Source organism: Brevundimonas sp. SGAir0440 (assembly GCF_005484585.1).
Classification (GTDB): Bacteria; Pseudomonadota; Alphaproteobacteria; order Caulobacterales; family Caulobacteraceae; genus Brevundimonas.
Genome location: NZ_CP039435.1, coordinates 728,078 through 783,035 on the forward strand (window position 1 = coordinate 728,078; position 54,958 = coordinate 783,035).

The window sequence follows — 54,958 nt, forward strand, 5'->3', positions numbered from 1 at the left end:
TATACGATCCAGGCGCGTACCGATCCGCGCCGTCGATGGGCGGGCCAGCCCGTCGCGGACCGACAGGGGCGGCTGGAGCGTGCGAAGGCCGCCTCCGCCGGAATGCAGCTGGCGTCGGACGTCGAGAGCGAGACGCTTCTAAAGGCTGCCCACGCCGAAGCCTCTCGGGTCCCGAGGTCGCCTCTGGCGGCTCCCTATAAACCGGCGGTGGCCCGGTCCCTGTCCGTCGCCGCGCGGGCGCTGCTGGGCGAGAGCGTTAAGGACGATGGAAGCGACGGTGTCCTGCAGGATCCGAACGCCACCTTCTGCCTGCAGATGTCCAAGCTGAACCTGTTTCAGTGTCTGGCCGCCGCCAAGCCCAGCTATGAAGACATGTTCTGCATCGGCCGACACGTCGTCAGGGACATGGCCGACTGCACCCGCACGGCGTTGAACGCCGCAGGGTCCTGATGAAAGAGACGTGATCGAGGGCGACCGCCGCCGAGCGGCCGCTACAGCCCCAGCGCCCGTCGGATGTCGCGCCAATCGACGTACTTGAAGTTCTGGGTGCCGATGTCGTTGACGTCGTCCTGGATGACGACGAGGCCGTCGGGGAAGGGGCCGACCTGGCCGCTGGCGGCCGCCAGGCCGTCGGTGCCGGTGACGCCGTCGACGGCGCCGTCCACGATCTTGAACCGGCCCTTGTATTCGGGCGCCGGGCCGTCGATGCGCCAGACGGGGAAGGTGGAATCGCCCTGGCTGGAGGCGATCAGGTAGCGGCCCGAGGCGTCGGAGATGGTGGTCAGGCCTTCGGCGTCGGCGACCAGGATGTCCTTGGCGATGGGCTGGATGAGGGTGCGGGTCGCGCCCGAGGTCGGGTTCAGGCCATAGCGCCACAGGCCGACGTTCTCCTCGTTGATATAGAGGGCGTCGGCGGCTTCGTCGGCGGCGCAGCCTTCGGAGATGGTTCCGATCTCGGCGGTGCGGACCAGACGCGCCGTGGGCTGGTCGGCGGCGTCCACGCCCAGGACGAACTGGCGCAGCTCGCCCTCATGGCCGACCAGGATGGCGTGAACCTCGGCTCCGCGCCGCGCAAAGCAGAAGCCGTAGGGTTCGACCACGTCGGTGGCGACCGCGCCCCAATAGCGCACGCTGTTCTGGCCCGCCCCGGCCGGATCGAACGTGTACAGAGAGATGCCGGTCTTGCCCGGCGTGCGGTCGCTGGCGCCCAGCACTACCTGCGGACGGCCGCCGACCGACAGGCCCTCGACCACATCGACGTTGTTCAGCAGACCCTCGGGCAGGAACTGCAGGATCTGGCCGTCGAAGCCGTAGATGTAGAGGCCGGACTTCTTGTCCGTGCCGGCGACGAAGCCGGGGGTTTGTTGACCCATGATCGTGACCGGGTTCGCTGAGGCCCAGACGGCGGGATCGTCGGCCGCGTCCTGACCCGCCGTGCCGACCGACGGGGTTTCCAGCACGGCCTGAACCGGGGCGCCCGGACCGACGAGGCCCGCGCCCTCGCCCTGATAATCGACCTCGTGCGTGGCGCACGCGGCGAGCAGGGCCAAGGCGGCGCAGGCGCTCAGCGAGCGGGCGAGGGAAGGGCGCATGTCGGTCTCCGGACGATCTGGACGTGTCCCTGTGACCAAGCCGTCTGCGGGTCAACGGCGCGAGCGTGACGGTTCGGCGTCTGTTCGATGACTGATGTTCCGCCGAGGGATCAAGCGTCGCCGTTTTGTCGGAAAACCGCGAAGGAGGCGTCGTGGAATCGTCGCTGTCGCGTCGCCGCCAAAGGTTAAGCGGCCCCTCCATCGGCCGAAGCGAAACGTCGCTCGCCGAAGGGGACCTGACATGACACTGAACCTGCTGATGGGCGCCGCCTTGGCGCCGATGATCCTGGCGCCGCTGGCCATGCCCGCCCATGCCGATGTCGACGCCGTGTCCTCGGCCTCAACTGCGGTCGCCGGCGACGTGATCTACGGCCGGGTGACCAACGCCGCCGGCGCGCCCCTGCCGGGCGCCGAGGTTCTGGTGCGCGGGACCAGCCAGCGGGCCGTGACCAACACCCAGGGCGAGTTCACCCTGCCGACCGCCAGCGGCGCCATGGTGCTGGAGGTCAACTATCTGGGCCTGCCCTCGACCAGCCAGACGGTCGTGACGACGCCAGGCGAAGACGCCAATGTCGCCATCGTCCTGGGCGCGCAATCGGCGACCGACGTGGCCGATGTGATCGTGACCGGCGTCATCACCGACGGCGTCGCCCGTTCGCTGAACCAGCAGAAGAACGCCGACGGCACGGTCAACGTCCTGTCGGCCGACGCCATCGGCCGCTACCCCGACCCCAATGTGGCGGAATCGCTGCAACGCGTTCAGGGCATCGCCATCCAGCGCGACCAGGGCGAAGGCCGCTACATCAATGTGCGCGGCGCGCCGGCCGCCTTCACCGCCGTGTCGGTGGACGGGGTCGCCATCCCGGCCGTGTCGCCCACGACCCGCGCGGTCGATCTGGACACCCTGCCGTCGGACATCGTCTCCAGCGTCGAGGTGTCCAAGACCCTGACGCCGGCCCAGGACGCCGATTCCATCGCCGGGGCCGTGGACATCAAGACCCGCTCGCCCTTCGACAAGCGCCGTCTGGCCGTCAGCGGCTATGCGGGCGGCAGCTACAACGACTACGGCGGCCAGGACTATCGTGCGGGCGCGAACGTCTCCAACGTCTTCGGCCCGGACCAGACCTTCGGCGCCCTGGTGTCGGTCAGCTTCTCCGAGACCAACCGCCGGCCGGACAATGTCGAGAACGGCTGGGTCCTGATCAATCGCAACGCCGCGCAGGGCGGCGGCCAGATCTGGGATCTGGAGAACACCCTGTTCAAGGACTACGAGACCGAACGGACCCGCAAGGCCGTGACCGGCGCGCTTGAATGGCGGCCCAGCTACGCGATCCGTCTGTGGGTCAAGGGCTCCTACGCCCAGTTCCGCGACGACGAGTTCCGCAATACGCTGAACTTCACCTATAGCGACGGAACGCTGCAGCCGGGGTCGACCGACACCAGCGCGACCTTCACCAACGCCCGCATCTACAAGCAGCTGCGTCACCGCACCCAGGAGAACGACATCTCCACCCTGGTGCTGGGCGGCGAGCAGACGTTCGGCAATGGGGCGGTCTGGGACGGTGCCCTGTCGTTCGCCAACAGCAAACAGACCTATCCGCATCGCGACGAGCTGGTCTACCGCTCCAGCGCGACGACCCTGTCCTACAACACGGCCGACCATTATCAGCCGACCTATTCGGCCTTCAGCGAGCCGACGGGCTTCTATCTGAACCCCAATAACTACAGCTTCCGGGAAAACACCTTCCGCTCGAACACGACCGAGCAGGACGATGTGGCGTTCAAGACCAATCTGTCGCTGCCCACCGTCATCGGCGGCCGCGAAGTCGAGCTGAAGTTCGGCGCCAAATACAGCACCCGCGATGTCACGGCCGATGAAGAGCGGTTCCGCGACCGCAGCGCGGCCGCCAGCTCCGGCGCCCTGGCCCCGCTGCTGAGCGATCGTCCGTCACGGAACTACGATTACAATCTGGGCTTCAAGTTCGATGCGGGCCTGGTGACCGACTATTTCGACCGCGTCCGCGCGGGCTCGACCAATCCCGATCCGGCCGCCGGCGTGCGCCGCATTCCGCAGTCGATCACCGCCGACTATACGGCGCAGGAAGATATTCTGGCGGGTTACGGTCAGGCCCGGTTCGATATCGGCGCGACCAATGTGCTGGTCGGCCTGCGTGTCGAGAAGACCGACTTCGAAGGCTCGGCGACCAGCGTGGCCCTGTCCGGCGCCCAGAGCCCGGTCAAGGTCGATCGCGACCAAACCGACTTCTTCCCGAACCTGACGCTGCGCCACAGCTTCAGCGATCAGCTGGTCGGTCGTTTCGCCCTGACCCGCGCCATTTCGCGCCCGGACTATACCGACATCGTTCCGCGGGTTCTGGAAACGACCGACAGCGGCCGCACGACGGTCACGCGCGGCAATCCCGACCTGAAGCCGACCCTGTCGAACAACGTCGATGCGGGATTGGAATACTATCTGCGTCCGCTGGGTGTGATTTCGGCCAACGCCTTCTACAAGGACCTGTCGAACTACCGCTTCACCCTGGTGACGGACGGCGTGCCCTATGTCACCCCGACCACCACGGTCGCCCAGGTCACCGAGGCCCGCAACGCCCGTGACGGCCATATCGCCGGCATCGAGTTCAACTGGCAACAGACGTTCGACTTCCTGCCTGGCTGGGCGTCGGGCTTCGGCGTCTTCGCCAACTACACGCTGACGGATGCGGAGATCAAAACCAGCCGCGCCTTCGCCGGTCGCGACACCTTCGTGCTGCCGGGCCAGTCCGACGAGACCTACAACGCCGCCCTGTTCTACGAACGGTACGGCTTCAGCGCGCGCGTCTCCTATACGCACCGCAGCGACTTCCTGGAGGCGATCGACGCGACCAACCCCGGCAAGGACCTCTATGTCGAGGGGCGCGGCCAGCTAGACTTCACCGCCAGCTACGACTTCGGCAATGGGGTGGAAGTGTTCGGCGAGGCCAAGAACCTGACCGACAGCGCGGGTGTGCGCTACTACGGCGTCAAGGAGCGGACCTACGAGTACGAGAAGTTCGGCTACAACGTCTTCCTGGGCGTGCGCTTCAAGCTCTGATCCAGCGATCGGACCATGATCGAAGGGGCCGGGCGGCGACGTCCGGCCCTTTTTCATGGTTTCCGCCTCTGCAAATGGTCGAAACGCGGCCCCATATGGGGTCCAGCGGTTGACCCGTGCGGGGTCGGCGCTAGTGTCCGCGCGCCTTTCCCCGCGCGCCAGAAGACCAGAGGATACCATGGCCGAAGCCACCGCCGCCTACGACGTCGTCATCATCGGCGGAGGCCCTGGCGGCTATAACGCCGCGATCCGGGCGGGCCAGCTGGGCCTGAAGGTCGCCTGTGTTGAGATGCGTTCGACGCTGGGCGGCACCTGCCTGAACGTCGGCTGCATGCCATCCAAGGCCCTGCTGCATGCGTCGGAGCTTTGGAACGCCGCAAACACCGAGTTCGCCAAGATCGGCATCGAGGTCCAGCCCAAGCTGCACCTGGACCAGATGCACAAGGCCAAGGACGACAGCGTCACCGCCCTAACCAAGGGGATCGAGTTCCTGTTCAAGAAGAACAAGGTCGATTGGATCAAGGGCAAGGGCAAGATCGTCGGAAAGGGCAAGGTCGAAGTCACCGCCGCCGACGGCGCCGTCCAGACGCTGGACGCCAAGAACATCGTGATCGCCACCGGCTCGGAGCCGACCCCGCTGCCAGGTGTCGCCTTCGAGGCGGGCAAGGTGATCGATTCCACCGGCGCCCTGTCGCTGCCGGCCGTGCCCAAGAAGCTGATCGTGGTCGGCGCCGGCATCATCGGCCTGGAGCTGGGCTCGGTCTGGCGTCGCCTGGGCGCCGAGGTCACGGTGGTCGAGTTCCTGGACCGGATCACGCCCGGCATGGACACCGAGGTCGCCACCGCCTTCCAGCGCACCCTGACCAAACAGGGCATGAGCTTCAAACTGGGCGCCAAGGTTACGGCCGCCAAGTCGGGCAAGGACGGGGTCGAACTGACCGTCGAGCCGTCCGCCGGCGGCGCCGCCGAGACGATCAAGGGCGATGTGGTGCTGGTCGCCATCGGCCGTCGTCCGTACACGGATGGTCTGGGTCTGGAGAGCGTCGGCGTGACGCCGGACAAGCGCGGCTTCATCGATCATGACCACTTCAAGGTCGCCGATGGCGTCTGGGTGATCGGCGACGTGACCCATGGTCCGATGCTGGCCCACAAGGCGGAAGAAGACGCGGTCGCCGTGATCGACACCATCGCCGGCAAGTACGGCCACGTCGACTATGCGCTGGTCCCAAGCGTCGTCTACACCTTCCCCGAAGTGGCCTGGGTCGGTCAGACCGAGGATCAGCTGAAGGCGGCCGGTGTCGCCTACAAGAAGGGCAAGTTCCCGTTCACCGCCAATAGCCGCGCCAAGATCAATCACGAGACCGACGGCTTCGTGAAGGTTCTGGCCGACGCGACGACGGACAAGGTTCTGGGTGTCCACATCATGGGCCCGCAGGCCGGTGAGATGATCCACGAGGCCGCCATCACCATGAGCTTCGGCGGCGCGTCGGAAGACATCGCCCGCACCTGCCACGCCCACCCGACCCGTTCGGAAGCCGTCCGTCAGGCGGCCATGGATGTCGAAGGCTGGATGATGCAGGCCTGAAACGGATCGACACTCTGAGCGAGGCCCGGACGGCGACGTCCGGGCCTTCGTCACATCAGGCCAGACCCTTCAGTCGGTAGAGCGCCTCCAGCGCTTCGCGGGGGGTCAGGTCGTCGGGGTCCACGTCACGCAGGGCCAGTTCCACAGGGGAGGGGCCGCGCGTCGGCTCCGGCTCGGCGACGGCGAACAGGGGCAGGTCGTCCAGCCGCGCGGCGGCGGCCTTTTCGCCCTCCAGCCGGTTGAGCACCGAGCGGGCGCGGGCGACGACGGAGGCGGGCACGCCGGCCAGTTTCGCGACCTGGACGCCGTAGGAGCGGTCGGCCGCGCCGGGCGCCGCCTCGTGCAGGAAGACCAGTTCGCCGTTCCATTCGCGCGCGACCATCGACAGGTTGCAGACGTGGTCCAGCCGCGTCTCCAGCTGGGCCAGCTCGTGATAGTGGGTGGCGAACAGGGTGCGTGCCCGGTTGGTCTCGTGCAGGGCCTCGGCGGTGGCCCAGGCGATGGCCAGACCGTCATAGGTGGCGGTGCCGCGCCCGATCTCGTCCAGAACGACGAAGCTGTGCGGCGTGGCCTGGGTCAGGATGGCGGCGGTCTCGACCATCTCCATCATGAAGGTGGAGCGGCCGCGCGCCAGGTCGTCTCCGGCACCAACACGGCTGAACAGTCGGTCCACCACGCCCAGCCGCATCGCCCGCGCGGGCACGAAGGCGCCGGCCTGGGCCAGGATCACCAGCAGGGCGTTCTGGCGCAGGAAGGTCGACTTACCCGCCATATTGGGGCCGGTGACGATGGCCAGGCGCGAGCCGTCCTGGCCCGAACCGTCCAGACGGGCGTTGTTGGGGGTGTAGGGATCGCCGCCCGCCTTGACCGCCGCCTCGACGACGGGATGGCGGCCGGCCTCGACGCAGAAGGTCAGGGTGTCGTCCACGATGGGGCGGGTCGCGCCGACTTCCTGGGCCCATTCGGCGAGGGCGGCGTGGGCGTCCAGTTCGGCGAGCGCCTCGGCGACGGCCTGCAGCGGTTGGGCCAGGCGGGCGGCCTCGCGTCGCCAGCCCTCGAAGGTCTCGCCTTCGATGGCGAGCGCCCGGTGGCCCGCCTGGCTGATCTTGGCGTCCAGCTCCGACAGTTCGACGGTGGTGAAACGGACCTGGGCCGCCAGGGTCTGGCGGTGGATGAAGGGGCTGTCGGGCCCGGCGCGGAGCAAGGCTTCGGCGGCCTTGGCGCTGGTTTCGAGGAAATAGCCCAGCACGGCGTTGTGCTTGATCTTGAACGGCACGCCGGACTCGGCGACGGCGCGGGCCTCCAGATCGGCGACGACGCGGCGGCTGTCGTCGCGAAGGGTGCGGGCGGCGTCCAGTTCGGGGCGATAGTCGGGACGCACATAGCCGCCGTCACGCGCCAGATGGGACGGCTCGTCCACCAGGCCGTCGATCAGGTCGGCTTTCAGCCGCGAGACGTCGGGCGACAGGGTCAGGCGGTCCAGCGCCGAGGCGATGCGGCGCGGCTGGCCGGTCAGGGGATCGACCTGGCCCACAAACAGCCCTGCGACGCCCTCGGCGATCGACAGGCCGGTGCGCACGGCGGCCAGGTCGCGCGGGCCGCCGCGACCCAGCGCCAATCGTCCGACGGCGCGGGCGATGTCGGAGGAGGCTTTCAGCCCATCACGCAGATCGCGGCGCAGATCGCGGCGTTCCAAGAGCCATTCGACGGCGTCGAGCTGTTCGTTGATGGCCAAAGGATCGCGCAAGGGCCGAGCGATGCGTTCGGCCAGGGCCCGGGCGCCGCCCGAGGTGACGGTGCGGTCGATGCAGGCGAGCAGGCTGCCCTCGCGCTCGCCGCGCTGGGTGCGGTCGATCTCAAGGCTGGCGCGGGTCGCCGGGTCGATGGCCAGAAAGCCGCTTTCGCCCAGACGGCGCGGCGGGGCCAGGGCGGGGACCTTGCCGGCCTGGGTCGTCTCCAGATAGGCGGCGATCAGACCCAGCGCCGAGACCTCGGCCTCCTCGAAGGCGCCGAAGCCGTCGAGCGCCGAGACGCCGTACAGGCGTTCGACGCGCGCGCGGGCGGCCTGGGGCTCGGCGATGGCCGAGGCCAGCGCCTGGACCACCCCGCCCGAGCCGTCCAGGGCGTCGCGCGTCGTCTCGTCCGAATACATCCGGTCCGTAACCAGGACTTCGGACGGGCGGAAGGCGGCGAGCGCCGCGCCCAGGTCTTCGATAGAACAGGCGACGCTGTCGACCGCGCCGGACGACAGTTCGACCACGGCGACGGCCGCTCGACCCTTACGCACCGCGACCGCCGCCAGACGGTTGGCGCCGCGCGCGTCCAAGAGGCTGTCCTCGGTCAGGGTGCCGGGGGTGACGACCCGGACCACGCCGCGATGCACCACGGCCTTGCCGCCGCGCTTCTTGGCCTCTGCCGGGTCTTCCAGCTGTTCGCAGATGGCGACCTTGTGGCCGATGCGGATCAGCCGGGCGAGGTAGCCCTCCATCGCATGCACCGGCACGCCGGCCATCGGAATGTCCTCGCCCTGATGCTTGCCCCGCTTGGTCAGGGTGATGCCAAGGGCGGCCGCCGCGACCTCGGCGTCCTTGAAGAACAGCTCGTAGAAGTCGCCCATGCGGAAGAACAGGATGGCGTCCGGCTGGCCCGCCTTGGCCGTCAGATATTGCGCCATGAACGGCGTCGCGCCCTCCAGCGAGGCGGCGATTTCCGGGGGATGAGAGACGGGGGCGTTCATGTGGCTGCAGGGTGACGGATCGCGCCCGGCGGCTCAAGGCCGTTGACCGGCTCTTGCACAGGCTTGTCGGCCCTGCGATAGGCCGCGTCAGGCGGTTAAGGGAACACGGTGTGACGCCGTGGCTGTGCCCGCAACTGTAGGCGGCGAGAGCGTCGTCCGTCCGGGGTTTCGATCCCGGCGCCACTGGGAAACTGGGAAGGTGAGGACGGCGGTTTACGACCCGCAAGCCAGGAGACCTGGCCGCCGACGTCGCTCGCTCCTGTCCGGGACCAGACAGCAGCGCGGTTTCTCCGTGGAAGCGACCCGATCTTGCGCCGTCCAGACCTCAGCGGTCTGGCGGGTCGGTTCGCTCATGACGGTCTCTCGCGCGCACTCGCGGGACCGAACACGGGGGTATCGCTCAATGAAGCGTTCCATTCTTCTTTCGACGGCGGCGATTGCGGCCGCCTTTGCCGCGCCCGCCTTTGCCGAGGACGCGACCCAACTGGACGAGGTCATCGTCACCGCCACCCGCATCCCGGCCATTGTCGCCGACACGCCCGGCGCCCGCGTCATCGACGGCAAGACCATCGAACAGCGCGGCGCCATCTTCGCCGCCGACATCCTGGCCGATGTGCCGGGTCTGTCGGTGACGCGTTCGGGCGCTTTCGGCGGCGTGGCCCAGGTGCGGATGCGCGGCGCGACGCCCGGCAAGACCCTGGTCCTGGTCGACGGCGCGCCGGTCAACGACGCGGCCGAGCCGAACGGCGCCTATGACTTCTCCAGCTTCGAACTGGCCGATATCGCGCGGATCGAAGTGCTGAGCGGCCCGCAGTCGTCGCTGTGGGGATCCGACGCCATCGGCGGGGTGATTGCCTTCACCACGCAAGAGATCGACGGCCTTCGAGCCGAGGCCGAGGCCGGCAGCTTCGACACCGTGCGCGGCCGGGTGTCGGCGGGCGTCGCCAACGAGACCTACGCCTTCAGCGCCTATGCCTCGCGGTTCGACACCGACGGCATTTCGGCGGCGGACGAGGCGGACGGCAACACCGAGGCCGACGGGTTCCGCAGCACGACGCTCGGCGCCAAAGGCCGCTATGTCCTGTCCGATGCGGTCAAGGTCGATGGATCGGTGCGCTGGAACAAGTCCAAGGCCGATATCGACGGCTTCCCAGCGCCGAACTTTACTCTGGCCGACACCGACGACACCCAGGAAAGCGAGCAGTGGTCGGGCTTTGGCCGGGTGACGGCCAAGGCGTTCGGCCTGACGCATCAGTTCAGCGTTTCGGCGTCGGATCTCGATCGCAGCTCAGTCAGCGGCGGCTTCGGCTCGACCTTCACCGGCGACCGTCAGGCCTATCGCTGGCAGGCGAACGGCCAGGCGCAGGACATCGACTATGCGTTCGGCGTGGAGCGGAACGAGGCCTCGGCGGCTCTGTCGTCGGGCCTGTCGCGCGACCTGTCGATCACCTCGGTGTTCGGCGTGGCCCAATACGATGTCGGCGCGCTGAACCTGACCGGCGGACTGCGTTATGACGACACCGACGATTTCGGCTCAAAAACGACGGGGCGGGTGTCGGCGGCCTATGACCTGGCCGGAGGCTTCATATTGGCGGGCGCCTACGGCACGGGCTTCAAGTCGCCGACGGTCAGCCAGGCGGTCTGCGACTTCTGCTATGCGCCCCAGCCCTGGCCGGAACTGAAGCCGGAAACGGCCGACAGCGTCGAGATCGCCCTGGGCTGGGCCTCGGCCGATGGTCGATTCGATGGGAGGGCGACGCTGTATCGTTTGAACGTCGAGGATCAGATCACCTATTCGGCCGGTCGCTACATCAACGTCGCCAAGACGCGTTCGGACGGGTTCGAGCTGGAAGGCCGCGCCCTGCTGGGCGGCGGGTTCGACCTGACCCTGGCCTATGCCTGGACCGACGCGACGGATCGCACGACGGGCGTGCGCCTGCTGCGCGTGCCGGAACACGCCGGTTCGGCGACCCTGGGCTGGACGGGCGACCGTCTGTCCGGCGCGTTGACCGTGCGGGCGGAAGGCGATCAGGACGATTCGGGCGGCTTCTCGACCGTGGCGCGCGACGGTTTCGTCACCGCCAATCTGAACGCGGCCTATGAACTGACCGATCAGGTCACCCTGACGGCGCGGATCGAGAACCTGGACGACGAACACTATCAGCAGGTGTTCGGATACGGCGAGCCGGGACGTTCCGGCTATGTCGGGATCAGGCTGCGCTACTGATCCGGGCGCGGGCGTCGGCGGTGAAGGCCGCCGGCGCCTCGAGCGCCAGAGCCGCCCAGTCCAGATTGGGGCAGGGCGCGTGGGCGGCGGCCAGGATGGCGCGCAGTTCGGCGGCGGAGGCGACGCTGGCCACAACCTTGTCGACGCCAGGCAGGGCCAGGGCGTAACCCAGAGCCGCCTGCATCGGATCGCAACGCTGCTCGGCCAGACGCCGGCGCGTGCGAGACAGGGCCTGGGCATGGCTGGCCAGTTCGGCGGGCAGATCGTCGCCGCCCGCAAACAGCAGACCGCCGGCGAAGACCGAAGACAGATGGACCGAGGCGCCCGTGTCGGCGATGGCTTCCAGCACGCCGTCCTGGGCTGCGCGCTGATCCAGCAGGCTGCACGGCACCTGGACCACGTCGGCTTCTAGACGACGCGCCAGAAGCGCGGGACCGTCCTCGATCGTGGCGCAGAAACCGATGCGGCGGAACAGGCCGCGATCCTTCAGGCTGCGGGCGCGATCCCACAGGGCGCGGCCCTCGGCGCCGGCCAGATCGGCGGCGTTGGAAATCAGCAGAACATCGCCGCGCGGCAGGCCCATCCGCTCCAGCGAACGGCGAGCGCGGGCCTCGACCCGGTCCAGGCCTTCGCTGAGCGGCACGGTGCGGACCGTGACCTGGAAGGGCGAGGGGAAGGGCCAGGCCTGACCCAGCAGGCGTTCGCCGTCGCCCTCGGGGCGGGTGGCGATCAGTTTGACCCCGGCGTCGGCCCCGGTCTGCAGCAGGAAACGCATGGCTTCTTCGCGGGCGCCGGAGGGCGCGCTCATGAAGGCGCCGGGCGCGCGCTCGGGCTCGGTCACCACGGCGAGGGCCAGGCGATGGATGGGCGACGACGCCGAAGGTGTGGCGGGGGAATACGACACGTCCGGCACTATGATCGCCAATGCTTAAGGGACGCTGAGCGAGACCTTAAGCGAACCCTACTTATCCACCGCTGATATGCGCACTGAGGCGAAAATCAGGCGTCGGCGTCAGGCTGCAAGTCCGGGTGGGCCGAGGCGAAGGCGGGGTGGGCCAGGGCGGTCTGTTCGACCGCCAGCAGACGCGGCCAGGACGACAGGTCCATGCTGAAGCGTCGCGCCGAATACATCTGGGGAATCAAATAACAATCGACCAGGGTCGGGGCGTCACCGAAGCTCCAGCCGGCGCCGTGACGCGCGACCAGCGCCTCCAGCGCGTCGAAGCCCGGCGCGATCCACTGGGCGGCCCAGGCGTCCACGGCGGCCTGATCGGCGTTGAACTCGGACCGAATGGCCTTCAACACGCGCAGATTGTTGAGCGGATGAATGTCGCAGCCGATCAGGGCGGCCATGGCGCGCACGGTCGCCCGCTCGTTCGCCCCCTTCGGCAGCAGGGCCGGTTCGGGGTGGGTTTCCTCCAGCCATTCCAGAATGGCCGGGCTCTGGGTCAGGACCAGATCGCCGTGTTGAAGCGCGGGAACCATGCCCTGCGGATTCAACGCCATATAGTCGGGCGTCTTCTGCTCGCCCTTGCGCAGGTCGTGAGCGGCGTTGTCGTAGGTAATCCCTTTCAGGTTCAGGGCGATACGCACGCGGTAGCTGGCGCCCGAGCGCCAATAGCCGTGCAGGATCATGGCTGGATCTCGAAGCTGAGCGTCTCAAGCCCGTCGATGGTCACGACGACGCGGTCGCCCGCCTGAACCGGGCCGACGCCGGACGGCGTGCCGGTGAAGATCAGGTCGCCGGGTTGCAGCGACCACAGTGCGGCGGCCGCCGCGACGATCTGGTCGGGATTCAGGATCATGTCGTTCAGGACGCTGTCCTGTCTGGTTTCGCCATTGACGCTGAGGCGGATGGCGCCGTCGGGCGACGGCAGGTCGCCCAGGGTGATGGGGCCGCAGGGCGCGGACTGATCGAATCCCTTGGCGGCGTCCCAGGGGCGGCCCGCCTTCTTGGCCTCGGCCTGAAGATCGCGACGGGTCAGGTCGCAGCCGACGGCCCAGCCGACGATGGCGACCCCGCCGTCCTTGCCCGGCCCGATCGCGGCGACCAGTTCGGCCTCGTAGTGCAGGTTCGCGGTCGCCGACGGATAGGATGGGTTTGCGCCGTCAGAGACGATGGCGTCGCCCGGCTTGGTGAAGAAGAAGGGCGTCTGCTTGTCGGGGTCCGACCCCATTTCGCGCGCATGGGCGGCGTAGTTCTGGCCCACGCACAGGATGCGGCGAACGGGAAACCGCTGGTCCGATCCGACGATCGGCAAGGACGGGGCGGGGCGGGGCGCGAACAGCCATTGGGTCATAGCCATCGTTCTAGTGCGGCGAAAAGCCCGTGGCGAGAGGCGCACGCCTGACCCACCTAAAGGAACCTCGTTGCGCATGTGGCGTTGCAACACGGGGTTCTCTATTCTACCGCCAAGCTTTCAACGGAGCGCGCACCATGGCCACCACCAAGGCCCGAGAAGACATCAAGGCCGACCTGAAGACCCTCAAGGAGGATCTGAAGACCGGCGCTCGCGAAGAGACCCAGCGCCTGCGCGACAAGGCCGCCGAGGCCGAAGCCAAGCTGCGCGCCAAGAGCGACGAAGTCCGCGAGCAGGCCCGCAGCTATTATGACGAGGCTCGCGTGAAGGGGCGTGAATATTACGACGACGCTGCCGAACGCTTCGACGAGGCGCAACGCTATGTCGTCGAACGCGTGCAGGAGCGTCCGCTGCAATCGACCGCCGTGGCGCTCGGCGTCGGCGTCATCCTCGGCATGCTGCTGGCCGGCCGCCGCCGCTGATGTTCAAGAGCATCGTCAAAAAGCTGGTGGCGACGGCCGTCGTCGCCGCCAGCGTCTTTCTGGCCGTCGTGTTTCTGGGCGTGGCCATCTTTTATGCGCTCAGCCTGACGCTGACGCCGCTCGGCGCGGCGGCGGTGACGTTCGGTCTGTTCGCCCTGGTCGCCCTGATCGTCGCGCTGGTCTTTCTAAAGGGTGACAAGCACGACGAGGCGGACGAAGAGGACGAGCCGGAAGGCCTTATGGGCAAGATCATCCACATCGTGCGCGAGCGTCCGGTCGTGGGCGCCGTGGGCGGTCTGGGCGCGGCCTTCCTGCTGCTGCGCAACCCGGCCTTGGCGGCGATCGTCGCCAGCATGGTCGCGGATCGCAAAATGGATCAGGGCGGCTATTCGCGGCGTCGCCGTCGATAGGCGATGGAACGGCCGGGCGACCCTGGCGTTGATGTTGCAGACCGACGAACGGCTCCCGGGTCGCCGACGGCAACATCAACTCAGGAGAGCTAAACCCATGATGCGCTGGGCAATTATCTTCCTCGTCGTGGCCCTCGTCGCGGCCGTTCTCGGCTTCGGCGGCATTGCGAACTTCTCGTTCGAGATCGCCAAGTTCGTCGCCGTCGTGGCCATTATCCTGTTCGTCATCGCCCTGGTGGCCGGCGGACTGCGTGGACGCGGCGCGCCGCGACTATAGGCTAAAGACGCCAAGTCGAACGAGGGGCGGAGCCGAAGGCTTCGCCCCTTTTTCATGCGCAGCGCGGGGAAATAAGAAAGAACTTTACAGCACAAAGCGGATGAGCGATGCTGCCTCAACGGTTCGAGGAGGAGAGCATCATGACCCGCGAGACCCAAGCCATTCAGGACGACATCGCCTATATGCGCAGCCTGGCCCACGAAGGGCGGCATGCGCCGCTTCTGGCCGGCCCGATCCTTGTGACGGCCGGCATCGTGTTCGGAGCGACCAGTCTGATCCAATGGGCCATCCAGTCGGGCCTCGTTCGGCTGAATCCCTGGTCCCAACTGTGGGTGTGGATCGTCGCAGCCGTGGTGTTCGCCGTCGCCCTGACCGTCCTGATCGGCCGCATCAAAACTAAGCCCGGCGTCAACTCCGCCGGCAACAAGGCGGTCGGCGCGGCTTGGGAGGGCGTGGGTTACGGGATCTTCGTCACCTGGCTGGCGCTTGTCGCTCTATCCCTAAAGACCGGCCAGTGGTCCTGGATGGCGGTGATGCCCACGGTGGTTCTGGTTGCCTATGGTTCGGCCTGGATGATCGGCGCGGCCATGACCAAAACGCGCTGGATGTCCTACACGGCCTTGGCTTCCTACGTCGGCGCCGTCGCCGTCGCCTGGTTCATGGGCAGCGCCACGATCTATCCGGTCTTCGCCGTGATCCTGTTGGTCGTGGCCCTGGTCCCCGGCATCGTCCTGATGCGTCAGGAACCGTCGGAGGTGGTCTGAGCATGGCCGACGACTTCGACGTCAGCCGGATCGACGACGTCATTCACGGGCGCATCCGGCTTGGAATCATGGCCTATCTGTCCGGGGCCGGATCGGCCGACTTCACCACCCTGAAGACCCGATTGCAGACGACGGACGGCAATCTGTCGGTCCATCTGCGAAAGCTGGAAGAGGCGGGGTTCGTCGCCGTCTCCAAAAGTTTCAACGGTCGCAAGCCGCTGACGGAAGCCAGTCTGACCGATCAGGGACGCGACGCCTTCGTCGCCTATCTGGATGCCATAGCGGGCCTGCTGCCAGAGCGATGAACATAGGCTAGAAGCGCGGTCATGACCGACCGCCTTCACGCCTTCGAGGCCATCGACAACTTTCGGGACTATGGCGACTACGCCACGGCGGCCGGGCGGCGCGTAAAGCCCGGTCGACTGCTGCGTTCGGCCCACCACGCCCGGGCCAGCGAGGCGGACCTGGAGCGGCTGAAGGCGCTGGACATCGGAGCTGTGGTCGATCTGCGCCGACCCGGCGAGCGCCGCGATCAGCCGTCGCGCCGGCCCGACGGCTTCAGCGGGCAGGTCATCGAAGGCGGCGTGGACGACGGCGCCGAGGCGCCGCACATCAACTTTCTGAAGACCGCCGATCTGACGCCGGACTCCGGGCGGCGCTTCATGACCCAGACCTATCGCAGCCTGCCGTTCGACCCGTCGCATCAGGACGTGTTCGGCCGCTATTTTCAGGCGCTGGCGGATCAAGACCGGCCCGTGGTGATCCATTGCGCGGCGGGCAAGGACCGGACGGGGTTTCTCGCCGCCCTGACCCACCATCTGCTGGGCGTGTCGCGCGACGACATGGTCGAGGACTATCTGCTGACCAACACCGCAGTCGATCTGGCGGGCCGGGCGCCCGGCATCGCCAGACAACTGCACAAGATGACGGGTCGGGTGGCCTCGGACGACGCGATCGTCGCCTTTCTGGGGGTCGAGGCCGGCTATCTGGAGGCCGCCTTCGCCGAGGTCGAGGCGCGGCATGGCTCGGTGGACGCTTATCTGCAGGAGGCGTTGGGCGTCGATGCGGCGCGCCGCGACCGGATCGTGGAGCGGCTGACCGCGTGAGCGAGGTTTTCAGCCACACCATCGCGCGTGAAGCGCCCTGGGTCGATCCGGTCGCGGTGGCGGCGGGTCTCGGCGGCGGCGACGGCGCCTTGGCCCTGTTGTCGGACGGCGGGCCGGGCGGTCGCTGGTCCCACGTCGCCCAGGCGCCGGACGCGGTGCGCGTCGGTCCTGTGGATGAGGCCGCGCCGTTCGGGGCGCTGCGGGATCCGCTGTTCGCCACCGGTGTCGTCGGTCTGGCCGCCTATGATGCTGGCGCCCGGCCGGCCACCGGACCGCGCGAGACGGTTTGGCCCGATCTGATGCTGGCCCGCTATCCCGCCATGCTGAGCTTCGATCATCAAAGGCGCTCAGTATGCGCCACGGGAAGAGGTGCGACGGCGGAGCAGGCGACGGCGGCGGCCGAGCGGGCCCTGACCTGGCTGGCGACGGCCGCACCGGTCGTGACCCCGTCGGCGCCAGCCGACCGGTTCGAGGCCGAGGCGCCGGCAAGCGCCTACCGCGACGCGGTCGCGGATGTGGTGGAACGCATCGGGGCGGGGGAGCTGTTCCAGGCCAATCTCGCCCGGGCCTGGTCCGGGGAGCTGAGCCCCGGTCGCGATCCATTCGAGGTCTTCCTGCGGCTGCAAAAGGAGCGGGCGTCGCCGTTCGGGGCCTATTGGCGGGTCGGGGATCGGGCGCTGGTGTCGAACTCCCCCGAACTGTTCCTCGCCTTCGATCCCGCCAGCCGCCGCATCGAGGCGCGTCCGATTAAGGGCACGCGCCCACGCGCGGACGATCCCGATCAGGACCAGGCCCTGGCGAGCGAGCTTCGGGCCAGCCTGAAGGATCGCGCGGAAAATCTGATGATCGTGGACCTGATGCGCAACGATCTGGCGCGCGTGTCACGGCCCGGATCGGTCCAGGTGGAGACCCTGTTCGAAGTCGAGCAGCACCCGACGGTGCATCATCTGGTCTCGACCGTGACGGGCGAGGCCCAGCCCGCAGTGGGTCCAGCCGACCTGCTGGAGGCGACCTTCCCGCCCGGTTCGATCACCGGCGCGCCCAAGCATCAGGCGATGAAGGTGATCGCCGCGCACGAACGGCCGCGCGGACCCTGGTGCGGGTCGTTGTTCCTGATCGGCGACGGCGCCCTGACCGCATCGGTCTTGATCCGGACCGCCGGTTTCGAACGGAAAGACGGCGTCTGGAACTATCGCACCCTCGCCGGGGCCGGCATCGTCGTGGACAGCGATCCGGCCGCCGAAGAGGCGGAAACGGACGTCAAGATTTCAGCGATGCGACAGGCGTTGGTCGAGATGTAAGGGTCAGCAACCGCTGCAAGGGATCATTTCAACGGTGCGCGGTCGCAGATAAGCCATGCGGCTGAACTTGGTCACATAGGGCGCGACCCGGTCGAATGGTGATTTGTAATCATAAAAGGCTTCGGCAACGATCACTGACTCGCCGTTGGCGAGCATGTCTGAAGGGACCTTGGCCTGCGCGACCGTCAGTTTCGACGAGATGCCTTTTCCAACGCTCCAGTCCACCTTGTAGGTCGTCGCGTTCACGCGCGTGACGCTGCTGACGCGTTGGGTCAATGAAGACGAAGCAAACGGCGCCATGATCAGATCGCCGATTGCGAACACATCTGTCAGGTCAGTTTTGCTTGTGCTGTCGCTCTGTGACACCAGGTCCGCCACCATCGCGGCGACGTGGCCAGTTCGTTTCAGCGCCATATAGCCCTGACAGAACTCCACCATGCTGAAATAGAACAAGATCAGGATTGGCGCGAGGAATGCGAATTCGACTGCGGCGATGCCGCGAGTGTCGCGTCCGTATGATCGAACGAATGAGGGGATGCGGAAGCGCGTCATTGCCACGGTTCATTGCGAAAAGCGGTCGTCGCCGTAAGCAAGACTTTGCCTGTTCCGATCCGAGATACCGCCTGGCTTAAAAGAGGCGTAGCGAGAGGATGTGCATACCAGATACGGACCAAAATCAGATCACCAGCCTTGCCGCCGTTGTAGATGGTCTTTTTGTCATCCATGGCGTTATTGGTAATTGGGTCCTCGACAGCCGGCGCGCTGAACTTGGGAATAACTCTCACATCCACGGTCATTCGACTGTCGCAGTCGGATTTGAACACAACCATCTTCGAGCAGACCTGGGCTTTGAACTTGGTCTTGTCGAAACCCTGCGCGTGAGCCTGGCCGGTGCGAATGAGACGGCCGCTATCCATGGCCGCCGTTTCAAGCACTGAATCCAGAACAAATACGACGCCTAACTCCAGGATCGAAAAGATCATCAGGAAGAAGGGGATGGCGACCATGGCGAACTCGACCGCAGCCGACCCGTCTCGCTTCCGCCTGAAGGGGCTGAAACGCGGCTTCAATGATCTCCGAGCGCGCATGGTTGAAGTCAGGGGGCTGTGGGCGCAGCAGATGCCGAGGGGGACCGGACGCTGGGCGTGCACGAGGCGCCGCAGGCCATCTCCGTCGCCTGTGCGCCGCGCCAGACCCGAACCGAACCGGTAGAGCCGCCTGTCACGACGATCTCACGCTTGAAAAGGGTGCGGCCTACACCGTCGACGGCAACGACTTCAGTGACGCCATAGCCCTTGCCGACAATAAACATGGTGTTGGCGTCGACCAGCGAGACATCTGCGATCTGGGGGTTGCCGACGATGATGGACGCGGCGGCGCCGCGAAGCTGAACGCGCGCCGAGCGATCGATCTCAACATTCAGCGCGCCGTCCTGGGCGCTGGCGACGACGGGGGCGACGATGAGGGCGGCGGCGATCAGGAAGGACGGGATGCGAGACATCGGCGACTCTTGATAGTGGCGCGTGCAAACGCGGACGCGCGCATGATGCAGCCGTGATCCTCAACAAAGGCTGAAGCGCCGATATGAGAATTTTCTTTGGTAAATCCGCGCGTAACCAAACCTCGTAGCTCTGATTTAACGGGGGTCTGGCATTTTGATCCTGCGTTTGGGGGTCAAGCGGGCTACCGGCTCCCCCCGCCAAGTTGCTCGCTAGACCATTTGAAAAAGGAACTACCCATGACCAAGTTCATCTCGCGCTTCGCCAAAGACGAATCGGGCGCCACCGCCATCGAATACGGCCTGATCGCCGCCCTGGTCGCCGTTGCTCTGATTACCGTGCTTGGCCCCATGAGCACCAGCCTGAAGGCCACCTTCACGAAGGTTAAGACCGAGCTTGATACGGCGAACGCCGGCTAATCGCCAGACGTTCAAAGCTCTTAGGATGGGGGTCGGAGCTGAAAAGCTCCGGCCCTTTTCGCATGGCGGCAACCCAACCTTAAGTCCTGTCGAACAAGATGCCGGTCATGGATATTCTGCTGCTCACCCTGCTTGGCGTCTTTCCGGCCCTCGTGATCGTCGGTGGTCTGCACGACCTGATCACCATGAAGATCCCGAACTGGATCTCGCTGGCCCTGGTCGGAGCCTTCTTTCCCATTGCCTTTCTGGTCGGCGCCGTGCCGATGGATGTCGCCATTCATGTCGGCATCGGGTTCGCGGCCTTGCTGGTTGGCATGGGCATGTTCGCCGCTGGCTGGGTCGGCGGGGGCGACGCCAAGCTGCTGGCCGCCTGCTGTCTGTGGATGGGGATGAGCGGCGCGGCGCCCTTCTTGATCTACACCGGCATCGCGGGCGGCGCATTCTGCCTGGTGCTGATGACCGCGCGTCAGTATTTTCCGATGGTCGCCCCGTCGGTGTTGCAAGGCTGGGTCATCAATCTGATGCAGCCCAAGGGCGACATTCCTTACGGCGTCGCCATCGCCATCGGCGCCCTGCTGGCCCTGCCTGAAAGCGGCCTGCTGCTGACCTTCGCCTCCGGTCGCTGACACCCCGTTGACCGGCGTTCGCGGCGCTTAGGAAGCGTTAACCCGCAAGGCCCATGATCGTTAACGGTAGGCGTCGGGGGATGAATCCGAAACACAGCGCCTGCTGGAGACATCCTGGATGAAGCCCGCCCGCATCGTCGTCATCTGCATCGCCGCCGTCTCGGCCATTGGACTGGCCCTGGTGGTCCGGGCCATGGGGTCGTCGTCGAACGAACCCGCTGCACCCGCCGCCGCCGCGCCCGTCGAAGTCCGCCCGATGGCCAAGGTTCTGGTCGCCGCCAAGGACCTGGAACCCGGCAAGCGTCTGGTGGAGGCCGACCTCGAATGGAAAGATTGGCCCGTCGATGAGGTCAATCCCGTCTTCATCACCGATGGCTCCACGCCGGTGCCCGCCAAACCCGCTGCGGAAAGCGCGGCAGAGAAGGCGACGGACGCCGTGAACCGCGTCGCCAAGGCGGCGACGGAACTGGCCACGACCGGCGCCAAGTCCGACTATATCGGCTCGGTGGTCCGCGAACCCATTCTGGCCGGAGAGCCGATCGTGTCGCGCAAGATCGTGCGCGCGGGAGACAGCGGTTATCTGGCCGCCTATCTTGAGCCCGGCATGCGGGCCATGGCCATCGCTGTGACGGTCGAATCCGCCGCCGGCGGCTTCATCCTGCCGGGCGACCGGGTCGATGTGGTGCTGACCGCCGAAACCAATCGCGACGGCGCCGTCGAGGGCGCGACCAAGTCCAAGTTCGCCTCTGGCGTCGTGCTGCAGAACATCAAGGTCCTGGCCATCGACCAGGCGACCCGCGTCGGCGACGACGCCCAGGCCGTCGTGGGCGCCACCGCGACCCTGGAAGTCCGACCGCAAGACTCGGTTCTGCTGGCCCAGGCCAAGTCCGAGGGCGAACTGTCGCTCTCGCTGCGATCCTATGCCGACACCGCCGGACCATCCGGCGCCACACGCCGCCCTGTCGCGGCCGTTTCCCAACCCCAGGCCGTGCGCATCTATCGCGGCGGCGCGCCCGAAGTGGTGGCCGTGCCATGAGAACTCAACCGATGCGCCGACCCACGATGCGCAAGGCCGCCGCCGCCGCAGCCTGCGCCCTGCTCGCCACACTGGCCGCCGCGCCTGCCGGCGTCGCCCAGACCCGCGCCGCCGTATCGACGGGTGCGGCGCAGCGTCTGATCAACCTGCCGCGCGGCACCTCGTTCGCGGTGGATCTGCCGGCCGACGCCCGCGACGTGATCGTTTCCAATCCGCAGGTGGCCGAGGCCATGCTGCATTCGCCGCGCCGCATCACCGTCATCGGCATCGCGCCGGGTGAGACCGACGCCGTCTTCCTGGACGCGGCAGGCCGCACCATTCTGAGCCTGCGAGTTCGGGTGGACGCCGGCACCAGCGCGCTTCAGGACACGCTAAGCCGCATCGCTCCGGGAGGGCAAATCCACGCGGAAGCCGTCAACGACAGCGTCATCCTGACGGGCGTCGCGGATAGTCCCGCTCAGGCGGCCCAGGCCGCGCGCGTCGCCGCCGCCTTCGTGTCTGCGCCGGAGAAGGTGATCAACATGATCAGCGTCGCCGGTTCCGACCAAGTGACGCTGCGCGTGCGCGTGGTCGAGGTGCAGCGCACCGCGCTAAAACAGCTTGGCTTCAGCTCTGACATTTTGAAGGGCGCGGGCATCCATTCGTATGGCTTCAGCCGACCCAACACCTATGGGGTCAACGGATCGGCGGCAGGCGGAACGGGTCTGTGTTACGGTCAGACGGGTGGGCGAACGACCAACACCTCCAACTCCAATTCAACAAGCCAGACGATCAATAGCGGAAACAGCGTCGTCGATACGTCGCAAACTTATAACGGCGATGATTTCAACTTCGACCGGACCACAACGACGAGAACATCTGGCAGCGCGTTGAGCAATACGATCTCGGGTATCGTATCGACCGCCTTCCAAACGATGACCGGCACGAATGCGAGCGGATGCCTGGAGGCCTTCGAACGCGTGGGACTGGCTCGGACGCTGGCCGAACCGAACCTGACGTCCGTGAATGGCGAGGCGGCGAACTTCCTAGCCGGCGGCGAGTTTCCGCTTCCGACGGGACGTGACCGGGAGGGCAACATCACCGTGACCTACAAGCCCTATGGCGTGGGTCTGGCCTTCCGCCCGGTGGTGATGTCCGGCGGTCGCATCTCCTTGCAGGTGAAGGTCGAGGTTTCAGAACTGACGGCGCAGGGTGGTTTCACAATCGGAGCCGGCACGCCCTCGTCCATTACTCTGCCGGGTCTGACGGTCCGGCGCAGCGAAAACACCGTGGAACTGCCATCGGGCGGCTCGATGATGATCGCGGGCCTGCTTCAGGAAACCACGCGCCAGACGGTGGACTCTCTGCCGGGGGTGACCAATCTACCGGTGCTGGGATCGCTGTTCCGTTCACGCGACTATCTGATGGGCGAGACCGAACTGGTCGTCATCGTCGAACCCTATATCGTCAGCCCGACGTCGCCCGATCGGATGCAAACGCCGGCCGATGGCCTGCGGATCGCCGAGGACAGCCAGACCATCCTCTTTGGCCAGTTGAACCAGGTCTATGGGCTGCCGAATGCGCCCCCGGCCGGTTCGGTCGGCTATGTGATCGAGTGAGCACATCCATGACTCGCACCCTGATTGCCACACTTCTGACGACCACGGCCCTGGCGCTCGGCGCCTGCGTCGGCGGCCCCGCCAGCTTGGGCGGAGAGCCGCCGCTGACGCCGACCTCGCGCTATCAGCTCCAGGTCGAGCCTGATCTGGACCGGATCGCGCTCGCGGTTCACGAAACCGGTCTGTCACCAACGCAGAACGGCGCGCTGCAAGAGTTGGTCAGGCGTTATCGCTACGTCGATGCCGTGCCGATGGTGATCGAAGCCCCGGCCGGAAACGATCCGGTGGCGCTGAAGACCGCCTATGAGATTCAATCGGCCTTGGCGGCCTATGGCGTCGCGCCGGAGCGCATCACCTTGGTCAGCTACGCCGCGCCGGATCCGCGTGCGCCCGTGGTCGTCGGCTATCAGACGATCCGCGCCGCCGTGCCGCAGTGCGGAACCGCCTGGGGCAATCTGAGCCGGACCGGCGACAATCGGTCGTCATCCAACTTCGGATGCGCCGTGACGGCCAATCTGGCGGCCCAGATTGAGGATCCACGCGACATCCAGCGGCCACGCGCCATGACGCCAGCGGACGCCGGGCGGCGAACCGTAGTGTTCGATGCCTATCGCGGCGGCAAGCCAACGTCGGCGGATCGTGAAGACCTGATCCGGGATACCGCCGTGTCCCGTGCGGTGAACTGATCATGAGCACAGCCCCCGCCCCCCGCGAGTTCGACACCTTCGACGACGCGTTCGACGTCGACATGGAGTTCGCGCCTTCTGTTGACGACATCGCCGCGCCGCGCAGCCCGCTTCAATTCACGCCTGCGGCTTCGGCGCAACCGGCCGGGGCGGCGCCTCAGCCCCAACCGCCGCTTCATGCTGCGCCCTTGGCGCCGGTCCCGGCCGCCCCGGCCTATGCGCCCGACGCCGCCGGCTTCAATCCGGTCGGTGACGTGGTCGCCCAGGCGCAGGCCAGTCTGATGGACACGGGTCTGGCCTTCACCGGTCTGGCCCCCGCCAGCAACATCGGCGAAGTCTCGGTGCCGCGCATCGCCATCCATGTCTTCGCCGAACGTCAGGACACCCTGGCCTCGGCCGAGCGTGCGGCCCAGGACCGTCGCCTGTCGCGCGCCACGACCCAGATCCGCGTCGGCGGCGTCGCTGCAGCCGTCGAAACCTATCAGCACGAGCCCACGCCCCCGCTGATCATCGTCGAGTGCCTGAAAGACCCCCAGACCCTGCTGTGGGAAGTCGATCAGTTGGCCGAGGTGTGCGACGCCGGCACCAAGGTCGTGGTGATCGGCGCGACGAACGACATCATCCTGTTCCGCGAACTGATGCGGCGCGGGGTCAGTGAATATCTGGTCGCGCCGGTACAGCCGCTGCAGCTGATCGCAGCCATCGGCGGCCTGTTCAACGATCCGGCCCAGCCTTTCGTTGGGCGCACCATCGCCTTCGTCGGCGCGCGGGGCGGGGCGGGGGCCTCGGCCGTGGCGCACAACACGGCCTATGCGATTTCCGAGCGGATCGGCGCCAATACGGTCATCGTCGACTACGACCTGCCGTTCGGCACCGCCGGCCTGGATTTCAACCAGGATCCGCTGAATGGCGTCGCCGACGCCCTGGGCCAGCCCGACCGGCTGGATTCGACGCTGCTGGACCGGATGATGGTTCGCTGCACTGACAAGCTGAGCCTGTTTGCGGCGCCCGCCAGTCTGGACACGGACTGGGACATCTCGACCGAGGCGTTCGAGGAGGTCACCAACCAGATCCGCGCCACGGCCCCCTTCGTCGTGCTGGACCTTCCGCATCTATGGTCGCCGTGGATGCGTCGCACCCTGATCAGCGCCGACGAGGTGGTGGTCGTAGCCACGCCGGACCTGGCGTCCCTGCGCAACGCCAAGAACATGATCGACCTGGTCCGTCAGGGCCGCCCCAATGACGCGCCGCCGCGCCTGGTGCTGAACCAGGTCGGCGTGCCGGGTCGCCCGGAAATTCCGGCGAAAGACTTCGGCGCGGCGCTGGGCGTTCATCCCAGCCTGATCATTCCGTTCGACGCCAAGACCTTTGGCGCCGCCGCCAACAACGGCCAGATGATCCTGGACGCCGGCGCCAAGACCAAGTCGGCCGAAGCCTTCCAGACCCTGGCCCAGATCGTGTCGCGCCGCGAACTGCCGATGGTGGCGGGACCCAAGGCCAAGCCGGCGAAGGCTGGCAGGGCGGAGAAGGCCAAGCCGGCGGGCGGAGCGTCCAAATCTCTCTTCGCCAATATGTTCAAGAAGCGCTGACGCATGTTCGGCAAACGCACAGGTCAGCCCGGCGCCGCCCCTGCGCCCCTACGGCCGGCCCCGGCCCCCGCGCCGGCATCCGCGCACGGCGGCGAACCTGTGTCCGTGTTCAGCATGCAGGCGGCCGCCGCGCCGATGGCGGCGACGACCAACGCATCGGCCTTTGCCTATGCCGACGAGGATTTGGAACCGGCGGCCGACGCCTTCGACCGCGCGTCTGCCCCGACCCAGCCGGCGCCGGCCGATCGTCTGGACGCCCTGGCGTCGCGTCCCAAGCCTAAGCCGGCCCCTGAGGCTCCGCGTCCCACCGGCAACGTCGCCGGCACGGGCCCGAAGGCCACGGCGGGTCTCGAGCAGCTGAAAAAGGCCCAGGCGGTCGCCGAGATCGTCCGCGAACAGAGCGACTACTATCACGCCACGAAGACGACCATCTTCAACGCGCTGATGAACACCATCGATCTGGCCCAGCTGGCGCATCTGGACCAGAAGGCGGCGTCGGAAGAAATCCGAGACATCGTCGCCGAACTGGTGGCGATCAAGAACGTCTCCATGTCGGTCGCCGAGCAGGAGCATCTGGTTCAGGACATCGTCAACGACGTCCTGGGCTATGGTCCGCTGGAGCCGCTGCTGAGCCGCGACGACATCGCCGATATCATGGTCAATGGCGCGGGCCGCGTCTTCATCGAGGTCGCGGGCAAGGTCCAACTGACCAATGTCCGTTTCCGCGACAACACCCAGCTGATGAACATCTGCCAGCGGATCGTGAGCCAGGTCGGCCGCCGCGTGGACGAAAGCAGCCCCATCTGCGACGCTCGTCTGCCCGATGGTTCGCGCGTCAACGTCATCGCTCCGCCGCTGGCCATCGACGGCCCGACGCTGACGATCCGGAAGTTCAAGAAAGACAAGCTGACGATGAAGAACCTGGTGGAGTACGCCTCCATCAGTCCCGAGGGCGCGCGCGTGCTGGGCGTCATCGGCGCGTCGCGATGCAATCTGGTCATCTCGGGCGGCACCGGCTCGGGCAAGACGACCCTGCTGAACACCCTGACGGCCTTCATCGACCCGACCGAGCGCGTCATCACCTGCGAGGACGCCGCCGAACTGCAACTGCAGCAGCCGCACGTCGTGCGTCTGGAAACCCGCCCGCCGAACCTGGAAGGCCAGGGCACGATCACGATGCGGGATCTGGTCAAGAACTGTCTGCGGATGCGTCCCGAGCGGATCATCGTCGGCGAGGTGCGCGGACCCGAGGCGTTCGACCTGTTGCAGGCCATGAACACGGGCCACGACGGCTCGATGGGCACGCTGCACGCCAACAGCCCGCGCGAAGCCATCAGCCGGATGGAGTCCATGATCACCATGGGCGGCTACGGCCTGCCGTCTAAGACGATCCGCGAGATGATCGTCGGCTCGGTCGATGTGATCATCCAGGCCGCCCGCCTGCGCGACGGGTCGCGCCGCATCACCCACATCACCGAGGTCGTGGGCCTGGAAGGCGATGTGATCGTGACCCAGGACCTGTTTGTCTACGACATCACTGGCGAGGACGAGAACGGCAAGATCATCGGCCGTCACCGCTCGACCGGCATCGCCCGTCCCCGCTTCTGGGACCGCGCCCGATACTACGGGCTGGAACGCGAGCTGGCCGACGCCCTGGATGCGGCGGAGTAGGACGATGCTTCCGATTCTCGCCGCCGTTCTGGCCTTCATCACCATCGGCGGACTGGGCTGGGTCTTCGTCGGTGGAGACGATTCGTCGGCCCAGGCCGTCAAGCGCGCGCAAAGCTTGGGCGAACCCAAGAAGAGCGCCGCGATCGCCCGTAAGGCCGCCGCCGCCAATACGCCCGAGGCGCGTCGCAAGCAGATCCTGCTTCAGCTTCAGGATGCCGACCGGCGAGAGCGCAAGGCGCGCACGACCCTGGCGTCGCGCCTGAAACAGGCAGGCCTGAGCCTGAGCGTGACGACCTTCTACATCATCTCGGCTGTGGTCGGGCTGGTGACCGGCCTGGGCGCGCTGATCTTCGGATTGCCGATCCTGGTGGTCATCGGTATCGCCCTGATCTTCGGTCTGGGAGTGCCGCGCTGGATCGTGGGTTTCCTCGGCAAGTCGCGGATGAAGAAGTTCTCGTTGGAGTTCCCCAACGCCGTCGACGTGATCGTGCGCGGCATCAAGTCGGGCCTGCCGGTCCACGAATGTTTCAAGATCATCGCCCGGGAGAGCCCGGCGCCGCTGGGGCCTGAGTTTCAGACGCTGGTCGAGGGCCTGGGCGTCGGCTTGACCCTGGAGCAGGCGCTGGAAAAGATGTACGGCCGGATGCCGACGTCCGAGCTGCGCTTTTTCACCATCGTCATCGCCATCCAGCAGAAGACCGGCGGCAACCTGGCCGAGGCGCTGGGCAATCTTTCGGCCGTGCTGCGCGCCCGTCGGATGATGGGCGAGAAGATCAAGGCGTTGTCGTCCGAAGCTCTGGCTTCAGCCGGCATCATCGCCTCTTTGCCGCCTGCGGTCATGACAATGGTCATGTTCACTACCCCCTCTTACATGATGCCGCTGTTCACCGATTTCCGGGGCAACTTCATGCTGCTGATGGCGGCGCTGCTGATGGCGACCGGCATCTTCGTGATGAAACGCATGATCTCGTTCAAGTTCTGAAGCCCGGATCATGGAAAGCTTCATCCGTTTCATCACCGACCCGCAGAACCTGCTCAGCATCGGCGTGGGTGTGCTGGTCTTCGCCACGGTCGTCACCCTGTTGTCGTCGATGACGGGTGGGGTTGCGCTGGACAAGCGAATGAAGGCGGTTGCGGAACGCCGCGACGACCTGAAGCGCCGGTCACGCGCGAACATGGCCGGCGGTCAGGGGGCGCTGCGTCACACCGACGACGGGTTCAAGAAGCGGATTGTGGATCGGCTGAATCTGTCCAAGCTTCTGGAAGATCCCAAAGTCGCTGGTCAGATGGTGCAGGCCGGTTATCGCGGGCCGCGTCCGCTGACGACCTTCTACTTCTTCCGCTTTACCTCGCCCTTCATCTTCATGATCGTGGCGGCGTTTTATCTGTTCGTGATCAAGGTCGTGGACTGGCCCACGATGAACAAGGTGACCGCGACCATGGCGGCGGCGGTCGCGGGCTTCTATGCGCCGAACATTTATTTAAAAAATCGGATCGACAAGCGCCGCGCCTCGATCATGCAGGCGTTCCCTGACGCGCTGGACCTTCTGCTGATCTGTGTCGAGGCGGGCATGTCGATCGAGGCGGCGATCGCCAAGGTCAGCCAGGAAATGGGGCCGTCTTCGATCGATCTGGCCGAGGAACTGTCGCTGCTGTCGGCGGAGTTGAGCTATCTGCCCGACCGTCGCATGGCCTATGAAAACCTGGGCAAGCGGACCAACCACCCCGGCGTCAAGTCGGTCGCGACCGCAATGACGCAGGCCGAGACCTATGGCACGCCGCTGGCCACCGCTCTGCGCGTCATGGCGAAGGAAAATCGCGATTTGCGGATGTCCGCCGCAGAGAAAAAGGCCTCGGCGCTGCCGGCCAAACTGACCGTGCCGATGATCCTGTTCTTCCTGCCGGTCCTGTTCATCGTCATCCTGGGTCCGGCGATCCTGAACGTCATCGACATGATGAAGGACGGGCGTTAAGCGCGCTCCGCCGCCGCCTTCAACCCATGGGCGGCGCTTTCGAACGCCGCCTTGATCGCCGGGCGATGCTTGTCATGGAACAGCTCGCCGCGAATGCCCGAGAAGCGGATGCCGATGGCGACGATGCAGTTGCCGGGCGCCAACTCCTCGATCTGGATGTAACGCAGGCTCTGGAACAGGAAGCCGCGCCGTTCGGCCCAGACCAGCCGTGCGCGCGGCTGCCATTCCACCACCTGGGCCGCCGACTGGCGTTCGGCCATGTCCGGCCACGCCTCGGTCATGCTCAGGCGGCCGCCATAGGCGATGGCGCCCGAGACGTCCCTGTCGATCGGGTTCCAGGCGCCCCAGCCGGACAGGTCCGCGACCAGATCCCAGATGCGGTCCGAGGTCGCCTGAACGCCGACGCGTTTTTCGATGCGAGTGTCATCCATGATTTCGCTGTGACACGGCTGGCCGACGGAAGAAAGGCGCCGAGCCTCAGTCGGCCCCGTCGATGCGCTTCAACCGCCGTCCGTCGTCCAGCCCCAGCCGCGTCTTGACCTCGAACAGGTCGGCGCCGGCCGGAATGATCAGCAGCTTCTTGGGCTGGGCCGTGTTGACGGCGACGACGGCGCCCTTGGGGCAGATGTCGAAACAGTCGGCGCCGACGACCATCAGCTCGCCTTTGCGACCCTGTTTGCCCTTCTTGAGGTGCAGATATTTGCGCAACGCCTTCTTCAGCGTCAGGTCGCCGCCGGGGCCGAAGCCGCCGTCCAGCTTTTTCGAACATTTGCGACATACCAGAACGACGTCGCGCCATTCCGTCTTTGCGCTCTTGAAGCCCTTCTCACCCATGCGGACAGAAATCGGCGTTCGCGACGGCTTGCACAAGCGGGTGCAGCGCCGTCACCTGTCGTCGGGCTGAAATTTCAAGGGACCTTCACATGCGCCGACTGTTCGCCGCGTCCACACTGGCGCTTTCGCTCGCCGCCGGCGCCGCTCAGGCTCAGGTCGATACGGCCGGCGTGGACGCCGCCGTCCAGCGCGTCCTGCCCGAGGTCGTCGCCTGGCGGCGCGATTTCCACCAGCATCCCGAACTGGGCTTCGCCGAGACCCGCTCGGCCGGGTGATCGCCGACCATCTGCGATCGCTGGGGCTGGAAGTGCGCACCGGGGTCGGCAAGACGGGCGTGATCGGCGTGTTGCGCGGCGCACGGCCGGGCCGGACGGTGGCCCTGCGCGCCGATATGGACGCCCTGCCGGTTCAGGAGGCGACGGGCCTCGACTTCGCCTCGAGCACGACCGGGACCTATATGGGCAATACGGTGCCGGTGGCCCACGCCTGCGGCCACGACATGCATATGGCCATGCTGATGGGCGCGGCCGAGGTGCTGGCCGGTGTGAAGGACCGGATCGCCGGCACGGTGGTCTTCGTCTTCCAGCCGGCCGAGGAGGGCGCGCCTCCGGGAGAGCCCAAGGGCGGCGCGGCCCTGATGATCGCCGAAGGGGCGCTGGACGATCCCAAACCTGAGGCCATCTTCGGCCTGCACGTCGTGCCGGGCCGTCCGGGCAGCGTCTTCTATCGGCCGGAAGGTTTTATGGCCGCCTCCGACCGCGTGGACATCCGGCTGAAGGGCAAGCAGACGCACGGCGCCTGGCCCTAGCGCGGGGTCGATGTGATCGCTGTGGCTGGCCAGGTGGTCGAGACGGTCAACACCCTGACCGCCCGCACGGTCGATCCGACCACGACCCCGACCGTCTTCACCATCGCCACGATCAACGCCGGTGTCCGCTACAACATCATCCCCGACAGCGCGACGCTGTCGGGCACCCTGCGCACCTTCGATACGGACCAGCGCGACGCCCTGGTCGCCCGCGCCGAAACCGCCATCGACCATGTCGCCGAGGCCTACGGCGCCACCGCCGAGTTCGGCGTCAGACAGAACGCCGCCCTGGTGTTCAACGACCCCGGCCTGTCCGCCTGGCTGGCCCCGGTTTTGACCGAGGCGGCGGGCGCGGGGAACGTCAACCCCGCCACGCCTCCGACCACGGTGGCCGAGGACTTCAGCTATTTTCAGCAGGTCATCCCCGGCGTCTTCTACCATCTCGGCGCCAGTCCCGACGGCGTCGATCCCGCGACCTCCGCGCCCAACCACTCGCCGGAGTTCTCACCCAACGAGAAGGTCCTGCCGCTGGGGGTGAAGACGCAAGTGCTGACGGCGCTGCGGTTCCTGGAGCGGAGTTAGGATGGGAAGAGTGCGTGAGGCAATGTCGCAAGCCCACGCCTAACGGTCATTAAGCGATTCTACTGGCGACGCTGATAACGATGCTATGTAGCTGACATGACCTAGCCAGCAGGACTAGCTCGAGCGCTTGACGAGGTTACGTCCCGAATGGGCGGTGAGATCATCTTCATGGTTCCAGCCGTGATCGGCTTCGCCGCTATGGCGACGATCGGCGGCACTCTCTTGCTCTGGCTTGTGTGGATCGCAGCTCGCCGATGGGGTCCTCCCTCATCGCGAGCGGCGCCTCCACGCTTCCCGGTCGGCGGGACAACTGCGGTGCTGCTCGCCATATCCTTGCCAGTCGGTTGCGTCCGGGCTTGCCCGCCTGTTCCGCAACCCGAAAGCGCTAAGATCGTGGCGGCTTTCGAGGTGCCGCTGACCACGGCGGTGGAACGGGCCAACTTCCTGACCATCCTCAAAGCTGAGGCGGCCATTGGGGGGCTAGACGTCAATATCGAGACGGCAGAGGAGATGGACCGTTGGAACGAGATGGGGCTTGAGCTTAGCAAGTCGATCGAAGCAACAGTTTATCGCAGTGGTGACATTCGCCAAAGCGAAGCTCGCGCCTCGGACCAGCATCACCTCGGCCATGCTTGGATATCGTTCGAACGAGGTGAAGACCCATCACTGGCTCGGCGCTTCCGTGAGCGGCTAATGTCACGGATCGTTGAGCGCTGGCCCGGTACCCTGAGCGTGCCGGTCGCCCAGACAGGGTCCCTCCCGCACAAGAAGGATTTGCGCCGGAGCGACCACGGCTATGAAATCGACCCATCCAGATTAGCGGGATACATCTGCGGGACCGCTCCCGGTAACGCCCCCAAGTCGGCCTGCGACTAAGCGACCGAAAGGTGATGCCCGTTAACCATCCTTGTCAGAATTATCGGCGGGTCCGGTTTGAGGTGAGCCAAATGGGCTAGATTTGATATCGACGGCCGCACCTACAACCGCTCAAACACCGTCTCGATCACCCGACGATAGACGGCCGTCAGCGTCTCCAGCTCCGCCGTCGGCACGCGTTCGTCGATCTGGTGCATGGTCTGGCCGATCAGGCCCAGTTCCAGGACCGGGCACAGGGCGCGGATGAAGCGGGCGTCGGAGGTGCCGCCGGTGGTGGAGGCTTCGGGGCGGCGGCCCGCCACGGCCTCGACCGCGTCCTGAACCGCCTCCACGAAGGCGCCCGGCTCGGTCAGAAAGGCCTCGCCCGAGCACAGGTGCTCCAGGGTGATCTGAAGCCCGGTCTCGGCCTGCATGGCCCCGGCCTCGCGGTTCAGCCAGTCGATCAGGGCGTCGCCGGTGTGGCTGGGGTTGAAGCGGATGTTCAGCCGCGCCGTCGCCTGGGCCGGGATGATATTGGTGGCCGGATTGCCGATGTCGATGGTGGTGATTTCAAGGTTCGACGGAGGGAAATTCTCGTAACCTTCATCCAGAACGTGGTCGTTCAGGCGGGCCATCAGTTTTGCGATCACCGGGGCCGGGTTGGCGGCCCGTTCCGGATAGGCGACGTGGCCCTGTTTGCCATGCACGGTGATCCAGGTGTTCAGCGAGCCGCGCCGCCCGACCTTGATCATGTCGCCCAGCTGCTGCGACGACGAGGGTTCGCCAACGACGCAGGCGTCGATGAGCTCGCCCTCGGCGGCCAGGGCCTCGACCACGCGCTTGGTGCCATGCAGCGCCGGGCCTTCCTCGTCGCCGGTGATCAGGAAGGAGAGGGAGCCGGCGGGTTCGCGGTCCGCGATGACCTGGGACACGGCGGCGACCCAGGCGGCGATCCCGCCCTTCATGTCCACCGCGCCGCGACCGTACAGGACGCCGTCTCGGACCTCGGCGTTGAAGGGTTGCGACGACCACTGGTCCGACGGGCCAGTCGGAACCACATCCGTATGGCCGGCGAAACAGAGGTTGGGCGAGGCGGTCCCGCGCCGGGCGTACAGGTTCTCGATCCGCGCATGAACGCCTTCGCCCCCCGGTCCCTCGAAAGCCAGGCGGCGGCAGGTGAAGCCCAGCGCCGTCAGATGCCGTTCCAGCACATCCATCGCCCCTTCGTCGGCGGGCGTGACGGAGGGAATGCGGATCAGGTCGCGGGTCAGTTCGACAGGATCGATAACGGGAGTTGATGCGCGGCTCATGCGGCTATGCTTTAGGGATAATCCGCGTCTGCGAGAAGACGGTGCGCCCCTGCTGAAGCCGAGACCTTGACCACAGAATTCCTCGAAACCGGCCCCGCCGCCCCGCCCGTTCCGCCGTCTCCATCATCTGGAGGGCCAGAAGGCCCGTCCAGCCCGTGGGGCATTCGCGATTTCCGCCTCCTGTGGTTCGGCCGTGTGGTGGCGGTGCTGGCGATCCAGATCCAGTCCTCGGCCCTGTTGTGGCAGGTCTATGAGATCGCCCGGCGGGATCATCCGATCGAGGAGGCCAGCCTGTATCTGGGGCTGGTGGGGCTGTGTCAGTTCTTGCCGCTTCTGGCCTTCACCCTGCCGGCCGGGGCGATGGCGGATCGGCGCGATAGAAAGCGCACGGTGTGGATCTCTATTCTGGTCGAGGCGGCCTGCGCGGGGTCGTTCCTGGCCATGGCCCTGCATGGCAACCCGCCGCTGTGGGGTCTGCTGGCGGTTGCGGCCCTGTTCGGCGCGGCGCGGGCGTTTCTGGCGCCGGCCAGCCAAGCCTTCCTGCCGATGGTGGTGGGACGCAAGGCCCTGCCGCCGGCCATTGCGGCCCAGTCCATCGCGTTTCAGACCGGGGCCATCGCCGGCCCGGCCCTGGGCGGGGTGATCGTGGGGGTCAACGTGCCCCTGGCCTATGCGGTGTCGCTGGGCATGTTCCTGCTGGCCGTCGCGGCCTTCATTCTGATCCGCACCAGCGGCAAGCCCGCCCCCCAAGCCAATCCGCTGTCGCCGGTCGACTCGGTGAAAGAGGGGCTGGCCTATGTGTGGAAGACCAAGATCGTGCTGGGCGCCATTTCGCTGGATCTGGTGGTGGTGCTGCTGGCGGGCGTGGCGCTGCTGACGCCGATCTTCGCGCGCGACATCCTGCATGTCGGGCCGCAGGGGTTCGGCCTGTTGCGGGCGTCCTTCGGCGTGGGGGCCATGGTCATGGCCATCTATCTGAGCCGCTATCCGATCCGCCAGAACGGCGGGCGCTGGATGTTCGCGGCGGTGGCGGTGTTCGGCCTGTGCACCATCACCTTCGGCCTGTCGCGCATCGTTTGGCTGTCGGGCCTGGCCCTGTTCATCGGCGGGGCGGCGGACATGATCAGCGTCAATGTGCGCCAGACCCTGATCCAGCTGGCCACACCCGATCACATGCGCGGCCGGGTGTCGTCGGTGTCCATGCTGTTCATCGGCGCCTCGAACGAACTGGGCGAGGCCTATTCCGGCGTCATGGTCCGGCTGCTGGGCGCGGTCGGCGCGGCGGTGTTCGGCGGGTTCGGCGCCCTGGCCGCGACCGGGGCCTGGGCGACGATGTTCCCGGGGCTGAGGAAGGCGGATCGGTTGACGTGAGTCGTGAGCGGTGAATCGTGACTAGCGAACGCACCAATCACGATTCACCAATCACGCTTCACCACGCCTTGAAATGCTTCGACAGCTTCAGGCCCTGGTTCTGGTAGTGGCTGCCGCTTTCGCCATACAGACGGCTGGGCCGTTCGGTCAGGGGCTCGTACACCAGGCGGGCGACGATCTGGCCATGTTCCAGCAGGAACGGCGTGTCGTGGGTGCGGACCTCCAGCACGCCTTTCGAGCCCGCGCCGTGCGCCTCGTCGGTGCCGAAGCCGGGGTCGAAGAAGCCGGCGTAGTGGACGCGGAACTCGCCGACCGACGGATCGATGGGCGTCATTTCGGCGGCCTGATCGACCGGGATTTCGACGTCGTCGGACGAGGCCAGGATGTAGAACTCGCCCGGATCCAGCAGCAGTTCGCCACGGCGCAGGCTCAGCGGCTCCCAGAAGTCGCGCGGGTCGTGGCCGTCGATGTGGTCCAGATCGACCACGCCCGCATGGCGACGCCCGCGGAAGCCGACGATGTCGCCGCCCTGCAGATCGACGCCGACCGAGCGGGTTTCCAGCTTGGGCGGATCGCCGGCCTTGAGGCGCAACTGGTTCAGGCGCGTGCCGGGACGGACCAGGATGGAGAAGGTCTGGGGCGCGACCTCCATATAGAGCGGGCCGTCATAACCCTCGGCCACATCATCGAAGCTGGCGCCCTGATCCGTCAGCAGACGCACGAAGACATCGACGCGTCCGGTGGAGCTTTTCGGATTGGCGCGGGCGATCAGGCCTTGGGGCAGTTTCAGCCGCTCCTGGAGGCGCACGATATAGACGCAGCCCTTTTCCAGCACGACGCCCGCCTCGGTGATCTCGATGGCGTGCATCGCCACGTCGGCGATGCGGTCCTCGACCTTGCGCCGGCCGGGCAGGAAGGAGGCGCGGACGCGCCAGGCCTGATCCGACAGCCGCAGGTCCAGACTGGCCGGCTGGACCTGGTCGTGGTCGAAGGGCGTGTCGGACGTGACGGCGCCTGTGGCGATCAATGTCTCGATGGACTGGGCGGGCAGGATGCCGGGACGGGGCGCTTGGAAGGAACTCATGGCGTCTGTCTCACACGGTTTTCACGACTTGTCTCCAAGTCGCGCTTGCAGCCCGCGCGCGGCGGGGCGAGCATATAGCCCATGCACGAGGGTCCTGCCTATACCGCCGAGACGAACGGCATCCTGATCCGGGTCCGGCCCAGCTATCTGGCGGGCCAGTCCGATCCCGACGAAGGCCGCTGGGTCTGGGCCTACCAGATCGAGATCGTGAACCTGACGGGATCGACGGTGCAGCTGATGGCGCGTCGATGGACCATCACCGACGGCCACGGCCATGTCGAAGAGGTGCGCGGCCCCGGTGTCGTCGGCGAACAGCCGGTGATCGAACCGGGCGGCAGCTACGCCTATGCGTCGGGCTGTCCGCTCGGCACCGACAGCGGCTCGATGGTGGGCGCCTATTATATGACGGATGCGGATGGGCGCAGTTTCGAGGCGCAGATTCCGGCGTTCTCGCTGGATACGCCGGATGCGCGGCGGGTGCTAAACTGAGGGCGGATGGGGCTGCGTCAACCCGGATGAACCGCAGCCCCGCCCCTGAAATCTCGCCGGCCGCTTGCGCGAACCGGCGAGGGGGAAGTCGGCTCGATGAGGAGCATCTTTTTGGCGCTACGTTCGCGACGCGGTCGCTCGCGACTTGAGCGCAGTCGTGCGTCCTGCGCGAAGCGCCGCGCTCAAGTCGCGCGAAGCGCGTTAGCGCTCTTTAGATGTAACGCCGCAGGCTGCGGGCCAGGTCGGAACCGCTTTCCTTGGAGCCGCGACGGACTTGCGGCTGGTAGGCGACGCGGGCGTGTTCGACGCAATAGACGCCTTCCGACGAGCGGCGGCCGCAGAAGCTGAACTCGCGCGACGACGGGTCTCCGATCGGCCATTTGCACATGTGGGCGCCCAGGGTCATCACGGTCGCCGTGCCCGGCAGGTCCGGGATCGGGGCGGGGACGGGGGCTGCGGGTTCGACCGGCTTGGGCTGGACGGCTTCCAGACGGCGCGGGGCCGAGGGTTGCTGCGCCGGAGCGGCCGGCGCCGGGCGCGGACGCGCGGTGCGGAAGGTCGCGGCGACGGTGCGCGCCGGTTGCGACGGGGCGGCCCGGCCCGACAGGCCCAGACGGTGCACCTTGCCGATCACGGCGTTGCGGGTGACCCCGCCGCCCAGTTGTTTGGCGATCTGGCTCGCGGACTGGCCCTCAAGCCAGAGCTTCTTTAGCGCGCCTACGCGGTCGTCGGTCCAGCCTGCGGTCATGCCACCCTCCAGCGAGTTTGGATTCAATATCTAGGTCCAGGCTCCCCCTCCGGGGTCTTGACCTACAACTAATCGTAAACCAGCCGTTAAGAGACGCAAGATGTGCGAATCATCCTGTCCACAGAAACCAGATATTGAATCATCGTTAAGGTTAGCGCGAGAGTGGCGAGTGGCGAGTGGCGAGTGGCGACGCCTGACGCGGCGGCCTAATGGGTTCCTTCTCGTCACTCGCCACTAACCACTCGCCACACCTTGCGTAGCAAGGCTTCAAAGCGCATCTGGCGGGCCATGACCGATACGCACGATCTGATCTCCACCCGGCCTGCCGGCCTGCCGCAGCCGCGTCGCTATCCGGGGATCAACTGGGTCGGGGTGCAGACCCTGTATCTGCGCGAGGTGCGGCGCTTCTGGAAGGTGGGCGCCCAGACGGTCGCGGCGCCGGTCGTCACGACGCTGCTCTATATGCTGGTGTTCGTGGTGGCGCTTCAGAACGCGCGGCCGCCGCTGCACGGCACGCCGTTCGCCCTGTTCGTCGCGCCCGGCCTGATCATGATGGCCATGTTGAACAACGCCTTCGCCAACGCCTCGTCCAGCCTGATCCAGGCCAAGATCATGGGTACCGCGACCGACTTCCTGACCCCGCCGCTCAGCCCGCTGGAGCTGACGCTGGGCTTTACGCTGGGCGCCGCGACGCGCGGCCTGGCGGTCGGTCTGGTGACGGCGATCTGCGTGCTGCCGTTCGCGCCTTTGGGCATAGCCAACATCTTCGCCATCATCTGGTTCGCCCTGGCCGCCTGTTTCATCATGGGCATGACCGGCGTGCTGGCGGGGCTGTGGAGCGAGAAGTTCGACCACCTGTCGGCGGTCCAGAACTTCATCGTCATGCCGATGACCTTCCTGTCGGGCACCTTCTATCTGGTCGAGAACCTGCCCGAGCCGTTCCGGGCGCTGAGCCGCTACAATCCTTTCTTCTATCTGATCGACGGCTTCCGCTACGGCTTCATCGGCCATGCCGAGAGCCATCTGACGGTCGGCGTCATAGGGTCGGCCGTGCTGATGGCCGTCATGGGCGTGGTCTGCTGGCTGGTGTTCCGCTCGGGCTGGCGTCTTAAGAGCTAGATCGCTACCTGTTGCGGATCGCTCCCCCGAGAGGTCCGCTTCATGCTGTTTCGTTCGCTCGTCGCCGCCACGGCCCTGTTCGCCGCCACATCCGCTTTTGAGCCTGCCTTCGCTCAGGAAGCGACGCCCCAGGCCGGCGACCGCCCCGACATCGCCGCCGGCGCCGCCCAGTTCATCAAGCCCACCAACGCCGAGCGGACCCAGGTTCTGGTCGGTTTCCTGACGACGCTGGGCTTCACGCCCGAAATCCAGACCTTCGAAGGCGGCAACCAGGCCACCGGCCCGATGGAAGGCGCCAATGTCGTCGTCACGGTGGGCGAGGGCGACAAGGATATCGTCCTGACCGCCCACTATGACGCGGTGAAGCTGCGCGACGGGACGCTGTCGCAGGGCATCGTCGACAACGTCGGCTCAGTCATGGCGATGATGGAGGCGGCCAAGACGCTGGATATGGCGCTGGAAGGCCAGCCGGTCGCCCACCGCTTCGTCTTTGTCTTCACCGACCAGGAAGAGCTGGGCCTTCTGGGCGCCAAGGCCTTCCTTGAGAAACACGGCAAGGACCGGATCGCCGCCGTCATCAACGCCGATGTCGCCGCCTATGGCCAGACGGTCATGTATGGCGAGAACAATGGGCCGCAATCGGCCTTCGTGCTGGAGACGCTGCGCGGCCTGTGCGCCGAACGCGGCTTCGACTGCATGCCCTATCCGACCTATCCGCCCAGCGACGACCGCGCCTTCTCGGCCGCCGGCGTGCCGGTGGTGTCGATGGGCACCCAGGATGCGGTCGGCGCCCACCAGATGTGGCTGGCGTTCAACGGCGGCAAGGACAACGGCCTGAAGGAAGGCTTCGTCCCGCCCGTCTTCCAGCGCATCCATTCGACCGAGGACAAGCTGTCATATCTGAAGGGCGTCGATGTCGCCCGTTTCGGCCTTTTCATTGCCGATCTCGGCCTGGCCTTGGACAAGAAGCTGGTCGAAATCCAGGCCAAGAACGCAGCAGTCGCCGCCGAAACTGCCCCGACCGAAACAACGCCGGCGTCCCCGGCGACGACGCCCGGCGGCGAGTGACGACGGTCATCGAGGTTCGCGGCGTCCAGCCGACGCCGAAGGAAGGTCGGGCGGCCATCAAGGCGTGGCCCGTCGTTCGGCGCTGGGCGAACCTGCCCGTCTTGTTCCTCGGCGGCGCCATGTTGGCGACTATCGCCGTCTGCCTCGGCCTGCCCCTGGAGTGGACCGGCTGGATCGTCGGCCTGCAGTTGGTCGGGCTGTATGGCTTTATCGGGCTGTCGATCCTGGCGCATTCCAGCGTCATGGCGGCGGCGCGCCGGTCGCCGATCGCGCAGAGGCCAACCGACTGGCGCATTGATGACAGGGGTCTGGCGCTGTCGGGTGTGGATTTCGAAACCCGCATCGGCTGGCGCAATCTGGTCGCGGTGGTGGAGGACAAGGATCGCCTGATCTTCGCGGCCTCGCCCAACACCAACTTCATCTTGCCCCTGCGCGTGCTGGAGACGGATCAACGGCAGGCGCTGCGCGTCTTGATCGCCGATGTGCGAGCGCGAGGCGTCCTCGGCGCCGGTGTTGACTAAGACCCGCGCGCGTCCGACAACGCCTGACCGTATTGATCCGGCTCCGTCGCGCTCGCGCCGGGGCCGTCTCGCTTTTGGAGGTCTTGGTCCCGTGTCCACTGAGCATTTGATGGGTGTCTACAATCGCGCGCCGCTGGAAGTGGAACGCGGCCGAGGCGCGCGTCTGTGGGCGACCGACGGGACCGAATATCTGGACTGCGTCGCCGGCATCTCGACCAACGGCTTGGGCCACGCCCACCCCGAACTGGTCCAGGCGGTCAAGGATCAGGCCGAGAAGCTGTGGCACGTCTCCAACATCTTCCGCATTCCGGGTCAGGAAGCGCTGGCTGACGCCCTGTGCGAATCCAGCTTCGCCGACGTGGTGTTTTTCACCAACTCGGGCACCGAAGCCGTCGAATGCGCGCTGAAGACGGCGCGCAAATTCCACTCGGCCAATGGCGCGCCTGAGCGGATCGACATCTACGGCTTCGACGGCTCGTTCCACGGTCGGACCTATGGCGCGATCAACGCCGCCGCCAACCCCAGCTATACCGAGGGCTTCGGCCCGCCGATGCAGGGCTTCCATCAGCTGAAGTGGGGCGACCATGAGGCGATCAAGGCCGCCATCGCCAACCCCACGACCGCCGCCATCATCGTCGAGCCCGTGCAGGGCGAGGGCGGCTGCCGCGCCATGCCCGAACAGTGCCTGCGGGGTCTGCGCGAACTGTGCGACGAACACGGCGTCCTGATCATCTTCGACGAGGTCCAGTGCGGCATGGGCCGGACCGGCAAGCTGTGGGCCCATGAATGGGCGGGCATGGCGCCGGACATCATGGCGGTGGCCAAGGCCCTGGGCGGCGGCTTCCCCATCGGCGCCTGCCTGGCCTCGGCCAAGGCGGCCAAGGGCATGACGGTCGGCGTTCACGGCTCGACCTTCGGCGGCAACCCCCTGGCCATGGCCGTGGGCCAGAAGGCGCTGAGCCTGATCGACACGCCCGAGACGCTGAACAACGTCAACGAGGTCGCCGGCTATCTGAAGCAGCAGTTCGCCGGCCTTCAGGAACGCTTCCCCGATGTGATCGCCGACGTGCGCGGCAAGGGCCTTCTGATCGGCATCAAGATGGTGCCGAACAATCGCGAGTTCATGGCCCTGGCGCGCGACACGCAGAAGTTGCTGATCGCGGGCGGCGGCGACAACTGCGTGCGCCTGCTGCCGCCGTTGAACCTGACGCTGGACGAGGCCCGCGAAGCCGTGGCCCGTTTCGAAGCGGCCTGCGAGGTCGCCCGCGAAAAGCTGGCGGCCTGAGCCCGACATCCGCTCATCCCCGCGAAAGCGGGGACCCAGTTCTTTCGAGAACGCGGGATCGACGGATGAAACACCCGACGGGCGGCTGTCGCCCACAGCACTAGGTCCCCGCCTTCGCGGGGATGAGCGGAGCTAGACATATGGTCCGGCACTTCCTCGACATCCACCGGCTGGACGCGGCGGATCTGCGCGCCATCCTGGACGACGCCCATGCCCGCAAGGCCGCCCGCAAGGGCTGGCCCCAGGGGCGCGCCGACGCCGATGCGCCGGGCAAGGACCGCGTTCTGGCGATGATCTTCGAGAAGAACTCGACCCGCACGCGGTTCAGCTTCGACGCGGCGATCCGCCAGTTGGGCGGCTCGTCCATCATCGCCACGGCCTCGGACATGCAGCTGGGGCGCGGCGAGCCGGTGGAGGACACCGCCCGGGTTCTGTCGCGCATGGTCGATGCGGTGATGATCCGCGCCAACGATCACGAGGATGTCGAGCGCTTCGCCCGCGTCTCGACCGTGCCGGTGGTCAACGGCCTGACCGACCGGTCGCACCCGTGCCAGATCCTGGCCGATCTGCAGACGATCGAGGAGCATCGCGGGCCGATCGCCGGCAAGACGATCGCCTGGATCGGCGACGGCAACAACGTCTGCCACAGCTTCATGCACGCGGCGCCAAAGTTCGGCTTCCATCTGAACGTCGCCTGCCCGGCGGAATATCACCCGGACCTGCGCGACCTGGCCAAGGGCGGCGACGCCGTCACCCTGACCAGCGATCCGCGCGAGGCGGTCAAGGGCGCCGACGTCGTCGTCACCGACACCTGGGTCTCCATGGGGGATCAGGACTATGAGGCGCGGCTGGCGGCGTTCGAACACTACGGCGTCGACGAAGCCCTTATGAATCTCGCCGATCCCGAAGCGGTCTTCCTGCATTGCCTTCCCGCCCACCGTGGCGAGGAAGTCACCGACGCCGTCATCGACGGGCCGCGCTCTCTGGTCTGGGACGAGGCCGAAAACCGCATCCACGCCCAGAAGGCCGTTCTGGCCTGGTGCTTCGGGGGATGAACGAAAAAAAGGGCGGACCCGGTCGGGTCCGCCCTTTCTGGTTTCTGAAGCGTCGAAGCCTACAACTTCACGTCCGACACGCCGCCGACATCCGGGACGCTCTTGGTCAAATTGGCCTTGAGGACTTCGTAGCCGAAGCCCAACGCGCCCTTGTCGGAGACCCAGACGCGACCGTCGTCGGCGTCGAAGCGGATCAGGGTCAGGTGGGGATCGTCCTTGCCGTCCGGGTACCAGGCGGCGACGACGGGGTTCCAGTATTTCTCGATGCGGCTGCGGTCCTGATCGATCGCCAGTCGGCCGTGGATGCAGGCCTGAACCTTGCCGTCCTTGGCCTGGTAGCAGAACATGCCGTTCTGGCCGCCGCCGGCGACGTCACGGGCGAAGTCGGTGTCGTCGCGGGTGAAGAACCAGATGGTCCCCGTCTCGTCCTCGCCGAAACCGGTCATGGGCTGGTGGTGATAGCCGGGGCGATCGATGCCCAGCATGCCGGTGTTGGACTCCTTCAGGCTTTTCCAGAATTCCTTCTCGGCCTCGGCGGGGGTCAGTTTGTCGGACACGCGGTCTCTCCTTGAGTGGTTCGCAAGGTTCAACCGACCGGCCGTAATCGGGTTCCCGTCTCTAGGCGCCGGGTATCCAGGGCGCACGCTCGGCGCCGAACAGCGTCGCCAGGTGGATCAGCAGCAGCATGGCGATCGCCGCCGCGCCCACCATCAGGAACCGCCATGGCATCAGACGCGGTCCCTTGAACGGATCCGGCGGCCGGGCGCCGCGCCATCCGCAAAAGACCATGACGGCCAGGGCGACGCCCAGCAGGATGAGGGTGGTGGTCAGGTTCATGCGCCGCAGGTGGCGAAAGCCGCGCCGCTTGGCAAGCGAACCCTTGCCGGGAGGTTAATCTTCATGCCGCGTTAACCGAGATGATTCACAAATCCGGCTGTCTGGCGCGATGTCCACAGGATTGGGATATCGCTGCTAGATATTGCGGTTAACCATCAGTTTACACCCTCGATATTGACGGTATAGCCTTCGTCGCATGGGCTGGGAGACGAATCAGTGAGCGCTGCAGCGCCGTGGAGCGTTAAGGGAATCGATCCCAAAGCACGCGAGGTCGCCAAGGATCTGGCGCGCCGGTCCGGCATGACGCTGGGCGAATGGCTCAACTCCATGATCATGGAAGACGAGGAGGAGGGCTACGCCACCCTGCCGCGTCGCTCCCAGGCCGCCGAATACGAACGCCGCAACCGCAGCCGCCGTCTGGACGACGCCTATGAGGTCGAAGACAGCCAGCAGCGGATCAGCGCCTCCATCGATGTGATCGCTGCGCGGCTGGAAGCCGCCGAACGCCGCTCGACCGTCGCCATTCAGGGCGTGGATCAGGCCGTTGCGGGCCTGATGCGCCGGCTGGACGGTCAGGAGGCTGAGGCCCAGGGCGCCGCACGCCGCATCGACGACATCGCCGAGGAGTTGCGCGAAGGGCATCGCCGCCTGCGCGCCTTCGAACGCGACACCGGCCCGTCGACCCAGGAAGCCTTCGGCAAGATCGAGACCTCGCTGGGCGCGCTGACTGGGCGTCTGTACGACATCGAGGAACGCCAGCGTCTGGGCGTCAGCGATCTGCGCGAGCGGATGGAGGCGGTCGAGAAGGCCGCCGGGCCCGGCGTCGGCACGGAAATGCTGGCCCAGGTCAGCGCGCGTCTGGACGAGGCCCAGAACCGCACGACCGAAGCCCTGAAGACGCTGGAACGCTCGTTCGCCGCGCTGGATCAGCGGATGCGAACGGCCGAAAGCCGTGTCGAGCCGGAAAGCGCGCGCGACCTGGCCCGTTTCGAGAAGCTGGCCGAAAGCCTGTCGCGTCAGATCGACAACAATCGCGCCGAGATGATGCAGCGTCTGGACGCCGCCGAAACCGGCGCGCGCATCGACCGTATCGAACGCGCCGTCCAGGCCGTCGGCGATCAGTTGAAGGCGTCCGAAGAGAAGGGCGCCATCGGCCTTGAGGCCATGGGCCGCGAGGTCCTGCGCATCGCCCGCAACCTGAATGCGCGGGTCAAGAAGGTCGAGACGGACAACGACGGTCGCACCGACGCCGTCGCCCGCGCCGCCGCCGACGTCGTCAGCCAGACTATCGAAACCGAGGTCGCCCGCCGCGCCGCGCGTCTGGATCAAGAGTTCGCCCGCCACGTCGACCGCGTCGACCAACGTCTGACCGCCAGCGACGATCGCCACGCCATCGCGCTGGAGAAACTGGGTGGCGAGATCACCCGCATCTCGGACCAGCTGAGCGATCGCATCGCCCAGTCCGAGCGCCGCTCGCAGCAGGCGCTGGAAGACATCGGCCGACGCCTGTCGGAAAGCTCGGACAAGATCGAGCAGCGCTACGACCGCGCGTCCGGCGAACTGGCCGAGCGGATGCGTCTGAGCGAGGAGCGCACCGCCCGTCTGCTGGCCGAGGCCCGCGAAAGCATCGACGCCCGCGCGCCGACGCCGATCCGCGACAAGCCGCTGGACAATGAGCCGGCGTGGACCCCGGCGCGACAGGTGCTGGAACGCGCCGCCTCGGCGACCATACAAGCGCCGATCCAGTCCGCATCCATCGAAGGCGACTGGCGCGCCGCCGCCTTCCCCGATGAGACCTTCACCGACCAGGACGCCTGGTCCAGCGATCCGGTGACGCCCGAAGTCGCGACCGCTGCGCCCTTCCCGTCGGCGCCCGTCGTCCAAACCGAGGCCGAGCCCGTCGAGGCGCTGGCCGACGACATGCCGATGCGCCAGGTCGATCCCGACGGCGTCGAACCCATCATCCAGCCCTTCAGCGGTTTCGGCGGCGCCGACGTCGAGGACGCGCTGGAGGCGACGTCGCCGGGCTTCTCGACCGCACCGACCGAAAAGCGCAGCGCCGCCGTCCTGGACGCGGACGACGACGATTTCGGCGGCGAGACAGAGTTCGTGGATCCGCGCCGGCTGCGCTCCAGCATGGAAGCCGCCGCCGCCGCCGGCCGCGCCGCCTCGACCCGCAGCACCATCGACGCCGCCCGTGCTGCGATCACCGCGCCGGCCGAGCCGGAACCTGCGCCCCGCTCGGGCTTCGGCCTGAAGCGCGGCGGTAAGTCCAAGCTGCAGGAACGGCTGGACCGGCAGGCGTCAAAAGACGGCTCGACGGTCAAGAAGACCTTTCTGGCTTCGGTCACTGCGGTCGCCCTGACCGGGGGCGTCTATGGCTATCTGTCCCTGACCGACGGCGGCGCCCCGGACTTCGAGATGCCCAGCTTCGGCGGCGGCTCGACGACGAACGGCGCCGTGCCTCTGGCCGCGTCGGCGGTGACGCCGACCGGCCCGAAAGCGACCTTCGACATCGGCGGCCCTGGCGCTGCGGACTATGAGGCGGCGATCGGCAAGCTTGAGGCCGGCGACAACTCGGGCCTGGACGGCATGAAGCGCGCCGCCAACCTGGGCTACGCCCCCGCCCAGACCTATCTGGGTCAGCTGTATCTAGATGGCGCCAACGGCGTGCCCGCCGATCCGGTCCAAAGCCGTCAGTGGGGCCGTCGCGCGGCCGAGGGCGGCGATCCGCGCGGGATGCATCTGTATGGGATGCAGCTCTATGAAGGCGACGGCGGCGCGACCAATCAGGCCGAGGCCCTGACCTGGCTGCTGAACGCGGCCGAGCGCGGCCTGCCGGACAGCCAGTACAATGTCGCGCGCATCTATGAGACCGGCGCCGACGGCGTGGCCAAGAATCCGACCGAAGCGCTGAAGTGGTACATGATCGCCGCGCGCGGCGGGGATGCGGAGGCCCAGGCCGCCGTGACGCGTCTGCGCCCGACGGCCAGCGCCACGGCCCAGCGCGCGGCCCGCACCGCCGCCGACGCCTTCGTGGCTCAGTCGCAGGGTCAATCGCAGGCCCAAGCCCAGGCGACAGGCTAGATTCCCAGGCGCCGGGCGGCTATCGGTCGCCCGGTCGTCCCCGACCTCGCCCGCCTGACGGCGATTCTTGTGTCCGCTCCAGCCGAAGGCGCGTCCTTTGGACATCTATCTGCCGATCGCCGAGGTTTCGGTGAACTGGCCGACCCTAGTGATCCTGGGGGCGGTGGTCGGATTCGTGTCCGGCCTGTTCGGCATCGGCGGCGGCTTCCTGATGGCGCCGATCCTAGTCTTCCTGGGCATTCCACCGACCGTCGCTGTCGCCAGCCAGGCCAGCCATGTCGTGGCCTCCTCGACCTCGGGCGTCATCCGCTATGCCGGGGCGGGTTCGGTCGATTTCAAGATGGGGTCGGTGATGGCAGCCGGCGGCGCGGCCGGCGCCCTGGCGGGGGTCGAACTGTTTCGCTACCTGCGCCTTCTGGGCCAGGCCGACCTGGTCGTGGCCCTGTCCTATCTCGTCTTCCTGGGCGCGATCGGCATTCTGATGCTCAACGAGAGCCTGACCGAGATCCTGCGCCGTCGCCGGGGCCTGCCCGCGCCGCACAAGCAGCGTCGGCGGCCTATGTGGCTGTATGGCCTGCCACTGAAGATGAAGTTCCCTAAATCGGGCCTCTATATCAGCGCCCTGCCGCCGTTCGGCCTGGGCGTCTTTGCGGGTGTCCTTTCGGCCATCATGGGGGTGGGCGGCGGCTTCATTCTGGTGCCGGCCATGCTCTATATCCTGCGCATGCGGGCGGGCGCGGTGGTGGGCACCAGCCTGTTCCAGATCATCATCACCACCGCCATCACCACCATCCTTCAGGCCGGGCGGAACCAGACGGTCGACATCGTCCTGTCCACCATCCTGCTGCTCGGCGGCGTCGTCGGCGCCCAGATCGGCGCGCGCTTCGCCGGGCGGTTCCGCGCCGAGGAACTGCGGGCGGCGCTGGGTCTGATCGTGCTGCTGGTCGGGATTCAGATGGGGCTGGATCTGTTCGTGCGGCCCGCCGACATCTTCATGATCGCGCCGGGGGTCGCCGACTGATGCAGGCGCTTCCTCCTCCTCCGCCCCCTGTCGCGGCCCCGCCGCTCGATCGGTCCGAAGCGACGACCGGAGACCTGCGCGTCGCCGCCGCCCTGACCGACGCCCAGGTTCGGGTCGACAGCAGTTTCCGGGGCGCGTCCATTGTCCTCTACGGCGCGGTGTTCAATCCGACGTCTGAACCGGCCGACGTGGTGGTGGTGGTGCGGGGGCCGGACGCGCCGATCCGCCTGGTCAAGAAGACGCGCACCTCGGGTGTCTGGCTGAACAGCCGGCCGGTGCTGTTCGAGGGCGCGCCCGGCTTCTACATGACGGCCTCGACCCGCCCGCTCAGCGATATCGCCGACTTCGGCCAGCTGCGCCGCCTGGGCGTCGGCGTCGATCACCTGCGCATCGACGCGCCGGAGGAAAGCCGCACCGTCACCCGTTACGGCGTGCGTGATGTGGTCGTCAGCCGTCTGGGCGACGACTATCTGGACTGGCGCCGTGCGGTGATCCGGCTGAAGGAGGCCGCCGCCCTCTACGACACCGACTCCGAAGGGGTCGAGTTCGTCGACCGGGGCCTGTTCCGCGCCGAGGTCAAGCTGCCGACCGTGGCGCCCACCGGCAAATACTACGCCGAGGTCTGGCTGTTTCAGGACGGCGAGCCGCAGTCGGTGTCGAACCTGACCCTGACGGTCGAGAAGGTCGGGTTGGAGCGCGACATCTATGAGTTCGCCCACCGTCGGCCGTGGCTGTACGGCGTGCTGTGCGTCGTGCTGGCCGCCCTGACCGGCTACGGCGCTTCGCGCATCTTCAGCCGGCGGAGCTAAAGCCCAGTTCGGCGCGCAGGGCCTCGGCCGTCAATCCGCCGGCCCTCAGCTCGGCCAGGGTGATCGATCGATCGCGCTTGGCGTAGCGCCGCCCGTCCGGCCCTGTCAGCAAGGCGTGATGACGATAGGTCGGCGCCGGCCAGCCCAGCAGGGTCTGGATCAGCCGCTGCACATGGGTCGCCTCGAACAGGTCCTGGCCCCGGATCACATGGGTGATCCCCTGCAAGGCGTCGTCATGGGTCACGGCCAGATGATAGGCGACGCCCGTATCCTTGCGCGCCAGAACGACATCGCCCGCCGCCTCGGGATCGACGACGACGACGCCGGTTTCGCCGTTCGGACCCTCGCCCTCCTCGACGAAACTCAGGCCTTTCCAGGTCGCCTCGCCCAAGGCCTCCCGCGCCCGATCCAGCGACAGCCGCCAGGCGAATGGCGCGCCCGAGGCCAGCAAATGCGCCTCCTCGTCCGCTGAATGCGGACCGGGCCTCGCCGCCTCCATCGCCCCGTGCGGCGCCTCGCCGATGGCGCCCAGGATCTCCTTGCGCGTTCGAAAACACCGATAGAGCAGGCCTTGCGTCCGCAACTTCTCGATCACGGCGGCGTAGTCGCCCAGATGATCCGATTGGCGCCGGACCGGCGTCTCCCAGTCCAGACCCAGCCAGGCCAGGTCCTCCAGAATGCCCGCCTCGTGTTCCGGCCGGCATCGCGTCGGATCGATATCCTCGATGCGCAGCACGAACCGCCCGCCCGCCGCCTTCGCCGCCGTCCAGGCGGTCAGGGCCGAAAAAGCGTGGCCCTTGTGCAGGCGGCCGGTAGGCGAAGGGGCGAAGCGGGTCGTGAACACAGCTTCAGTCTTCGTCCGGCGATAGCAGATGCGTCCAGTCGCGCGCGGCATGAAGGATCCGCACGACTTCCACGTCGCCAGTCACGCGATAGAAGATCAGATAGCTGCCTTCGACGCGTTTGCGCAGATCAGCGACCCCGGCCTCTGGATAGCGTCGAGGATTTTGACCGAGGGTTTCGCAGCGTTCGAAAAGCGTCCTGACCAGTTTACGGGCTGCATTTGGGCTGTCCGACGCCACATGGCTCTCGATGGCGACCAGATCGCGCAAGGCGGCGTGGGTGAGCCGAACTCTCATTCGCCTTCGGCAGCCCACCGCGCTTCGAACTCGGCGCGGACATCTTCAAGTGGCTTCGTCCGTCCGCCATCAGCGTCGGCGATGCCCTCTTCCAGCTTGCCGAGCAAGGCGGCCAACCGAGCCTCATGTTCCTGCACCAGTCTGACGCCGGTGCGCAGCACTTCGCTCTTGGAGCCATAGCGACCGTCGCGGACCAGACGGTCCACCACCTGTTCCAGCGAGCCCAGTTCGACGGTCATGGTCATGATGATCTCCTTGCTCGATCTATGGCCAATAATAGTTATTACGCAGAACTGGCGCCAGCCGAAATCCGCTACCGGCTCCATTCCCTTGAACGGCTGCACGGGCCATAGGTAACCGATGCCGTTCGCACCCACGCCTGATGACATCGCCGCCGCGCGTCGCGCGCTGGTCGCCGCCGATCCGGCGCTCGTGCGCGTGGACGCCCATACGCCGCCGCTGGAATGGCGGTTGAGAGTGGGCGGGTTCGAAGGCTTGTTCCGCATGATCGTGGAGCAGCAGGTGTCGGTGGCCTCGGCCGCTTCGGTCTGGGCGCGGCTGCGCGAAGGCATGGGCGGCATCACGCCCGAGCTGTTGCTGGCGCACGATCTGGATCAGCTGCGCGGCATGGGCCTGTCGCGACAGAAGGCGACCTATGGTCAGGGGATCGCACGGGCGCAGATCGCGGGCGAGATCGATCTGGAGCATCTGGCCAACCTGGATGACGAGGCGGCGATCGCCTCCCTGACGGCGCTGAAGGGCGTAGGCCTGTGGACGGCCGAGGCCTATCTGATGATGTGCGAGGGGCGGCTGGATGTCTTTCCCGGCGGCGACGTGGCCTTGCAGGAGGCGACCCGCTGGGCGGACGGCGCAGAGGTGCGGCCCGATCAAAAGGGCGCCTATGCCCGCGCCGAGATCTGGCGGCCCTATCGTGCGGTCGCCACACACCTGCTGTGGGCCTGGTACACGGGCGTGAAGCGCGGCGAGATCGCGCTGGATGCGCCGGCATGACCCCGCTCGATCCGGCTCTGACCGAACCGCTGCGCAATCCGCAGACCGTGCTGACGGCGCTGGATTTCGCCGGCGTGGCGGTCTTCGCCGCCACCGGCGCCTTGGCCGCCGCGCGCGAGAAGCATGACGTGGTCACCTTCGCCTTCTTCGGCGCCATTACCGGCGTGGGCGGCGGGACGCTGCGTGACCTGTTGCTGGGCCTTCCGGTCTTCTGGGTGCAGGACTGGCGCTATCTGGCGGTCTGCCTTTTCGCCTCGACGGCCCTTTGGCTGGTGGGACAGCGCGACTGGCGGTTCCGCGCCCTGCTGTGGCTGGATGCGGTGGGGCTTGCGGCCTATGGCGTGATGGGCGCGGCCAAGGCAGAGGCGGCCGGGGCGCCGGCCCTGATCTGCATCGTCATGGGCACGCTGACAGCCTGTTTCGGCGGGGTGGTGCGCGACACCCTGGCCGGCCAGCCGTCGATCCTGCTGCGGCGAGAGATCAACGTCACGGCCGCGATCCTGGCGGCGACGGTCTATATGGTGCTGCGGGCGCCGGGCGTCGGCGTCTGGCCCGCCGCCATCGTCGCGGCGCTGTCCGGATTCCTGCTGCGTGCCGCCGCCCTGCGCTGGGGCTGGACCCTGCCGGGGTTTCCGACCCACGCGCGCGGGGTCTGAGACAAGACGTCACGAAAACGCTGCACACTGGTCATGGAGATGAGCGGGAATCAGGGTTAGGTTAAATCGACAAGACCAAGGCCAAGACTAGGGAAGGAGACGTGTCCTCACCTCTGTCGCCTCAAAATCCCCCCGTCTGAGCGGGAGGGCCTGATGCAGGTTCTCCATCGACCGCCCTCCGGTTTTCCCGCGTTGGTGTTGAACGCCGACTTCCGGCCGCTATCCTATTATCCGCTGTCGCTGTGGCCGTGGGAGGAGGCGGTCAAGGCGGTCTATCAGGACCGCGTGGACGTGGTGTCACTGTATGACAAGGTCGTCCGCTCGCCGTCGATGGAGATGCAGCTTCCCAGCGTGATCGCGTTGCGCAGCTATGTGGATCAGGACCGCAGCCCCGCCTTCACCCGTTTCAACGTCTTCCTGCGCGATGGCTTCGCCTGCCAGTACTGCGGTCAGTCGGCTGAACTGACCTTCGATCACGTCATTCCACGGTCGCAGGGCGGACGCACGACCTGGGACAATATCGTCGCGGCCTGCAGCCCCTGCAATCTGGCCAAGGGCGGGCGAACGCCGCGTCAGGCGATGATGCCGATCCGCCGCGAACCCTATCGTCCCAACGCCTGGCAGCTACAGGACGCCGGCCGACGCTTCCCGCCGCACTATCTGCACCAGAGCTGGCTGGACTACCTCTATTGGGACATAGAGCTGGAGCCCTAGAGCGAAATCGGTTGAGTTGGACCCAGTCCAACTCGGCTCAGATTTCGCTCCAGCATGAATCTGGCGCCTGATTGACGGCATCAGCGGAATCGCGAAGCGATTCCTCCTCAGCCGATCAGGCTCTAGGGGCGCAGGACGGCGACTCCCGGCCGGGCGGTTTCGACGCGGCGACGGCGCAGGCGGCGATCCAGGCGGGCGATCTCGGCCAGGGTCATGTCCGGATGGCGGCGGAAGGCCTGGCGCAACTGTTCGATCCGGCCGGGCGCCCAGGCGGCGGCGACGCCGGCCGCGCCTGCCAGGAAATCGATGATCGAGACGCTGCGGCCGGTCAGGGCCTGAAGCAGTTCGGCGCCGAAGGCGGCGGCGATTACATAGAGGGCCAGGTCGTCGCGGCGCTGGTTCGGCGCGATCAGGAACAGGCCGCTAGCTGCGCCATAGAAGGCGATGACGTGCGCGGCCTTGTCGTTCAGGCCGAAGACCTGTTCCAGACCCTGGAACGGTCCCAGCATCAGGACGGCCATGCCCAGCGCTGCCAGGGCGAAGCCGATGCGGGCGGCCATGACGATGCGGCGGGGCGTGAGCATGAGGCGGGTGTCCGTGACCTTGATCCGCCGTCATCCTGCATCGCCGTCCGCCAAGATGCGGTGAAGCGACGTGCTGAACGCTTTACGAACAGACTATCGCAGGATCGCCCAATCCAGGGCGTGGACCCGGTCGCGTCCCAGGGCGGCGGCCAGCGGCGGGGAGGCGAACAGGTCGGCGATGGCGGGATCGCGCACGTTCAGCCCGCCGGTGAAGGCGCCGAAGGCCGGCAGGACGATGCGCGATCCGTCGGTGACGAAGCAAGGACGGCGCACGCCGCGCCCATAGGCGGCGATCTTGGCGGCGGGGTGCAGGTGGCCCGCGACCTCGCCGCGCCGGTCGTCGTCGACGCTCAGCGCCTCCGGTTCGTGGGTCAGACGCAGCGCGCCCAAGGCCATGTCGCCGACGATCCGGCCGGGCAGGCGGGCGGTCGCCTCCGAATCGCGCGCCAGGCTGCGGTTCAGGGCCTCGCGGTCGTGATTGCCCTCCAGCCACAGCCAGTCGCGCCCCGCCGCCAGCCGGTCCAAACGCGTCCGATCGTCGGCCGCCATACGGGGAATGGCCTTCGTATCGTGGAAGCTGTCGCCCAGCAGGACGACCACTGCCGGGTTCAGTTCGACGATCTCGGCTTCCAGCCTGTCCAGCGTGGCCCGGCTGTCATAGGGCGGCAGGAGCTGGCCGCGCACGGCGAAGGCCGAGCCCTTTTCCAGATGCAGGTCCGCGACGATCAGGGCGCCGTGGGCCGGAACCCACATCGCCCCCGAACAGCGCAATACGCAGGCCTCGCCCGCGATCCGCACGCTCAGCGAACCGCAGATCTTGCGGGCCGGGGACAGGGTCTGGCGCAGGGCGGCGTTCATGCGGCGGCCCCCGACTGGCTGGGCGGCTCGGCGTCGTCCATGACCTCGGCGATCAGCAGGTCGGCGCTCTCGTCCAGAATCATTTCGGCGGCGTCTCCGCTGACCCGCTCGCGTCCGATCTGGACCAGAACGGGCACGCAGAAGGGCGAGGCGCGGTTCAGGGGTTGGTGGCGGATGCGTCCCTCGATGCGCGTCAGCATCTGGCCCAAGCGCGCCACGTCCAGCAGGCCGGAGGCGGCGTCGGCGCGGGCGGTCTTGAGCAGCAGATGGTCAGGTTGGTGGCGGCGCAGCACGTCGTAGATCAGGTCGGTGGAGAAGGTCACCTGCCGGCCGGTCTTTTCGGCGCCGGGCTGGCGGCGTTCGATCAAGCCCGAGATCAGGGCGCAATTGCGGAAGGACCGCTTCATCATGAAGCTTTCCTCGAGCCAGGCTTCCAGATCGTCGCCCAGCATGTCCGGCTGGAACAGGGCGTCCAGATCGATCGTGTCCATCGGCTTGATCGACCAGATCGCCAGCGAATAGTCGGTCACGACGAACCCCAGCGGCCCGACGCCCATCCGGTCCAGCCGCCGGGTCAGCAGCATGCACAGGGTGGTGTGGGCCAGATTGCCCTCGAACGGATAGGCCACCAGGAAATGCCGGCTGCCGCGCGGGAAGGTTTCGACCAGCATGGATTCGGCGTCAGGAATGACCGAGCGGGTTTCCTGCAACTCCAGCCATTCCTGCACGTCGGGCGGCAGGACACGCCAGTGGTCGCGGTCGTGGATCATGGTGCGCACCCGGTCGGCCAGCGAGGTCGACAGCGGGAACTTCGATCCGCCCCATGACGGGATTTTGGGGTCGCTGTCATTGGCGTGGGTGACCAGGGCGTCGGTCCCGGTGATGCCCTGAAACGCCCAGGTCTGGCCGGCGAACTGGAAGGTGTCCCCGGGCGTCAGCTGTTCGAAATACCATTCCTCGGCCTCGCCGACCTTGCGGCCGCCGATCAGCTGGCGCGAGGCGCCGCCGCGACGGCTGGCGACGCGGACGTTCAGCGTGCCGGCTGAGACGATGGCGCCGACGTTCATGCGGTGGCGCTGGGCGATATGCTGGTTTCTGACCTTCCAGCGGCCATTGGGCGTGCGCACGATCCGGGCGAACCGGTCGTAGGTGCGCAGCGCATAGCCGCCGGTGGCGACGAAATCGACCACCTCCTCGAACTGCTCCCAGGTCAGTGCGCGATAGGGTCCGCAACCGGTGACCTCGTCATAAAGGACCTGCATGTCGAACGGCTCGGAACAGGCGACGCCCATGACGTGCTGGGCCAGGGTGTCGAGCGTGCCGATATGGACCGGCTCCCAGTCGAATGCGTTGTCGGCGACGGCCTCGCGCGCCGCCTGGCACTCCAGCATCTCGAAGCGGCTGGCGGGCACCAGAAGCGCGCGCGACGGCTCGTCCAGCCGGTGGTTGGCGCGGCCGATCCGCTGGACCAGGCGGCTGGAGCCCTTGGGCGCCGCCATCTGGATGACCAGATCCACGTCGCCCCAGTCGATGCCCAGATCCAGCGTCGAAGTGCAGACCACGGCCCTGAGGTCGCCGCGCGCCATGGCCGCCTCGATCTTGCGCCGCTGCTCGGCCGCCAGCGAGCCGTGGTGCAGGCCGATAGGCAGGTTCTCGTCGTTGATGGCCCACAGCTGCTGGAACACGAACTCCGACTGCCAGCGGGTGTTGACGAAGATCAGCGCCAGCGTCGAACGCTGGATGGCGGCATAGACCTCCGGGATCGCGTGCTGCCCCGTGTGGCCCGCCCATGGCACCTTGCCCTCGGAGATCAGCACGTCGATGACCGCGGGCGCGCCGGGATCGCCCTTGACCAGGGTGACATCCTCGACGCCGGGCGAAGAGCTGAGCCACCCCCGGATCAGATCGGGATCCTCGATGGTCGCGCTCAGCCCCACCCGGCGCATGTCGGGCGCGAAGCTCTGCAATCGCCCCAGACCCAGAGACAGCAGGTCCCCGCGCTTGCCGCTCCAGATCGCGTGCACCTCGTCCAACACGACGCATTTAAGATCGGCGAAATAGGACCGGGCGCCTTCCCAAGCGCAGAACAGAGCCAGCTGCTCGGGCGTGGTCAGCAAGATGTCGGGCGGGAAGTCGCGCTGTCG

The 54,958-nt window shown here is 67.0% G+C and carries 58 protein-coding genes and 1 riboswitch (2 of these 59 cut by a window edge); of the genes, 37 read left to right on the forward strand and 21 right to left on the reverse strand.

What is annotated here, in order from left to right:
- Window positions 1-450, forward strand: the 3' portion of a protein-coding gene (locus E7T10_RS03540) for a hypothetical protein (RefSeq protein ID WP_137720757.1). It extends 372 nt beyond the left edge of the window; only the last 450 of its 822 coding nucleotides appear in the window; its start codon lies off the left edge, out of view; it ends in the stop codon at window positions 448-450.
- Between the two features lie 41 nt (window positions 451-491).
- On the opposite strand, the gene E7T10_RS03545 is transcribed toward E7T10_RS03540, so the two are convergent.
- Complete coding sequence (locus E7T10_RS03545; protein WP_137720758.1) at window positions 492-1,592, reverse strand: phytase; 1,101 nt, start codon at window positions 1,590-1,592, stop codon at window positions 492-494.
- Window positions 1,593-1,833: 241 nt separating this feature from the next.
- Here E7T10_RS03545 and E7T10_RS03550 point away from each other — a divergent pair, with 241 nt between their 5' ends.
- Both E7T10_RS03550 and lpdA read left to right on the forward strand, forming a co-directional pair.
- A complete protein-coding gene (locus E7T10_RS03550; protein ID WP_137720759.1) occupies window positions 1,834-4,683 on the forward strand; it encodes a TonB-dependent receptor in 2,850 nt (949 codons plus the stop codon).
- A 178-nt stretch (window positions 4,684-4,861) separates the two neighbouring features.
- Window positions 4,862-6,268, forward strand: coding sequence for a dihydrolipoyl dehydrogenase (lpdA, locus tag E7T10_RS03555; protein WP_137720760.1), 1,407 nt, complete (start codon window positions 4,862-4,864; stop codon window positions 6,266-6,268).
- Window positions 6,269-6,323: 55 nt separating this feature from the next.
- Here the strand turns inward: lpdA and mutS are convergent, their stop codons facing one another.
- Window positions 6,324-9,005 (reverse strand): DNA mismatch repair protein MutS, encoded by a 2,682-nt coding sequence (gene mutS, locus E7T10_RS03560; RefSeq protein WP_137720761.1) that lies wholly within the window; start codon window positions 9,003-9,005, stop codon window positions 6,324-6,326.
- A 50-nt stretch (window positions 9,006-9,055) separates the two neighbouring features.
- A riboswitch (cobalamin riboswitch) is annotated at window positions 9,056-9,265 on the forward strand.
- Window positions 9,266-9,408: 143 nt separating this feature from the next.
- Here mutS and E7T10_RS03565 point away from each other — a divergent pair.
- Window positions 9,409-11,232, forward strand: a complete 1,824-nt coding sequence (locus E7T10_RS03565; RefSeq protein ID WP_137720762.1) for a TonB-dependent siderophore receptor — start codon at window positions 9,409-9,411, stop codon at window positions 11,230-11,232.
- On the opposite strand, the gene E7T10_RS03570 is transcribed toward E7T10_RS03565, so the two are convergent.
- From E7T10_RS03570 to E7T10_RS03580, 3 genes are all read right to left on the reverse strand, one after another.
- The gene (locus E7T10_RS03570) at window positions 11,216-12,145 is read right to left on the reverse strand and encodes an aldo/keto reductase (RefSeq protein WP_137720763.1); all 930 of its coding nucleotides are present in this window, start codon (window positions 12,143-12,145) and stop codon (window positions 11,216-11,218) included. The genes E7T10_RS03565 and E7T10_RS03570 overlap by 17 nt on opposite strands.
- 86 nt (window positions 12,146-12,231) lie before the next feature.
- Entirely contained in the window at window positions 12,232-12,867 is a 636-nt protein-coding gene (gene maiA / locus E7T10_RS03575) for a maleylacetoacetate isomerase (RefSeq protein WP_137720764.1), read from the reverse strand.
- A complete protein-coding gene (locus E7T10_RS03580; RefSeq protein WP_137720765.1) occupies window positions 12,864-13,532 on the reverse strand; it encodes a fumarylacetoacetate hydrolase family protein in 669 nt (222 codons plus the stop codon). The genes maiA and E7T10_RS03580 overlap by 4 nt, the downstream gene beginning before the upstream one ends.
- A gap of 137 nt (window positions 13,533-13,669) precedes the next feature.
- Here E7T10_RS03580 and E7T10_RS03585 point away from each other — a divergent pair, with 137 nt between their 5' ends.
- From E7T10_RS03585 to E7T10_RS03615, 7 genes are all read left to right on the forward strand, one after another.
- The gene (locus E7T10_RS03585; RefSeq protein WP_017506144.1) at window positions 13,670-14,014 is read left to right on the forward strand and encodes a YqjD family protein; all 345 of its coding nucleotides are present in this window, start codon (window positions 13,670-13,672) and stop codon (window positions 14,012-14,014) included.
- The gene (locus E7T10_RS03590; protein ID WP_039243969.1) at window positions 14,014-14,424 is read left to right on the forward strand and encodes a hypothetical protein; all 411 of its coding nucleotides are present in this window, start codon (window positions 14,014-14,016) and stop codon (window positions 14,422-14,424) included. The genes E7T10_RS03585 and E7T10_RS03590 overlap by 1 nt, the downstream gene beginning before the upstream one ends.
- A 97-nt stretch (window positions 14,425-14,521) precedes the next feature.
- Window positions 14,522-14,701 carry a DUF1328 domain-containing protein gene (locus tag E7T10_RS03595; protein ID WP_039243970.1) on the forward strand — a complete coding sequence of 60 codons (180 nt, stop codon included), beginning with the start codon at window positions 14,522-14,524 and terminating at the stop codon, window positions 14,699-14,701.
- Between the two features lie 140 nt (window positions 14,702-14,841).
- The gene (locus E7T10_RS03600; protein ID WP_246846088.1) at window positions 14,842-15,465 is read left to right on the forward strand and encodes a hypothetical protein; all 624 of its coding nucleotides are present in this window, start codon (window positions 14,842-14,844) and stop codon (window positions 15,463-15,465) included.
- Between the two features lie 2 nt (window positions 15,466-15,467).
- A complete protein-coding gene (locus E7T10_RS03605) occupies window positions 15,468-15,770 on the forward strand; it encodes a transcriptional regulator (protein ID WP_137720767.1) in 303 nt (100 codons plus the stop codon).
- A gap of 21 nt (window positions 15,771-15,791) precedes the next feature.
- Window positions 15,792-16,571 carry a tyrosine-protein phosphatase gene (locus E7T10_RS03610; RefSeq protein WP_137720768.1) on the forward strand — a complete coding sequence of 260 codons (780 nt, stop codon included), beginning with the start codon at window positions 15,792-15,794 and terminating at the stop codon, window positions 16,569-16,571.
- Window positions 16,568-17,872, forward strand: a complete 1,305-nt coding sequence (locus E7T10_RS03615; protein WP_137720769.1) for an anthranilate synthase component I family protein — start codon at window positions 16,568-16,570, stop codon at window positions 17,870-17,872. The genes E7T10_RS03610 and E7T10_RS03615 overlap by 4 nt, the downstream gene beginning before the upstream one ends.
- Window positions 17,873-17,875: 3 nt before the next feature.
- Here the strand turns inward: E7T10_RS03615 and E7T10_RS03620 are convergent, their stop codons facing one another.
- The 3 genes from E7T10_RS03620 to E7T10_RS03630 form a co-directional block, all read right to left on the reverse strand.
- On the reverse strand, window positions 17,876-18,424 hold the full coding sequence (locus E7T10_RS03620; protein ID WP_137720770.1) for a TadE/TadG family type IV pilus assembly protein: 549 nt from the start codon (window positions 18,422-18,424) through the stop codon (window positions 17,876-17,878).
- On the reverse strand, window positions 18,421-18,879 hold the full coding sequence (locus tag E7T10_RS03625) for a TadE/TadG family type IV pilus assembly protein (protein WP_228763588.1): 459 nt from the start codon (window positions 18,877-18,879) through the stop codon (window positions 18,421-18,423). The genes E7T10_RS03620 and E7T10_RS03625 overlap by 4 nt, the downstream gene beginning before the upstream one ends.
- 89 nt (window positions 18,880-18,968) lie before the next feature.
- Entirely contained in the window at window positions 18,969-19,373 is a 405-nt protein-coding gene (locus E7T10_RS03630) for a pilus assembly protein N-terminal domain-containing protein (protein WP_137720772.1), read from the reverse strand.
- A gap of 237 nt (window positions 19,374-19,610) precedes the next feature.
- On the opposite strand from E7T10_RS03630, the gene E7T10_RS03635 reads away from it, so the two are divergent.
- From E7T10_RS03635 to E7T10_RS03675, 9 genes are all read left to right on the forward strand, one after another.
- Window positions 19,611-19,790 carry a Flp family type IVb pilin gene (locus tag E7T10_RS03635; protein ID WP_137720773.1) on the forward strand — a complete coding sequence of 60 codons (180 nt, stop codon included), beginning with the start codon at window positions 19,611-19,613 and terminating at the stop codon, window positions 19,788-19,790.
- A 107-nt stretch (window positions 19,791-19,897) separates the two neighbouring features.
- Entirely contained in the window at window positions 19,898-20,416 is a 519-nt protein-coding gene (locus tag E7T10_RS03640; protein ID WP_168189881.1) for a prepilin peptidase, read from the forward strand.
- 118 nt (window positions 20,417-20,534) lie between these two features.
- A complete protein-coding gene (gene cpaB / locus E7T10_RS03645) occupies window positions 20,535-21,452 on the forward strand; it encodes a Flp pilus assembly protein CpaB (RefSeq protein ID WP_137720775.1) in 918 nt (305 codons plus the stop codon).
- An 11-nt stretch (window positions 21,453-21,463) separates the two neighbouring features.
- The gene (locus tag E7T10_RS03650; protein ID WP_137720776.1) at window positions 21,464-23,050 is read left to right on the forward strand and encodes a type II and III secretion system protein family protein; all 1,587 of its coding nucleotides are present in this window, start codon (window positions 21,464-21,466) and stop codon (window positions 23,048-23,050) included.
- An 8-nt stretch (window positions 23,051-23,058) separates the two neighbouring features.
- Entirely contained in the window at window positions 23,059-23,736 is a 678-nt protein-coding gene (locus E7T10_RS03655; RefSeq protein WP_137720777.1) for a CpaD family pilus assembly protein, read from the forward strand.
- Window positions 23,737-23,738: 2 nt separating this feature from the next.
- Window positions 23,739-25,325 (forward strand): cellulose synthase operon protein YhjQ/BcsQ, encoded by a 1,587-nt coding sequence (locus tag E7T10_RS03660; protein WP_137720778.1) that lies wholly within the window; start codon window positions 23,739-23,741, stop codon window positions 25,323-25,325.
- A 3-nt stretch (window positions 25,326-25,328) separates the two neighbouring features.
- Window positions 25,329-26,996 carry a CpaF family protein gene (locus E7T10_RS03665; protein WP_246846089.1) on the forward strand — a complete coding sequence of 556 codons (1,668 nt, stop codon included), beginning with the start codon at window positions 25,329-25,331 and terminating at the stop codon, window positions 26,994-26,996.
- 4 nt (window positions 26,997-27,000) lie between these two features.
- The gene (locus E7T10_RS03670; RefSeq protein ID WP_137720779.1) at window positions 27,001-27,978 is read left to right on the forward strand and encodes a type II secretion system F family protein; all 978 of its coding nucleotides are present in this window, start codon (window positions 27,001-27,003) and stop codon (window positions 27,976-27,978) included.
- Between the two features lie 10 nt (window positions 27,979-27,988).
- Window positions 27,989-28,969, forward strand: coding sequence for a type II secretion system F family protein (locus E7T10_RS03675; protein ID WP_055807653.1), 981 nt, complete (start codon window positions 27,989-27,991; stop codon window positions 28,967-28,969).
- Here E7T10_RS03675 and E7T10_RS03680 read toward each other — a convergent pair.
- Together E7T10_RS03680 and E7T10_RS03685 are read right to left on the reverse strand one after the other, a co-directional pair.
- Window positions 28,966-29,400 (reverse strand): SRPBCC domain-containing protein, encoded by a 435-nt coding sequence (locus tag E7T10_RS03680; protein ID WP_045810657.1) that lies wholly within the window; start codon window positions 29,398-29,400, stop codon window positions 28,966-28,968. The two genes, E7T10_RS03675 and E7T10_RS03680, sit on opposite strands and share 4 nt — an antisense overlap.
- Window positions 29,401-29,446: 46 nt before the next feature.
- Complete coding sequence (locus E7T10_RS03685; protein ID WP_137720780.1) at window positions 29,447-29,803, reverse strand: hypothetical protein; 357 nt, start codon at window positions 29,801-29,803, stop codon at window positions 29,447-29,449.
- A gap of 89 nt (window positions 29,804-29,892) precedes the next feature.
- On the opposite strand from E7T10_RS03685, the gene E7T10_RS16095 reads away from it, so the two are divergent.
- From E7T10_RS16095 to E7T10_RS03695, 4 genes are all read left to right on the forward strand, one after another.
- The gene (locus tag E7T10_RS16095; RefSeq protein WP_371276021.1) at window positions 29,893-30,078 is read left to right on the forward strand and encodes a hypothetical protein; all 186 of its coding nucleotides are present in this window, start codon (window positions 29,893-29,895) and stop codon (window positions 30,076-30,078) included.
- Complete coding sequence (locus E7T10_RS16100) at window positions 30,075-30,611, forward strand: amidohydrolase (RefSeq protein ID WP_371276023.1); 537 nt, start codon at window positions 30,075-30,077, stop codon at window positions 30,609-30,611. The genes E7T10_RS16095 and E7T10_RS16100 overlap by 4 nt, the downstream gene beginning before the upstream one ends.
- A 12-nt stretch (window positions 30,612-30,623) precedes the next feature.
- Complete coding sequence (locus E7T10_RS16105) at window positions 30,624-31,193, forward strand: M20/M25/M40 family metallo-hydrolase (RefSeq protein ID WP_371276025.1); 570 nt, start codon at window positions 30,624-30,626, stop codon at window positions 31,191-31,193.
- A gap of 147 nt (window positions 31,194-31,340) precedes the next feature.
- Window positions 31,341-32,069: a hypothetical protein gene (locus E7T10_RS03695; protein WP_137720781.1), complete on the forward strand. Its 729-nt coding sequence runs from the start codon at window positions 31,341-31,343 to the stop codon at window positions 32,067-32,069.
- A gap of 101 nt (window positions 32,070-32,170) precedes the next feature.
- Here E7T10_RS03695 and dapE read toward each other — a convergent pair whose 3' ends face one another.
- Window positions 32,171-33,358, reverse strand: a complete 1,188-nt coding sequence (dapE, locus tag E7T10_RS03700) for a succinyl-diaminopimelate desuccinylase (protein ID WP_137720782.1) — start codon at window positions 33,356-33,358, stop codon at window positions 32,171-32,173.
- Window positions 33,359-33,553: 195 nt separating this feature from the next.
- On the opposite strand from dapE, the gene E7T10_RS03705 reads away from it, so the two are divergent.
- On the forward strand, window positions 33,554-34,729 hold the full coding sequence (locus E7T10_RS03705; RefSeq protein ID WP_371276282.1) for an MFS transporter: 1,176 nt from the start codon (window positions 33,554-33,556) through the stop codon (window positions 34,727-34,729).
- A gap of 58 nt (window positions 34,730-34,787) precedes the next feature.
- Here the strand turns inward: E7T10_RS03705 and E7T10_RS03710 are convergent, their stop codons facing one another.
- A complete protein-coding gene (locus E7T10_RS03710) occupies window positions 34,788-35,813 on the reverse strand; it encodes a 2'-deoxycytidine 5'-triphosphate deaminase (RefSeq protein WP_091750682.1) in 1,026 nt (341 codons plus the stop codon).
- 81 nt (window positions 35,814-35,894) lie between these two features.
- On the opposite strand from E7T10_RS03710, the gene apaG reads away from it, so the two are divergent.
- Complete coding sequence (gene apaG, locus E7T10_RS03715; RefSeq protein ID WP_137720783.1) at window positions 35,895-36,302, forward strand: Co2+/Mg2+ efflux protein ApaG; 408 nt, start codon at window positions 35,895-35,897, stop codon at window positions 36,300-36,302.
- A gap of 211 nt (window positions 36,303-36,513) precedes the next feature.
- Here the strand turns inward: apaG and E7T10_RS03720 are convergent, their stop codons facing one another.
- A complete protein-coding gene (locus tag E7T10_RS03720; protein WP_017506617.1) occupies window positions 36,514-37,050 on the reverse strand; it encodes a GcrA family cell cycle regulator in 537 nt (178 codons plus the stop codon).
- Between the two features lie 288 nt (window positions 37,051-37,338).
- Between E7T10_RS03720 and E7T10_RS03725 the strand changes: the two genes are divergently transcribed.
- From E7T10_RS03725 to argF, 5 genes are all read left to right on the forward strand, one after another.
- Entirely contained in the window at window positions 37,339-38,169 is an 831-nt protein-coding gene (locus tag E7T10_RS03725; protein WP_137720784.1) for an ABC transporter permease, read from the forward strand.
- Window positions 38,170-38,211: 42 nt separating this feature from the next.
- On the forward strand, window positions 38,212-39,237 hold the full coding sequence (locus E7T10_RS03730) for a M28 family metallopeptidase (protein WP_137720785.1): 1,026 nt from the start codon (window positions 38,212-38,214) through the stop codon (window positions 39,235-39,237).
- Window positions 39,234-39,758: a YcxB family protein gene (locus E7T10_RS03735; RefSeq protein ID WP_137720786.1), complete on the forward strand. Its 525-nt coding sequence runs from the start codon at window positions 39,234-39,236 to the stop codon at window positions 39,756-39,758. The genes E7T10_RS03730 and E7T10_RS03735 overlap by 4 nt, the downstream gene beginning before the upstream one ends.
- A 109-nt stretch (window positions 39,759-39,867) precedes the next feature.
- On the forward strand, window positions 39,868-41,043 hold the full coding sequence (locus E7T10_RS03740; protein WP_137720787.1) for an aspartate aminotransferase family protein: 1,176 nt from the start codon (window positions 39,868-39,870) through the stop codon (window positions 41,041-41,043).
- 140 nt (window positions 41,044-41,183) lie between these two features.
- Window positions 41,184-42,098, forward strand: a complete 915-nt coding sequence (argF, locus tag E7T10_RS03745; protein ID WP_045810647.1) for an ornithine carbamoyltransferase — start codon at window positions 41,184-41,186, stop codon at window positions 42,096-42,098.
- Window positions 42,099-42,157: 59 nt separating this feature from the next.
- Here the strand turns inward: argF and E7T10_RS03750 are convergent, their stop codons facing one another.
- Complete coding sequence (locus E7T10_RS03750; protein ID WP_055807696.1) at window positions 42,158-42,655, reverse strand: pyridoxamine 5'-phosphate oxidase family protein; 498 nt, start codon at window positions 42,653-42,655, stop codon at window positions 42,158-42,160.
- 61 nt (window positions 42,656-42,716) lie between these two features.
- Window positions 42,717-42,935: a hypothetical protein gene (locus E7T10_RS03755; RefSeq protein ID WP_137720788.1), complete on the reverse strand. Its 219-nt coding sequence runs from the start codon at window positions 42,933-42,935 to the stop codon at window positions 42,717-42,719.
- Between the two features lie 216 nt (window positions 42,936-43,151).
- On the opposite strand from E7T10_RS03755, the gene E7T10_RS03760 reads away from it, so the two are divergent.
- The 3 genes from E7T10_RS03760 to E7T10_RS03770 all read left to right on the forward strand — a co-directional run bounded on the left by E7T10_RS03760 (window position 43,152) and on the right by E7T10_RS03770 (window position 47,852).
- Complete coding sequence (locus E7T10_RS03760) at window positions 43,152-46,022, forward strand: hypothetical protein (RefSeq protein ID WP_246846091.1); 2,871 nt, start codon at window positions 43,152-43,154, stop codon at window positions 46,020-46,022.
- Between the two features lie 97 nt (window positions 46,023-46,119).
- The gene (locus E7T10_RS03765) at window positions 46,120-47,043 is read left to right on the forward strand and encodes a sulfite exporter TauE/SafE family protein (protein ID WP_137720789.1); all 924 of its coding nucleotides are present in this window, start codon (window positions 46,120-46,122) and stop codon (window positions 47,041-47,043) included.
- Window positions 47,043-47,852 (forward strand): TIGR02186 family protein, encoded by an 810-nt coding sequence (locus E7T10_RS03770; protein WP_137720790.1) that lies wholly within the window; start codon window positions 47,043-47,045, stop codon window positions 47,850-47,852. Before E7T10_RS03765 ends, E7T10_RS03770 begins: the two co-directional genes overlap by 1 nt.
- Here E7T10_RS03770 and gluQRS read toward each other — a convergent pair.
- From gluQRS to E7T10_RS03785, 3 genes are read right to left on the reverse strand one after another with little or no spacing between them, the layout of a single operon-like run.
- Entirely contained in the window at window positions 47,836-48,696 is an 861-nt protein-coding gene (gene gluQRS / locus E7T10_RS03775) for a tRNA glutamyl-Q(34) synthetase GluQRS (RefSeq protein ID WP_137720791.1), read from the reverse strand. The two genes, E7T10_RS03770 and gluQRS, sit on opposite strands and share 17 nt — an antisense overlap.
- 4 nt (window positions 48,697-48,700) lie before the next feature.
- Window positions 48,701-48,991: a type II toxin-antitoxin system RelE/ParE family toxin gene (locus E7T10_RS03780; protein WP_137720792.1), complete on the reverse strand. Its 291-nt coding sequence runs from the start codon at window positions 48,989-48,991 to the stop codon at window positions 48,701-48,703.
- Window positions 48,988-49,236, reverse strand: a complete 249-nt coding sequence (locus E7T10_RS03785; RefSeq protein WP_137720793.1) for a type II toxin-antitoxin system ParD family antitoxin — start codon at window positions 49,234-49,236, stop codon at window positions 48,988-48,990. The genes E7T10_RS03780 and E7T10_RS03785 overlap by 4 nt, the downstream gene beginning before the upstream one ends.
- Window positions 49,237-49,351: 115 nt before the next feature.
- Between E7T10_RS03785 and E7T10_RS03790 the strand changes: the two genes are divergently transcribed.
- From E7T10_RS03790 to E7T10_RS03800, 3 genes are all read left to right on the forward strand, one after another.
- Entirely contained in the window at window positions 49,352-50,002 is a 651-nt protein-coding gene (locus E7T10_RS03790) for a DNA-3-methyladenine glycosylase (RefSeq protein WP_137720794.1), read from the forward strand.
- Window positions 49,999-50,658, forward strand: a complete 660-nt coding sequence (locus tag E7T10_RS03795) for a trimeric intracellular cation channel family protein (RefSeq protein WP_039244011.1) — start codon at window positions 49,999-50,001, stop codon at window positions 50,656-50,658. The genes E7T10_RS03790 and E7T10_RS03795 overlap by 4 nt, the downstream gene beginning before the upstream one ends.
- Before the next feature lie 153 nt (window positions 50,659-50,811).
- Window positions 50,812-51,372 carry an HNH endonuclease gene (locus tag E7T10_RS03800; RefSeq protein WP_026108602.1) on the forward strand — a complete coding sequence of 187 codons (561 nt, stop codon included), beginning with the start codon at window positions 50,812-50,814 and terminating at the stop codon, window positions 51,370-51,372.
- A gap of 122 nt (window positions 51,373-51,494) precedes the next feature.
- On the opposite strand, the gene E7T10_RS03805 is transcribed toward E7T10_RS03800, so the two are convergent.
- The 3 genes from E7T10_RS03805 to E7T10_RS03815 form a co-directional block, all read right to left on the reverse strand.
- A complete protein-coding gene (locus E7T10_RS03805) occupies window positions 51,495-51,956 on the reverse strand; it encodes a hypothetical protein (RefSeq protein ID WP_137720795.1) in 462 nt (153 codons plus the stop codon).
- Between the two features lie 93 nt (window positions 51,957-52,049).
- A complete protein-coding gene (gene pdeM / locus E7T10_RS03810; protein ID WP_137720796.1) occupies window positions 52,050-52,814 on the reverse strand; it encodes a ligase-associated DNA damage response endonuclease PdeM in 765 nt (254 codons plus the stop codon).
- Window positions 52,811-54,958, reverse strand: partial view of a ligase-associated DNA damage response DEXH box helicase gene (locus E7T10_RS03815; RefSeq protein WP_246846137.1) — the 3' portion only. The gene runs 279 nt beyond the window's last position; 2,148 of the gene's 2,427 nt are visible here — the last part of the coding sequence; the start codon falls outside the window, past its right edge; it ends in the stop codon at window positions 52,811-52,813. The genes pdeM and E7T10_RS03815 overlap by 4 nt, the downstream gene beginning before the upstream one ends.

Bases quoted from the DNA above. Each gene is read 5' to 3' on its own strand.
- E7T10_RS03545 (WP_137720758.1), bottom strand. From the start codon at position 1,592: ATGCGCCCTTCCCTCGCCCGCTCGCTGAGCGCCTGCGCCGCCTTGGCC.
- E7T10_RS03550 (WP_137720759.1), top strand. From the start codon at position 1,834: ATGACACTGAACCTGCTGATGGGCGCCGCCTTGGCGCCGATGATCCTG.
- lpdA (WP_137720760.1), top strand. From the start codon at position 4,862: ATGGCCGAAGCCACCGCCGCCTACGACGTCGTCATCATCGGCGGAGGC.
- mutS (WP_137720761.1), bottom strand. From the start codon at position 9,005: ATGAACGCCCCCGTCTCTCATCCCCCGGAAATCGCCGCCTCGCTGGAG.
- E7T10_RS03565 (WP_137720762.1), top strand. From the start codon at position 9,409: ATGAAGCGTTCCATTCTTCTTTCGACGGCGGCGATTGCGGCCGCCTTT.
- maiA (WP_137720764.1), bottom strand. From the start codon at position 12,867: ATGATCCTGCACGGCTATTGGCGCTCGGGCGCCAGCTACCGCGTGCGT.
- E7T10_RS03580 (WP_137720765.1), bottom strand. From the start codon at position 13,532: ATGACCCAATGGCTGTTCGCGCCCCGCCCCGCCCCGTCCTTGCCGATC.
- E7T10_RS03585 (WP_017506144.1), top strand. From the start codon at position 13,670: ATGGCCACCACCAAGGCCCGAGAAGACATCAAGGCCGACCTGAAGACC.
- E7T10_RS03590 (WP_039243969.1), top strand. From the start codon at position 14,014: ATGTTCAAGAGCATCGTCAAAAAGCTGGTGGCGACGGCCGTCGTCGCC.
- E7T10_RS03595 (WP_039243970.1), top strand. From the start codon at position 14,522: ATGATGCGCTGGGCAATTATCTTCCTCGTCGTGGCCCTCGTCGCGGCC.
- E7T10_RS03600 (WP_246846088.1), top strand. From the start codon at position 14,842: ATGACCCGCGAGACCCAAGCCATTCAGGACGACATCGCCTATATGCGC.
- E7T10_RS03605 (WP_137720767.1), top strand. From the start codon at position 15,468: ATGGCCGACGACTTCGACGTCAGCCGGATCGACGACGTCATTCACGGG.
- E7T10_RS03610 (WP_137720768.1), top strand. From the start codon at position 15,792: ATGACCGACCGCCTTCACGCCTTCGAGGCCATCGACAACTTTCGGGAC.
- E7T10_RS03620 (WP_137720770.1), bottom strand. From the start codon at position 18,424: ATGACGCGCTTCCGCATCCCCTCATTCGTTCGATCATACGGACGCGAC.
- E7T10_RS03625 (WP_228763588.1), bottom strand. From the start codon at position 18,879: ATGGTCGCCATCCCCTTCTTCCTGATGATCTTTTCGATCCTGGAGTTA.
- E7T10_RS03630 (WP_137720772.1), bottom strand. From the start codon at position 19,373: ATGTCTCGCATCCCGTCCTTCCTGATCGCCGCCGCCCTCATCGTCGCC.
- E7T10_RS03635 (WP_137720773.1), top strand. From the start codon at position 19,611: ATGACCAAGTTCATCTCGCGCTTCGCCAAAGACGAATCGGGCGCCACC.
- E7T10_RS03640 (WP_168189881.1), top strand. From the start codon at position 19,898: ATGGATATTCTGCTGCTCACCCTGCTTGGCGTCTTTCCGGCCCTCGTG.
- cpaB (WP_137720775.1), top strand. From the start codon at position 20,535: ATGAAGCCCGCCCGCATCGTCGTCATCTGCATCGCCGCCGTCTCGGCC.
- E7T10_RS03650 (WP_137720776.1), top strand. From the start codon at position 21,464: ATGCGCCGACCCACGATGCGCAAGGCCGCCGCCGCCGCAGCCTGCGCC.
- E7T10_RS03655 (WP_137720777.1), top strand. From the start codon at position 23,059: ATGACTCGCACCCTGATTGCCACACTTCTGACGACCACGGCCCTGGCG.
- E7T10_RS03660 (WP_137720778.1), top strand. From the start codon at position 23,739: ATGAGCACAGCCCCCGCCCCCCGCGAGTTCGACACCTTCGACGACGCG.
- E7T10_RS03665 (WP_246846089.1), top strand. From the start codon at position 25,329: ATGTTCGGCAAACGCACAGGTCAGCCCGGCGCCGCCCCTGCGCCCCTA.
- E7T10_RS03670 (WP_137720779.1), top strand. From the start codon at position 27,001: ATGCTTCCGATTCTCGCCGCCGTTCTGGCCTTCATCACCATCGGCGGA.
- E7T10_RS03675 (WP_055807653.1), top strand. From the start codon at position 27,989: ATGGAAAGCTTCATCCGTTTCATCACCGACCCGCAGAACCTGCTCAGC.
- E7T10_RS03680 (WP_045810657.1), bottom strand. From the start codon at position 29,400: ATGGATGACACTCGCATCGAAAAACGCGTCGGCGTTCAGGCGACCTCG.
- E7T10_RS03685 (WP_137720780.1), bottom strand. From the start codon at position 29,803: ATGGGTGAGAAGGGCTTCAAGAGCGCAAAGACGGAATGGCGCGACGTC.
- E7T10_RS16095 (WP_371276021.1), top strand. From the start codon at position 29,893: ATGCGCCGACTGTTCGCCGCGTCCACACTGGCGCTTTCGCTCGCCGCC.
- E7T10_RS03695 (WP_137720781.1), top strand. From the start codon at position 31,341: ATGGGCGGTGAGATCATCTTCATGGTTCCAGCCGTGATCGGCTTCGCC.
- dapE (WP_137720782.1), bottom strand. From the start codon at position 33,358: ATGAGCCGCGCATCAACTCCCGTTATCGATCCTGTCGAACTGACCCGC.
- E7T10_RS03710 (WP_091750682.1), bottom strand. From the start codon at position 35,813: ATGAGTTCCTTCCAAGCGCCCCGTCCCGGCATCCTGCCCGCCCAGTCC.
- apaG (WP_137720783.1), top strand. From the start codon at position 35,895: ATGCACGAGGGTCCTGCCTATACCGCCGAGACGAACGGCATCCTGATC.
- E7T10_RS03720 (WP_017506617.1), bottom strand. From the start codon at position 37,050: ATGACCGCAGGCTGGACCGACGACCGCGTAGGCGCGCTAAAGAAGCTC.
- E7T10_RS03725 (WP_137720784.1), top strand. From the start codon at position 37,339: ATGACCGATACGCACGATCTGATCTCCACCCGGCCTGCCGGCCTGCCG.
- E7T10_RS03730 (WP_137720785.1), top strand. From the start codon at position 38,212: ATGCTGTTTCGTTCGCTCGTCGCCGCCACGGCCCTGTTCGCCGCCACA.
- E7T10_RS03740 (WP_137720787.1), top strand. From the start codon at position 39,868: ATGGGTGTCTACAATCGCGCGCCGCTGGAAGTGGAACGCGGCCGAGGC.
- argF (WP_045810647.1), top strand. From the start codon at position 41,184: ATGGTCCGGCACTTCCTCGACATCCACCGGCTGGACGCGGCGGATCTG.
- E7T10_RS03755 (WP_137720788.1), bottom strand. From the start codon at position 42,935: ATGAACCTGACCACCACCCTCATCCTGCTGGGCGTCGCCCTGGCCGTC.
- E7T10_RS03770 (WP_137720790.1), top strand. From the start codon at position 47,043: ATGCAGGCGCTTCCTCCTCCTCCGCCCCCTGTCGCGGCCCCGCCGCTC.
- E7T10_RS03780 (WP_137720792.1), bottom strand. From the start codon at position 48,991: ATGAGAGTTCGGCTCACCCACGCCGCCTTGCGCGATCTGGTCGCCATC.
- E7T10_RS03785 (WP_137720793.1), bottom strand. From the start codon at position 49,236: ATGACCATGACCGTCGAACTGGGCTCGCTGGAACAGGTGGTGGACCGT.
- E7T10_RS03790 (WP_137720794.1), top strand. From the start codon at position 49,352: ATGCCGTTCGCACCCACGCCTGATGACATCGCCGCCGCGCGTCGCGCG.
- E7T10_RS03795 (WP_039244011.1), top strand. From the start codon at position 49,999: ATGACCCCGCTCGATCCGGCTCTGACCGAACCGCTGCGCAATCCGCAG.
- E7T10_RS03800 (WP_026108602.1), top strand. From the start codon at position 50,812: ATGCAGGTTCTCCATCGACCGCCCTCCGGTTTTCCCGCGTTGGTGTTG.
- E7T10_RS03805 (WP_137720795.1), bottom strand. From the start codon at position 51,956: ATGCTCACGCCCCGCCGCATCGTCATGGCCGCCCGCATCGGCTTCGCC.
- pdeM (WP_137720796.1), bottom strand. From the start codon at position 52,814: ATGAACGCCGCCCTGCGCCAGACCCTGTCCCCGGCCCGCAAGATCTGC.